Source organism: Yaniella halotolerans DSM 15476 (genome assembly GCF_000420805.1).
Classification (GTDB): Bacteria; Actinomycetota; Actinomycetes; order Actinomycetales; family Micrococcaceae; genus Yaniella; species Yaniella halotolerans.
The window spans coordinates 114345-172015 of the sequence record NZ_ATVQ01000004.1; the positions used below are offsets into that span (position 1 = coordinate 114345).

The window sequence follows — 57671 nt, forward strand, 5'->3', positions numbered from 1 at the left end:
GGCGAACTTGTAGAAACGGGAACGGCCCAGCAGATTATGCACGCGCCGTCTCATCCCTATACACAGCAATTGATTGCGGCCGCACCTGATTGGAACCCCTAACCGCAGCGTGACACCTTTCACGGCCGTGCCAGTCTTGTAGCCAAGGTCACACCTGCAACCACACCAATTCGGCCTACGTTCAGGAGTCGTTCACCTCGTGGGGACGCTTAGATAACACAGCGCCCCTACGGTTGAAACTCGTGCATTTAAACATTTTTCTTCCGTTGCCTCGGCCTTGTCCACGCGTTTTCCGACACGAGACTTCACCCTGTTCAGGCGGCCAATGATGAATAGGCCTGCATCTGAACCGGTAGGTCTTGAACTGACGAATATACGCCGCGAGTTCGGCAACAATGCCGGGCTACATTCCACATCGGTCCGGATTAACCCCGGTGAGTTTGTTTCCCTTCTGGGGCCATCAGGTTGCGGTAAGTCCACCATGTTGCGATGCATCGCTGGTCTTGAGACGCCAGACGAAGGCATCGTACGTTTTGGTGACCACGAGGTCTTCAACTCTTCTAAGCGGATCAATAAACCACCGAACCGGCGCGGCCTTTCCATGGTGTTCCAGGACTTGGCGTTGTGGCCGCACATGACGGTGGCCGCGAACGTAGAGTTCCCGTTGACCACCGGCAAGCAAAAATTCTCCGCTGCAGAACGGTCTCGGCTGGTTCTTGAAGCGTTACAAAAAGTCGGTATCAGCGACAAGGCCGACAGCAGACCCAACCAGCTTTCTGGGGGCCAGCAGCAACGCGTGGCCATAGCTCGAGCCATTGTGTCTAATCCAAAAGTACTGCTTATGGACGAACCGTTGTCCGCTCTCGACGCAGCACTGCGCGTCCAGATCCGCTCGGAGTTAACGGCGTTAGCACGAGGTTTAGGCCTAACCGTTGTCTATGTAACGCACGACCAAGCCGAAGCACTTGCGATGTCCGACAGAGTGATCGTCATGGAAGCCGGAAACGTCCGCCAATTTGCCACCCCGGTGGAAATCTATGACCATCCCGCTGATCCATTTGTCCAAAACTTTATCGGAACAGTCAATACGCTGCCCGACGGCACTTCAGTCCGTCCAGAATACGTGGAACTCGATCCGTATGCCACGCTGCGAGGAACTGTCATCGACGTGCAATACATCGGCGGAGCCTTCGAAATTTATTGCGATGTCGAACAGGCTCCTCGACCATGGCTAGTGCGAACACGACAGCAGCTTGAAATCGGCACAACCGTAGGTTTACGCATCAACTCTTCAACACCATCTACTCGAAAGAAGAACATCTATGCTCAGCAATAAGCGCATCACCTTGTCAGCCAGCATGCTAATCGGAGCCCTCGCGTTGGCATCCTGTGGCTCCGTAGCATCTTCATCAAGAGACCAGAACTCAGCCGGGGGTACCGAATCAACACAGGCTTGGGAAGCACCGGATGGCCTGAGTGGAGAAATCTCTTACTATTCCGCGAACCCACAGGGTCTCACCGATGATCTCGTTGCAGCATTCGAAGAAAAAACCGACGTCAAAGTGAACGTTTATGCAGATACCACTGGGAAAATCACCGCGAGGTTAAAAGCTGAAGAAGCCAATCCGCAAGCAGACCTTGTGTATATGGCCTCCTGGGATGCCGCCACCGAACAATCCTCGGCCGGCACCCTGGCTCCATATAGTCCGGAAGGCTCGGATCAGGTCCACGAAGGATGGTCCACTGATGAATTTATTGGACGGGATGGCTCAGCGTTAGCACTTGTCGTCAATACCAACGCTACCGACGCCATGCCTTCCGACTGGTCTGACCTCGCGGACCAAGAATATAAAGATCAAGTGATCATGCCAGATCCACGTGAATCTGGAACAGCCGCAGATTTGATCACCGCGATGGTGGCACAGCAGGGCGAAGAAGAAACTTGGAAACTCTTCGATAACCTCTTTGAAAACGGCATGGTGGTCCAAGGCGCCAATGGTCCAGCACTAGACACCGTTACAGCAGGTTCCAAGGCCGTGGTGTTTGGCGGTGTAGATTACTCCGCCTACTCAGCCAAAGATGAGGGCGAAGCACTCGAAGTTGTTATTCCCGAGTCAGGCACAACCGTGACGCCACGCCCCTTGATGATCTTGGAATCCTCCGACAATGCCGAAGCTGCACAAGCGTTTGCAGATTTCATGTTCTCGGCTCAAGGCCAGGAAGTATCTGCGCAACGAAATATGATCCCAGGACGCGAAGATGTTCCGGCACAGGCTGGACCACAGTTTGAAGAAATCGATCAGCTCGCCACGGATTGGAACGAAATCGTTGAGAGTTCCGAAGGCGTCACCGACGAATTCGTGCAACGGTATCTGAACTAATTTTCGACCCATTTGGTAGGCACCACAGCTTGGCCTGTGGTGCCTACCTTCTTGTAAAGGAACACCCGTGACCGCGACCAAAGTCCGCAGCTCCACCCCAACTTGGCGTACCTACGCCCTGCTCCTGAGTCTCTTGGTACTCGTTGCAGCACCTTTGCTGTCAGTCCTGCTCACGGCTGTCTTTGGGTATCGTGATGAACCTGCGGCGTTAGCGTCGTTGATCGAACCGGGAATGCTACGGGTTGTCGGCAACACCGTGTGGCTGTCATTGTTGGTAGTTCTTTTTGCCACACTGCTAGCAGCACCGCTTGCGCTGTTGATGAGTTGGACCTCCTTGCGGCGGCATTCATGGATTGATGTCGTCGTCATGGTCCCGTTCATGACCCCGCCCTTTGCAGCCTCCATGGCGTGGATGGACTTCACCCGCCTGGGAGGTGTGGCCAGTATGCTTTTTGGCGATACTGTCGGCCAGTTTGGCCATGACTTCATTTATTCAGTCTGGGGCATGGCACTCATCATGGCGTGTGAGCAATTTACTTTCCTGTATCTCATTCTCCGTACCGCGTTGAGTACCCTTCCGGCTTCCACGCTTGAAATGGCCTCGGTGGTGGGCGCCTCGCCTTGGCACCGGGCACGGAGCATCATTGTCCCCATGCTTGTGGGACCATATTCACTCGGGGTACTGATCGTGTTCATCCGCTCGGCTGGCGAGTTTGGCACCCCCGTCACGCTAGGAAATGCCATTGGGTATCAAGTGCTTGTATCGTCCATCCATCAGGATGTGACCGTTTCACCATTGAGCTTTTCGCAAGCAGCGGCGACGTCGAGCGTGCTGTTTACCCTAGGGGTCCTCATTTGGGGACTGCAGCAATGGGTTTCGCGAAAGGACCTCACGTCAGGTGGCCGGGTATCGCGGCTCTACACGGTCGCGTTACAGGCCAGAGGAAAAATTGGTGCATGGCTTGTGGTCGCAGGCATCTTCATGGTGTCAGTGCTGATTCCATACTTTTCTATCGTCCTTGGCTCGATGACGATATTACGTTCTGAGCCGCCCGGTTTAGACAACCTTACCTTCGACTATTTTGGTATTGTCCTCAGCAAGAGCTCCGCTCAAGAAGCCCTCACCAATTCAGCGTTCTTAGGGTTCGCCGGTGCGACGCTGGCGGTGCTGTTGGGACTGGCGGTCACCTTACTGACCTTGAGAAATCCCAAAAAGACTGCACGAACAACGGATTTCTTAGCCATTGCACCTGATACCGTTCCAGGAATCGTCATGGCCGTCGGCTTCATTTTGCTGTGGAATGCACCGTGGCTGCCGATCACCCCGTATGGTACCGGCTGGGTTCTCATACTGGGCTACGCCGGTCTTTTCTTGCCCATGGTGACGCAAAATATCAAAACCTCGGCAAGTGCGGTCTCACCTACAGTCCTCGAGGCAGCATCGGTAGCAGGAGCAAGTACATGGCATATTTTTCGTCGCGTCCAGCTACCACTGATGCTGCCCGGCATCATCGCCGGATGGCTTTTGGCTCTGCTGATTGGGTTTCGTGAGCTGGTGATGTCCTCGCTGATTCGACCTGCGGACATGCAGTTGCTGTCGCCATGGATTATGAATGTCTTCGATCAGGGCCAGCGTGCTGAAGCTATGGCCATGACCCTGATTGGTGTTTTATCGTCAACGCTCATTTTGGTCCTTGTAACCTACTGGCAACGACGCCGGATATAAAAACCGGCCTTTTGGAGGGCGGCCAGGGAATTTTCCTCGACCGCCTTGAGGACCACGAAACCCCGAGCAGAATCTTCTGCTCGGGGTTTCGTTTTCACACGATGCGTGTGGATCAGACAAGATTCGTGCCTAACCGCGACTGTTGGTTATGCATCGATGATGTTGTGGCCTGGGCCGTATGGGAACTTGGTAATATTCTCTGCACCGTCTTCGCCGACCACGAGGATGTCGTGTTCGCGGTAGCCGCCAGCGCCTGGTTCGCCGTCCATGACGGTGACCATTGGCTCCATGGAGACAACCATGCCTGGTTCCAGGACGGTGTCGATGTCTTCGCGCAGTTCCAGACCGGCTTCGCGGCCGTAGTAGTGCGACAGGACGCCGAAGGAGTGGCCATAACCGAAGGTACGGTTTGGCAGCAGGCCGTGGCCGATGAAGATGTCGTTGAGTTCGTGTGCGATGTCCTTGCAGACTGCGCCTGGTTTGATCAGTTCGATGCCGGCCTCGTGGACTTCAACGTTGGCCTTCCAGATTTCCAGGGTGCGAGCGTCTGGTTCACCAAGGGTCAGGGTGCGCTCCAGTGCGGTGTAGTATCCGGAGGTCATTGGGAAGCAGTTCAGGGACAGCAGGTCACCGCGCTGCAGTTTGCGGGTGGTGGCCCAGTTATGTGCACCGTCGGTGTTGATGCCCGACTGGAACCATACCCAGGTGTCGCGAACTTCTTGATCTGGGAAAGTCTTGGCAATTTCGTGCACCATGGCTTCCTGACCAATGAGTGCAACTTCGTACTCGGTGATGCCTTCGCGAATGGCAGCGTGGATGGCTTCGCCACCGATGTCGCCGATACGGGCACCCTGTTTAATAACTTCGATTTCTTCTTGGGACTTGATCATGCGCTGACGCATCGCAGCCTGCGAAACATCTACAAGTTCCGCATCCGAGAAGGTATCGGCAAGTGCTTTGCGCTGCATGGTGGTTACGGTATCGTCTTCAACGCCAATGCGCTTGGCCTTGATGCCCTGGCGGTTCAGTGCTTCTTGGAGGCCGTAGTAGAAGTTGTCGCGGCGCCAGTCGGTGTAGACGATGTTGTCGCCGTAGCTGGTGCGCCATGGCATACCGGCGTCGATGTTGGCGGTTACAGAAACCGAATCGTTCTGCGTAACCACCAGCGCGTACTGGCGACCGAAGTAGGTGAACAGGTAGTCCGAGTAGTACTTAATGCCCTGATAGCTCGTCAGAATGACAGCGTCGAGGCCCTTTTCGGACATGATTGAACGCAGGCCGCTCAGACGACGTTCAAATTCTGCATCTGAGAAAGTCAGAGGCTGCTTGGTGCCATTGTGTAGGGTCTTCAGACGCTCGAGTTCGCTGATGTTTGTGACGTTAGCCATGGGGCTCTCCTTTGAGGTTTTGGTCAGTCCGAGACTTCGGACTGCTTTGATGTGGGTTTCGTACATAGGAGGTTGCGACAACATAGTTGTGATCTTTGCAACGCTGTTGCATTCAGAATAGATGTGAGTCACTTCACTGTCAAGGCCAAATGTCAGGAATCTTTTGATGACTTTTGACGGCCCACATTAGGCCTTGTCAACGCAAAAAAGTGGGCGCAGCCACCTACATGGCTACGCCCACTTTGTATTACTCGACACTAGGCATATCGAGCAGCTATATCACTGAGCATCATCGGTGCCAGGAGGTCGCGATGCCACAGTGGTCGCCTCAGGAGAAGGCTCCGTGAAGCCTTCGCCATCAGGGTTGGGCACCAACACTCGCTCAGGGTCTGGATCATTAACGGCGCGTTCCATACGACGAATCTCTTTATTGCGCTTCTTCAGTCGTCGCACGAAGTTCGCGATCATCAACAAAATGACAAACGAGAATGGGAAGGCGCCGATAATCGTCCCTGTTTGCACCGTATCGACCACAGCCTCACCCCCGATGGCCAGCAGGACGGTAGCAACCGTACCGATACTCAACACGAGCACTACACGGAAGAATGGACTGGACTTCCGCGGTGCGGTTACGAACTCACCCAGCGCATACGTACCAGAGTCCAACGAAGTGATGTAATAAGTGGCGACCAGGATCGTTGCCACAATCAGCAGGACGGTACCAACGAACGGCACCTGCTCCAACATGGCAAACAAACCACTTGAGGTATCGGCGGCAACCTGTTCACTAATCGATCGATCAGTTTGATCGTCGTAATAGACGGCGGCAGCACCAAGAATGCCGACCCAGACCATAACGATCAGGGATGGCACGACGGTCACACCGATCACGAAGTCGCGAATAGTACGTCCGCGAGAAATACGCGCCACGAAGCCTGCGACGAACGGCGAGAAGGCAATAACCCAGCACCAGATAAATACCGTCCACCAGCCGTTCCAGCTGTCTTGCCAAGTCTCTAGCGAGGATGCGGCGAGCGGGAAGTCGGTAAAGAAGCTCATGGAAATAAAGTTCTGTCCGAAACTTCCGAAGGTCTGCGTCAGCGTCGAGATCATATAGATTGTCGGGCCGAACACGAAGACGGCCACGACTAGCACAATGCTCAGGATGGAGTTCAAGCCTGAGAGTCGCGCCATACCCTTATTAATCCCAATGAATGCAGAAATACCCGTCACGGCTGCGAATGCGCCGATGACGATCATCCACATGGCCGGTCCAGACTCAATGCCGGTAAACGAGGTAACGCCAGAACCGAATTGCATGGCCGCGAACCCGAACGAGGTGGCCAGCCCAAGGACGGTGGCCATAATGGCCAGAAGCTCTACGACAACTCCAGCAGGACGCTGCGCCTTCTTGGGCAGGATATCAACCGTTGCTTCACGGAATGTCAGTGTCTTACCGAGGTTGTGGTGGGAATAGGCCAGGCACAGCGCGACCACGCAGTACATCGCCCAGGCGGTGAGTCCCCAGTGGAAGTAGGTCCATACGATGGCACCTTCTTCACCGCCGCCGGCGGGCATTGCAGGAATAACGGGATTTTCCTCCCGCAGCATGATCGGCTCTGCCACGGACCAAAAGATCAAGCCGATTCCTTGCCCACAGGCGAAGAGCATCGAATACCAGGCAAATCGACCGTGGAGTGGCTTCGCCTTCGGGCCGCCGAGGCGAACTTTGCCAAATTTGCTAAAGGCCGCCCAAATACAAACAGCCAAAGCAATGAGTGAATACAGCACAAAGAGCCAGGTGAACTCACCGGTGACGAAGGTTCTCAGTGCTCCAATAGCATCAGCTGCTCCCTGCGAGTCAGCAATAACCCAGATGACGGCAACCACAATCAACACCGGTGGGATGATAGTGATGAGCAGTCGATCAAGCGGCGGAATCTGACGCCCCATGAACCGCGGTACCTCTACAGGGGCTTTTTGCTCACCGTCTGCGGGCTGCTGCCCAGCGTACTGCGTCTTGGGCTCCGTCGAGGCCTTTTCTGTTTTTGCCATAGCTAACGCGCCCCTCCTGCTGCTACCGTCATCTTCAATTCTTTTGCCAGCGCATCAGATACCGCACCACAAACAGCTTCTAAGAGCATTCTGCCCTTTTCTGGGCTGGCATCCACGGCTGAGGACAAGCATCCACTAGCGGGGGTACGCGACGGATCCTCGGGGAAAATATCGTAGGAGGTCAGCTCAGCCGGCGGGTGATCAATGACTCGGTCCATCTCGACCTGCTCTGGATGTAGATGCAGCATCAAGGAAGTTTCCAGCACTCCGCCGTGCTCAATATCCCAGCCCAAGAAACCATCTGGGAAAACCTTGTGCAGGGTTTCCTCATCCACAAAATCCCAGTACGACATCAGCACACCGCGGCTATTGAGCCCGGTATCACGAGCTTGCTTCACTGCTAGGTCCAGACCCTCGTAAATGAACTGGTAGTTTTCGAAGTGGCCGTTGAGTACTACGACATTCTTAAATCCTTGGCGCAGGAATGAACCGGCAACATCCTCCACCAGGCTCATCAGAGTCGTTGCACTCAAACTCGTCGTCCCGACTCGATGGTCGCCGCCACCGGATCGTGGCTGCGATTTATACCCATACGAAAAAACAGGTGCCACAAGCGCACCAAGCTGCTGCGCGACCTCCGCGGCAATGTCAGTCGACAACATCGCGTCAACGCCCAGTGGCATGTGTGGCCCGTGTTGCTCGGTCGCGCCCGTGGGAATAATGACGGTGGATGCTGGCTGACTCAGATACTCTGCATACGTTTCCGCATCGAGGTCTTCGAGAAAGACTGAAGACATGTGTTCTCCTTGACTCCCCTACACAAAGGGTGAATGCTTCCAGGCAGGGCCCGGTGACAGGATGGTTGGAAATTCAACATGTTGCCTTGTACGCAACAGCGTTGCAGCAAATATATCGAGTGACTGCAGTCACAGTCAAGTCACCTTGGTGCGGGACGAGAACACAAAACACTACCACTGCGAGCGCAGTGCGATTCTTCGCCTGACGACGCCACTAGTCTTGACGACGTGTCACAACCGGACCTTGGTCACCGAGATGTATCGTGGCACCACAGCGCCAACAGATGACAGACAAAGCGCCGGCCTCAGAGGCCTCAAGCATCGCCGCGCAAGCAGGGCATAATTGGTCAAGCCAGCAGGCTGGATCGCCCATCAGCTGTGCCTCCGCAAATAGTCCTGGAGGACACGAGCGTGGTTAACAGACTCGTCCTTGGCAGCATAGAGCAGGGTGACCCGTGCATGATCATGCACCATCTCAATCAGCTCATCGACCTGCTCTGTGTGGTCTTCATCTGAGAGTTCTTGCTCATATCGGTCCGCAAATTCCTGGAAACGTTGCGGATCATGGTCCCACCACGTTCGCAGACCTGGACTTGGTGCAATATCTTTCAACCAGTGGTTGAGTTCGGCGCGTTCTTTACTTACACCGCGCGGCCACATCCTGTCGACGAGCACGCGCTGACCATCAGAGTCATGGGCGTCGTCGTAGATCCTTTTGATCACAATCTTCCGGTTGCTCATAGATGCAGACTACGCCTGCGCCACGACGCCTTGTCAACGATTTCATCCCCGCCCGACGTTTTGAGCAGCTTTGTTCAATAGAGTGCCCGTCGCCAGACAAGGAGACTGTTCGGCGTTTCGACGAGTCAACCGCGGTCTCGCGATCGATACGTGACGACTGACGCCGATCTCCCTAGTCAACACCCCTTGAGATCTACCTCACGCCATGTTTGACTCAGTGGCATCAGGTGCATGTCTCCGCCGAGAGGATCATGCTTCATGCCGCTATACGATTTCAAATGCCCTGAAGGCAACGTCTTCGAAGCCTTCTTTACAATGCAGAACAAACCGGACTCCACCCCCTGCCCACAGTGTGGCAAGGAAGCTGCAAGCCTCATGCCAGCCGTTGGCCCATCACAAGGAAAAAGCACCCAGATGCGACTCCTCGATGCCACGAAAGCGACAGCTGACCAACCCGAGGTGGTGAACTCTATTTCCGGCACACGCACAGCAAAACGCCAACCCACTGCCATCACGACGAATCCGTTGCACCAAAAATTGCCCAAACCTTAGATGTAGGAGTACTCATCATGCTCGGCAATATTTTCCCACTAGATTCCTCCAAACCATTTACTGATCAAGAAAAAATTGGCCACAACAGATACCACCCGGACATCCCGGCGGTAGAAACAGTGTGTCCGGGGGATAGCTTCCGGGTCGATTCACGCGAATGGTTCGACGGCGCCATCAAAAACGATGACTCGGCCGATGACATTCTGAACGCACCCATGAAGAAGGTGCACGGCCTCACCGGACCGTTCCGCATCGAAGGCGCACAGCCCGGCGATTTGCTGATCGTCGACATTCTGGACGTCGGACCAATCCCCCAGGAACAAGGCCCGCTAGCCGGTCAAGGCTGGGGCTACACCGGCATCTTTGCCCGCTCCAACGGTGGCAGCTTCCTGGTCGACCAGTTCCCTGACGCATATAAAGCCGTCTGGGACTTCCAAGGTCCGTGGGCGACCTCACGGCATATTCCTGAAGTGCGCTTCGAAGGGCTCACACACCCCGGCATTATGGCCACTGCACCCAGCCCTGAGCTATTGGCCAAGTGGAACAAGCGCGAAGGCGACCTGATAGCTACGAATCCAGATCGAGTACCACCGCTTGCACTTCCGCCCGAACCTGAGGAGGCTGTGCTTGGCGGCCTGCCGCAAAGCGAATGGGAGCGCGTCAGCTCAGAGGCGGCACGAACTGCTCCCCCACGCGAAAATGGCGGGAACCAGGACATCAAGAACCTCACGAAAGGCACTCGAGCCTTCTACCCGGTCTTCGTCGACGGGGCAAACTTCTCGATTGGAGACCTACACTTCTCCCAGGGTGACGGCGAGATTACCTTCTGTGGTGGTATCGAGATGGGTGGCTTCATGGATATCCATGTCGACCTCATCAAGGGCGGCATGGAAACCTACGGTGTTGCCGAAAACGCCATCTTCATGCCAGGTCGACAAGATCCGCAGTTCAGTGAATGGCTTTCATTCTCAGGCACGTCAGTCACCCTCGATGGAGAACAGCGCTACCTAGATTCTCACCTGTCTTACCAGCGTGCCATCCTGCACGCGATCGAATACTTGTCGAAGTTTGGGTATTCCAAGGAACAGGCCTACCTCCTCTTGGGCGCTGCCCCGATTGAAGGACGCTTGTCCTCCGTAGTAGACATTCCGAATGCGTGCTCCACGGTCTACATTCCAACCGCTATCTTCGATTTCGATGTTCGCCCCTCTCAAGGCGGCCCGCATCAAATCGATCCGGGTATCGGTGCACCAAAAGCCAAGGATCCCGTCTACGGCTAACGACGCATCTTGCTACCACTGGGGTCATACAGCGGATCCGTAGCTACCAGTGCCGGCACCGAACGATCAAAATGTTTGATCACCACTTCGGTGTCGGCCCTGTCGTATTCGGGATCAAGCCAGGCGAAGGTGATGGTCTTGCCCACGGTGTACCCAAAGTCAGACGAGGCTGTGTAACCAATCAGCTGACCAGCGGCGTCCAACACTGGAGAACCAGGGTTCGGTGTGCCAAATGGGAAGTCAGACGTCAGAGTCACCATCTGCCGATCGGTGACTGGTGTATCCGACAGTGCCTCACAGCCAAGATAATCGGTTTTAGTTTTCGAAACCGCGAATCCAAGACCCGCTTGTGCTGGCCGATGCTCCCGAGTCACATCCGCGCCATAGGACCGAAATCCTTTTTCTAAGCGCAGGGCGTTGAATGCTAACCGTCCACCGATGACTATGCTGTACCGCCCTCCTGCTGTGTGGAGCTCCTCCCAGAGGCGAGCGCCATGATCTGCAGTTGTGTAGAGCTCCCACCCAAGCTCACCCACATAGGAAACACGCAACGCCATCACGGGCACGGCCGCTATGTAGAGCTGCTTGGCTTTGAAATACCCGAATCCTTCGTGGCTGATGTCGTCGTCGGTCAACTGTCCAAGCACATCTCGAGCGTTGGGGCCCCAGAGTCCGATGCAGCATGTCCCCGGCGAAATATCAGTGATCGAAACCTGTTGCCCGTCGCGTACATGATCGGCTAGATGGATGAGGTCTCGGTGGCCATTGGCACCGATAAGAAACGCTTCTTCTGAGATACGCGTGACCGTAATGTCCGAAAGAATACCTCCGGTCGCGTCCAGCATCAGCGTGTAGGTCACCGAACCTGGGGCCTTCGACACCGTATTCGTCGTGAGACGCTCAAGCAGTGCCGAGGCGTCCGGGCCCTCGACCCAGTAACGAGCCAGTGAGGTCATGTCATACATGGCCACCCGGTTACGAGTAGCCCAGGCCTCCCCGACTGCGATGGGTGAAAACTCCGAAGTATCCCAGGCAGGGATTTTGGGAAAGACCAGATCCTCTTCTTCGAGAATCCTCCGGTTCTCCTCGAGCCAGAGCGGGCGTTCCCAACCATTTGCCTCAACGAAATGTGCTCCTGCAAGCTGCTGATGAAAATGGAACGGGGACGTCCGAATACCGCGTAGTTTCGCAGACGCCGCACGCGGATGTCTTATGTCATAGACCTCGTCATACGCTTCCAGGCCCTTCTGTCGACCGAATTCTGGCGAAAGTAGCTTGGTATCGAAGCGCGCCAAATCAAGGTGAGACGTGTCGATACCTGGTTCGCCGGTGGTGATCCAGTCAGCGACCACCTGAGCAACGCCCGCTGACGCTGTAACCCAAACGGCCTGGGCGATCCACACTCCTGTCACGGTATTTGAAGGTCCTAGCAGTGGACCGCCGTCGGGTGTGAACGAGAAAATTCCGTTGAACGAACGGGCTTCATCCAGACCCGCCTCGCGCACCGATGGATAAACGCGCTGGATCTCTTTCCACGTAGGCTCGTATTCCGGCCAGGTGAACTCATGCACCGACGGTTGTACTCCGCTGATGTGCGCCTGCGCTGCTGATGCCAGCTGGTCCTGACGGACCTCGAGTGGTTTGTGCTCGTAGGCTCCGATCGCCAGGCTTCGGCCTTGTTGACGGAAATATATTCCGGCGCCCTGGTGACGAATCATGGGGAAGTTGCACGATTCGTCAGTAGCGGCGTCTTCAAATTCCGCCATGGGATGCGAGAAGCCAAAACCGTGTTCAATCGGCTGCATTGGCATGTTCTCCCCGAGCCATTTGCCGATGGTGGGACCCCAAATACCACCTGCTGCAACAACGATATCCGCGGCCAGAGTACGCTCGTTGCCCCCGGTGAGTGCATCAACAACTTGCACGCCGGTGACCGCACAGTCTTCGACCACCAGATCGGTCACCCGGGTATGCCCGTGGAAGACGGCACCGTGCTCAATGGCACGCTCGGCCTGAGCCGTCACTGCCCGAACCGAATGCACAACGGCGTCGGTGGGAGTATGCAGCGCTCCGATCAGATCGGTGGTATCAACCCCCGGCCACAGCTGCTGCACATCATCGGCCTGAATCAACTCGGATGCAACACCCCAGGATTGAGCGAAACCGTGACGCCGCTTCAACTCGCGCATCTGATCGTCGGTGTACGCAAGCTCAATTCCGCCAACGCGTTTCAAAAGCCAGTTATCTTCTTCACCAGGATTGAGCTCATCCAACTTTTCGAGCGTGCGCTGCGCCAACTCCGACATAGCTTTGGAGGGGTTGATCTGAAAGACAAATCCTGGTGCGTGCGAAGAGGACCCTCCCGTTTCATACAGTGGTCCTTGGTCAACCACCGTGACATCGCGTGCTCCGCGCTGGGTGAGTTCATCCGCTACCGCTGCTCCGACAACGCCCGAGCCGATAATGAGAATTTTTGATGATGGAGAATATGTGTGTTTCACGACCGTGACCCCCGCAGGTTGCATATGTTGCAACTAAAGCATAGACTGCAACTATGATGTGTGTCACAGATTCTAGTCCCGGCGTCCCGCGCTCCACAAGACCTATCCAGACTCTTTTGGAAGTGGTTCCTTCATCATGAGCGCTAACCAGTCCGTGGACCGCGCATTGAGCATTCTCTGGATCCTCAACGGAGCAAAACACGCCACTGTCACAGAAATCGCACAGGAGCTGGAAGTTCATAAGTCGACGGCCTCACGGCTATTGAGCGCACTCGAACGTCAGGCACTTGTCGTGCGCCGCCAGGACGACCTCGCCTATGAGCTTGGCCAAGGGATTCTACAGTTAGCAGGTTCTGTGAACTCGCAAAATGATCTGACGAAATCCGCGCAACTGCTCGTCGAGACGGTGGCACAGCACTTCAAACTCACCGCCAATGTCGCCGTGCTGGACGAAATCTATGCTGTGAATATCGCGCAGTCGGCGCCCACGGAGCGGTTTTTCACGCCTCGGCAATATGTAGGACGCCGCACTCCCGGCCATGCAACCAGTAGCGGCAAGGTCCTGCTCGCCGGGGCAGCCGCTAACGTCCGTGAGCAGCTTGTGCATGAACCGTTGGAGCGCTTCACCAAATGGACCATTACCGACAGGCAGATACTCCTCGATGAACTTAAGACGGTCAAAGAACAGGGTTGGGCCGCTTCGAATAACGAGTGGGATAGCGATATGACTGCTGTAGCCGTTCCCCTTCACAGCATCTCCAATGATGTGATCGCCGCGGTGACTATCACGGGGTTTACGCATGATTTGCCTAGCGATGCATTCACCAGACAGGCTGAAGAACTCACAACCGTGGTCCAACGCTTCGGACGCTTGCTTGAGTAAGCGATTGCAGGATTCTGGCCTGTAAAAAGAAAAACCTCGGTTCTCGCCGAGGTTTCCTATGTATTGAATTGGTGGCAGATACAGGATTCGAACCTGTGAAGGCAATGCCAGCTGATTTACAGTCAGCCCCCGTTGGCCGCTTGGGTAATCTGCCAAGGTGTGCAGCTTGCGTGCACGAGTGACTACATTACCAGCCATTATTTGTTTTAGCTAATCGTCTGATGGCCGTGTTTCAAACCTCACAGATTTCATAGAGTCGAGTTCTTATCGTATCGCCCTTCGACACATCCACGCTAAACTCTGGAAAGACCCAAATGTTGAGCTATAGAAGGAGCCTGAATGGCGAAAGAATCGACTTTTGACATCGTGTCCGAAGTGGACAAACAGGAAGTTGCCAATGCTGTAAACCAGGCTTCCAAAGAGATTCAGCAGCGATACGACTTCAAGGGCACCGGCGCTACGATCGAGCACAATGACAGTAGCCTCACGTTGATCGCAAATGCGGAAGCACGAGTCAACGCAACCCTTGACGTACTGCAATCGAAGTTGGTGCGTCGCGGTATTTCATTGAAGGCACTTGAGGCTGAGGAACCCGTTGCGCAGGGCAAGCAGTTCAAAATCAACGCTGTCATCAAAGAAGGTATTGACCAAACTACAGCCAAAAAAATCTCCAAAATTATCCGTGATGACGGCCCAAAATCGGTCAAGGCTACTATTCAAGGTGACCAGCTACGCGTATCGTCGAAGTCACGTGACGATTTGCAGACCACCATCACGTTACTGCGCGATTTCGAGGATGCGCCACTACAGTTCATTAACTTTAAATAGCGTTGGAGGAGTACTTACATGCTGTACCTGATTACGTTCGACCATTCAGTTTTCACCAACCCGCTGTCCGTCGGGGAATTACTCGTCAAACAAGAAGATGGCGAAGCAGGCGAGCAACTCAATTTTGCACGGTTACAGGACCCCATTCATCCAGATAATGTTCTGCAGCCAGCGTTGCGCAATGGGTTTAAACATGCAGAAGGTCTGATGGTCGATGCGAGTCTGGTGGATATCATGTCCGAACCGCATCTTTTGGAGCAAGCATCTGCTTCGCAGCTCAAACTGGAATCGCAGTTAGAGGAGTTAGAGACCGGACCTGTGCCGGTTCAGGCAGCCAGTTTCGAACGTGAGCAGGACCAGTTGTCCCGTGACGCTCGTTTGGACCACAGCGAAGCGTTGAACTGGGCAAATACAGCTCGGCGTGATCTGCTTGCACGGCCCGTCAACCATGAACTACAAAAGCACTGGGACGCTAAGGGAAATTAGGATTGCTGTCCCATATCTCGAGCAATCTGGTTCAGACGCTCCACCCGGTCTTCCATAGCCGGGTGGGTTGAGAACCAGTTTCTGATTTTGCCGGCAAATGGGCTGGCAATCATCATGTGTGATGCTGCTTTGACCCTGTGGTCATCAGCTGGCATTGGATGACGCTGTACCCCACCCGAGATTTTCTGCAGGGCTGATGCTAGTGCCAACGGATCACCGGTCAGCTGCGCACCATCATGGTCGGCAGACGTCTCGCGATCACGGGAAATACCTGCCTGCACTAACCCTGCGGCCAGCGGGGCGAGGATCGCCCCGAGGAGGCTAAACAGCACGTTGTTGTTATTTCTGCTGAACATCAACATATATGCGGCACCTTGAATCACCGTACCGATAGCGGCTGCAATCGATGAGGTCAGGATGTCTCGGTTGTAGACGTGCATCAGCTCGTGGCCGGTTACTGCGCGTAACTCTCTGGGGTCCAGCAGGTGCATGATGCCTTCGGTGAAGCAGATCGCCGCATTTTGCGGATTGCGCCCGGTGGCAAAAGCGTTGGGCTGCTGGCTCGGGGCGATGTAAATGCGGGGAGCCGGTTCCCCAGCGCGCTGCGCAAGTTCATGGACCATATCGTAGAGACCTTTGAACTGCTGAGGATCTGCGGCGTAGGCCTGCATGCTGCGCAATGCGATTTTATCTGAGTTCCAATACATCACGGCGGTTGAGACTAACCCAATACCGGTAAACAGAACGATCCAGATGGCGCTGCCACTGGAGGCTGAGATCACGCCACCGATAGCTACTAGAATGCCCAGCATTAGGGCAAATAGGAACCATGTCTTGGTGCGGTTTCGCATCACGCGTTGCTGCATGCTGGTGTCATCCCTTTAACTATGTGCTGCTTGTCGCGCCTTCGCGCGGGAGATTCGAACCTGTTCGTCACGGTCGACAACTTTCACACGCTCGCGCTCAACCGGACCCGACTGGGTTTCCAGTTCTCCGAGACTCATTTCGTGGTTGTCGAGTTCCTGCCAACCCTTCCAGTCAGAGTATTCCACTCCGCGCTGATCCAAGAGCTCAAGAATCGCTTGCTCATCGGGCTGCTCTGCAGTGTATAGATGCTCGACATCTTCGATAATGTGACCGATGGTCTCGAGTGCATCGCCCTTGGTATGACCGATCAATCCAACCGGACCGCGCTTGATCCAACCGGATGTGTAGAGCCCTTGCACGGGTTTTCCGTCGGCGCCCAGAACACGGCCTTCTTCGTTTTTGATAATGCCGCGTTCTTCGTCGAATTGAATATCCGGCACAGCCGAACCGAAGTACCCGATGGCGCGGTACACCGCTTGCACCGGGTACATTTTCATTTCGCCAGTGCCTTGCACGTTTCCGGTGCCATCAAGTTCCATACGCTGCATACGAATGCCGGCCACCTTGCCCTGGTCTGTCAGAATTTCTTCTGGGGCTTCCAAGAAATGTATGTGGAGACGACGTGATGCGCCGGTGCCTTCCGGGTTATCGTCCTGTTCTAATAACCAGTTGGTCAAAGTGTTGACCATATTGCGGACCTGGTTGACTTCTTCGGCAGCTTTCTCGGAGGCCTCATCGAATTCAAAGTCGTCTTCGTACAACACGATGTCGACGTCATCGGCAGATTTCAGCTCCCGCAGTTCAAGCGGGGTGAACTTCACCTGTGCTGGACCACGCCGGCCGAAAATATGAATATCCGTGGCTTGTGATGCTTTCAAACCGGCATAGACGTTGTCAGGAATCTCGGTTTCAAGCATCTGGCTGGCTGGTTTCGCCAGGACCCTGGCCACATCAAGTGCAACGTTGCCGTTACCAATAACCGCAATTTCACGGGCAGATAGATCCCAGTCACGATCCACGTCGGGATGACCGTCGTACCAGGATACGAAGTCCGCTGCACCAAACGAGTTCTCTGCTTCGACACCGGGAATGTTGAGTCTGGCATCTTTGATCGCGCCGGTGGCAAACACGACAACGTCATAAAATCTGCGCAGTTCTTCGAGATGAATGTCGGTCCCGTATTCCACATTTCCGATGAAACGGATATCACCGCGGTCCATAACACGATGCAGTGCTTTAATGATGCCCTTAATTCGTGGGTGATCAGGCGCCACGCCATATCGAATCAGACCAAAAGGCGCAGGATAACGATCAAACAGATCGATCGAAACATCAAAGTCGATGTCTGCTTTCTGTAGTGAGTCAGCGGTATATACACCAGCCGGACCGGCACCGATGATGGCTATCCGTAGTGGACGATGCATAGTTTCGGACACTAATTTCCCTTTGTTCTTGACTGCATAGAGTAGTTGCTATGGTAATTACGTAAACACCGTATCGCCTAATCCTGGCAGTCTGCTAGAAATTCAGCGGAAAGCAACAGTGAATGTGGATCTCAAGGGCGACTAGACTAGTACCTATGGCTCGACGCGATACACAAGTATTTTATCCCACATATCAAAGTTTCGTTCCGAAACTCCTGGACCGGCCGTGGGCGGCCGAAGACGGTATGGACCTCGACGAGCTCAACACGCAGGTGCTCTCCTCCGTTGCAGCCCACCAGTTGGACGAGTTCGGCAATACGCCGACGATCGCAACCATCGCACCTATGGCGCTCCAAGAATTTTATTTAGCACTGGGTGTCTCCGAAGTGATGGAGACCAATCATTTCTTCTTTGACCCAGACGAACTCGAGATCCGCGACACCATGGTGATGTTCGTTGAGGACGCAGATGAGACGTTGGTCTGGGGAATTCCCTTGGACCAGGTTTCCCTGCCCGACCCGATGGTCTACCGACGAAGTGTAGGTGCTGAAGCACCCGACAATACCGGGCAATGGGAAGCCAGTGAAGCAACCGTCTCCGAGCTCATTGCTGACATCTTGACCTGGAACTACCCGGAGGAAGATCTTGCCTGAACATATCGGCCACGGCCCGTCCCCTACTCCCCCACAAATCCAGTCCCATGCGCCCGAGGGGTACGTGTGCCCGTTTTGTGGACTGGTCAATGGTGATGTCGCGGACCCGAATAATCGCTGTGCACTGTCAGATGTGATCTACCAAGACGAGGATCTCATCGTTTTTAGCGCTGCCGATGGATTCGGCCCCCATGCCGGGCACGTCATGATCTGCCCCGCGAAACATTATGAGGCGCTCTATGATCTGCCAGATCATGTATTGATGCGCATCAGCCTGATGGTACGAGAAGTTGCTTTCGCGATGAAACGCGCATGGAATCCAGAAGGCATCTCCACACGACAGCACAATGAGCCATCAGGTAATCAGCATGTATGGCACTATCACATGCATGTGTTTCCGCGCTACGCTGGCGATATGCTCTACCGCCATTTGCGCCAACCGATGGAAGAGTCTTACCGGGAGCAAATTGCCCAAGACATCAAGGCCACGCTGGATCCTGCCGCAACCGTCCTGCCGAAGCCTTAGGCGTTGCGGGACACCACATATAGTGCGAAATGTTTCAGCGCTGTTTTCACCGGTGAATCTGCCAGGCCATCAAGTGCTGCAATTGCTTTATCAGCCCACTGCTCGGTCAGCTCCCAAGCTTGATCGATGACCTGGTGCGAAGCTACAGCTTGCACAGCCGCTTCGACTTGTACATCGGTATCTAATGGTCCGTCAACGAGTTCAAGCACGCGTGCGGCCTCGGTGTCACCTTCGGCAGCGGACTGACGCAACATCAAAATTGGCAGCGTCGGCACACGTTCTTTCAGGTCAGTGCCTTGTACTTTGCCTGTCGTGTCAGAGGTACTGGTGACATCAATGATGTCGTCGGCCAGTTGAAACGCCATGCCCACATTGCCGCCATAGGCCGCAGTGATCGCGATGAGTTCTTCCGAGCCACCGGCCATCAGCGCACCCAGCAGTGCACTCGTTGATAGCAGCGAGGCAGTTTTACCATCGATCACGCGTAGATAATGCTCGAGTGGATCATCGTCTGTTGCCGGTCCTACGGTTTCCCAGAGCTGGCCCAGGACCAGTTTCTCGAAGGTCTTGGCATGCTCTTGGACGGCTCGGGTGCCAAGAGCAGACATGACCGCTGAAGCTTTCGCAAAAATTAGGTCGCCCGCCAGGATTGCAATGGAGTTCGACCACTGCTGGTGGGCCGCCGGCACACCACGACGTTGGTCGGCTTCGTCCATAACATCGTCGTGGTACAGCGTTGCCAGATGAGTCAGCTCCATGGCAACAGCTACTTCGCGAACGCTGCTCGCTGGTTCAGCTACCTGTCCGGTCGTGACATTTTCGTCGGCAAGCATTGAAGCCAGCACAGCGACGATTGGGCGCACACGTTTACCACCGGCGTCTAAGAGATGACGCGTCGTATCTTGTGCAAGGTCGTCAGCATAGACCAGTGCGTCAGCTAATTCTTCTTCGATCTTAGCCAGGCTGGTCAATAGCGCCTCGAAAAGCTTCTCGTGCTTTTGTAGCGCGTCAATACCCGGAGGCAGCGAAATAGAAATATCCACCCGTATAACCCTACACTAGCGGCCCTGGCGGACCGCTGGAATCACAGACTCGACAACTTCAATTGTACGGTCACCAAACATACCCCCGGCGTTCTCTACACCGTTGGAGGTTACTGCCCAACACGGCAATTTTTCAGCTATCCGAACACCACGGTGCACCTGGTCCAGCCCCAAAATGAGCCACACCGCTCACCGTGGTGTGCGCTGTTTAGACTGAGAAACCGCACGAGCCTGCCGTTTTTGCAACCATGCCCACAGTCTTGGTCTCCGAGGCCAGAAAATCGCTTGCCGTCGCATAGCGCATCCCTTCGTCACAAACTGCACCTTACGGTGATGTCTTCATTGTCCCACCACCGCGAGCAACCGCAAAAACCGGTACATTATTGCCTATCATGTCTTTTACCGCCGCAGCTTTTTCACTGACTGACGCACAGTTGGCACAACTTCCTGATGGACTCATTGGCAAAGCCACGTGTGCGTTTGCACGCAACCGTCGCGGCAAGCTTGGTTTCGGCGAGCGCTACCGCTTCACGACTTCGGGCCCCCAGCGCTTTGCACAGGCACGAGACCGTTGGTCTGAGCTGACGGCCTCTGCAGCAACTTCCCTACACCAAGACCTGACAGCAAGCTCCCCGCTATGCTTTGCGGCGTTTACCTTTGATGCACGGTCCGCTGTGGAATCGCTGATGGTCGTCCCGAAGTTTGTACTCGATAGGACAGCTGAAGCCGTTCGCCTGGCATATATCTACGAGGCGACAGAGCAAGCACCGGATACGAGCACTCTCTTCCAGATGTTCCTTGCTGAGTTACCCGAAGAATCCGGTAATAACATCCCGGCTACGTTCTGCAACGATGCCGCATACATGTCTGAGGACGACTTCCAGCAGGTTGTCGGTGAGGCAGTTCAACGCATCAACCAAGAAGAGTTCTCCAAAGTAGTATTGGCACGCGATGAGCGCGTGCATGCTCCTGCAGGATTCCATATTCCCGCGACCATGCGCGCGTTGGCCAACGATAATCCCACCGCGTGGACCTATAAAGTGGGTCCGCTGATCGGTTCAACACCAGAGTTACTTATCGCACGCAAAGACAACGATGCCAAGGCTCGGGTGCTTGCCGGAACCGTTGACCGAAACGTCGCAGTCAATGACGATCTGATAGCTGAGCAGCTTTCTAAGAACCCCAAACAGATTTTCGAACACCAAGCTGCTGTTGACTCGCTGGTCGAAAAACTCTCACCGTTTGCCACAGCGCTACATGTTTCTGCCAAGCCCTTCGTCTTGTCACTGCCAAACGTATATCACCTTGCAACGGATGTCTCAGCAGAGCTGACCGCTTCAACCTCCGTGCTAGACCTTGTGGCGGAGATCAATCCTACGGCTGCGGTAGGCGGTACCCCCAGACGCGCAGCACTCGATGCGATCTGGCAATTAGAAGCCGAACAACACGGTATGGACCGCGGATTATATGCCGGTGCTGTGGGCTGGTTGAACGCAAGCGGTCACGGCGAATTTGGAATTGCCTTGCGTGGCAGCGTGATTGAAGACGAACACCACGTTCGCATTTACGCGGGCTGTGGCATCGTCGATGGTTCGGATGCTGCCGCCGAATTAGCCGAAACCAACGCAAAAATGCGTCCCATGAAAAAAGCGCTGCGCATGTCCGCGAACTAATCCGGACATTACACATCAGCGACCAGCAAGGATGCTGTCATAGCCTTCTCGGTAGGTCGGGTAGTCAAGAGGCCCGAGCCAAGTGTGGAGTCGATCGCCGCCCAGTATCCTGCCACGACTGCCGTCCTGTTCCAGGGCAGGCGGAACCGCAACGTGGAGCTGGGAAGCGATGTATTCTACGATGTCGCCTAACGGCACACCGGGTGCCTGGTCGATCGCATGCAGGACGGCAGGTGGCTCTTTGGCGCTGAGTATGGCATAGAGCGTATTCACCAAATCTGTCTGATGAATGCGATTCGTTAGCCGGTTATATTGCACAGCTTCGTTGGCCAGTACTTTGCGGATGAGCATTTCTCTACCCGGGCCATAGATGCCAGCCGGGCGGACAACATGAGCTCCAAAGAGTTCAACCGCCAATTGTTCGCCGGCCACTAATGTTTCGCCACGGTGTGACGTGGGAGCCACAGGATCATCCTCGGTAAGAGGCCGAGCCATACTATGGCCTTCAAACACTCTGGTCGACGATACAAACACAACGCGGCTTGGAACGTTCGGCAGGGCGTGCGCCAAATGCTGCAACGCCTTCAGATACCCGTTTTCACCGGCGGGATCCAGCATCGTTGGTGTCAACGTTACGACCATGCTGTCGACTTCGGGCAAGGTCTCCGACACCGGCTGCATCAGATCTATGGAAAGCCGGGTAAAACTCGATGGCAGATCGCTCGGGTCACGTCGCAGTGCGGTGATTTGGGAGCCGGCTGCGTTGAGTCGCTCGCCGAGTTGTGTTCCCACTTGCCCACAGCCAACCAGAAGCGTGTGATCCGGGACAACCGACTGGTTATATGCCATCTGTAGGAAGCCCATTTACTGGTAGGAAACGAACCACGGTTTGGGCTCTACATCGAAAGTTTGTTGCGGCGAGAACATCGGATCATCTTGCCGGTAGAAGTTCTTCCATGCCATGTGCATGTCTTCCGGGAGATCTTCTTGCAATAGGTCCCAGGTGGCAAACTTATCTTGGGCGGTGCCGTGGCCATCAGCGTGCAGGACCATAGCCAGTTCAGGATGATCAGTATTGACCTGTTCGCGGCCGCGGATCATTGACTGTCGGAACTGGTGCAGGATTACCATTTTCTGTGGCAGATCGTGTTCCGCAGTGAGTTCCGCGAGCCAATTAGTCGTTTCGTTAATCTCTGCAGCGCTAACAGAGCCGATCTGTTCCATATGGACTTGTCCCTCGGACAGCCGCCATTCCGGATCCAGCGCTAGCCCCACGTTGGGGCGCTTCAACAGATCTTCGAAGATTTTCGCCTGTGTTAAGAAATCAGTGTGACCGGGCTGTAAATCTAACACCACGTAGATATCATGCTCTTCGGCGACGTCAACGTATTCTGCAATATCGTCCGGATCAGTCTCGGCTGAGTAGTTGCCGTCGTCTCCTGGATGTTCAGACGCCATCGTCACAATGATTTCAAAGGCCGGATGGATCTCTTCATCACTGTGCGCCTCATACATTTCTGCCAGCTCAATCACCCGATCAGCCGATTCCTCAGGTGACTGCTCTCCCAATGCACCCAGCGACGGATAACTTGGGTGGCCGTAGAGGGCAATGAAGCGTTTATCCGGAAAAAGTTCGGTCCCACCACCTACAAGCTCCGGTGGTTCTTCGGTGGGTGTCGGCGACGGTTCGGGACTGGCTTCCGGTGTGGCCGACGGCTGGGCAGACGGATCGTCTCCACAGCCTGCAAACAGTAGTACGGCGGCCACACAGCTAGCGAGCACACTTGAAAATCGACGCATGAACCTCATATCAAGGCAAAGATGTCAGGACATCCTTAACCCTATATGGTTGCTAGGAAGTGCTCTCCCAAGTTGCTCATCATAGCCACTCGCCAGTGGATGTGGTGATCCAGTAACGATGCATCGTCGTCCCATCGTGCGTTCTCGCATCTTCAGCCACAAGGAAATCCGCGGGGACGCGGTCTGCTGGCAGATGTATACCCCTGGACTCCTCGGCGAGCATAAACGAACGATATATACGACTCCTCGACCTTTACACGAACGTAGCGCGAACCGCGTTCTGGACTGCATCATGCACATGCGGCCGCTGACTCCGGTCCGAGACAACTTCCAAAACCCTGCGACCAGCGGTTGGATCCCCCAACATGTGGATGAGCTGTTGTTCGGAGGTCAAGCGCTCATGCTGTATCCCGTGGGCAGCACATAATGCGCCGACATCCACGGTATGCGGGGTCCCAAAGAACCGTTCAACGACCGATGACATGCCAGGCCTTGCGGCGACCTCACCATGTTCCAGTCCGTGGAAGATGGCACCGCCCGAATCGTTAATGACGACGATATCGAGGTTAGGTTCCTGCTCGGTTGGACCAATGAGTAAACCATTGGTGTCATAGAGGAATGTCAGGTCACCCACCATGAGTGTGGTGCGCTCGCCGGTGGCAAGGCTAATGCCCGAAGCAGTAGAAACAGTGCCGTCGATACCGGCCAAGCCGCGATGGGCAAACACCGTGGAAGTCGGTTCGGCAGGTGGGCGCCACGACAAATCGACGTCCCGGATGACTGAGGATGAGCCGAGCACCAGCTGTCCCAAGGCAGTAGCGGAAACTAACTGGGCAGTGCGCATGGCCCCAGGTTTGCCCACGGTTTGCTGACGGTCAGTCAAAGCTTGTTCCAGAGCCCGCTGTGCGCGTTGCGCTGCTGACTGCCACGAGGCTAACCATCCAGGCGGGCCACTACCGGCGAATTCTGCAAGCTCTTGCAGCTGGTGTATGAGCCGTTCTTTGCGTGTACCAGGGGTAAACCACCCGACAGGTTCCGGATGGTAGAGCGCTGCTTTGACGTCGTCACGCTTCAACAACGACTGCAGCTGCCGGGAAAGCGTTGGCCTGCCAAACAACACGATTCGACGAATATGTCCGCCGAGTCTATGCGCGGATTCGCCGACACCACCGTCGGGGCCGAGCAGATAGGGGTAGGCAGCGATTGCATTCCGGGAGAATCTGGCGTTGGAGGACGGCTCAGCAAAAAGCGGGAGACCAAGTGCCAAGGCAAAATCATGTGCCACCGGACCGGCTCCGTGGCCCGCTACTACCACCGTGTGGCGTTCCCGTAGGTCGGTAGCTTCTACGAGTTCGTCCTGGAACGAGTGTCCTCGGTTGCTCCAGCGTTGGTCGCTTGTGAATCGCGGATGGGATTGTGAAGCAGCAATCACCGGGAGCACGCCGGTTTCTGCTTCTGGACTCACAGTGATTTCGTCTGGTTCGGGAATCAGTGGTTCACGGAATCGTGCGTTGATGTGCACCGGACCGGTCGGTGAGTCAGCAGTGCCTGCTCCGACCGCGAGCGCACCCATCACGGCTGCGTGGGTTTTAGCAAAATTGGCGGATTCGCCGGTAATCGTGATTGAAGTGCGGGCGTGGACGCCGAATAATTCCCGTTGATCGGTTGTTTGGTTCGCACCGGTGGCTTGAACTTCTGTGGGTCGGTCGGCGGTGACCGCAACGAGTCGAATGTCTGCGTGTGCGGCTTCCATCATCGCCGGCATGAGGTTTCCGGTCGCCGTTCCCGAGGTCGTCACGACCGCTGCTGGCCGCCCGGATGCCAGCGAAATGCCCAGGGCGGTAAACGCAGCAGAGCGTTCATCAATCCGCACGTGGAGGTGCAAGCGTTTATGGTCAGCCACTTCGGCCAGAGCATATACCAGAGGTGCTGAACGTGAACCCGGCCCGATGACGACGTGCTGCACGCCGGCATCGCGAAGGGCGGTCACTACGGCTCGTGCGGTATCCATGGAATCCATGCGGTCCATCCTACGCCTTAGCTGATAAAACGCTGTGAGTTTCTGCCAGTCGGGTTTGCCACCACGCTTGACGTTCGGCGGGCAATTTGAGTTGCTCCATGATCGCAGGATCTGGCTGTGGGGCCGGGCCTGCGGTCAAAGCACCCTCGCCCGCGCGAGCTGGGTTTGCTGGTTCAGTAGTAAACAGCGCAGCGGTCGCCAGCCCGCAGGCGTGGTCCAGCGTGGGCAGCGAGGCCGCCAGAGCCACTCCTGCAGCGATCCCTACAGACGAGTCCAGCGCGGACGAGACGACAGCATCGAGACCGGAGGCCTCAACGATGGACAGCGCACGTCGCACTCCGCCAAGCGGTTGTACTTTGACGACAATCAGATCGGCTGCCCCAGCCTGGGCAACGGCCAAAGGATCGGTGGCTTTGCGAACAGCTTCATCGGCGGCAATCAACACCCTACTGCCTGCAGCTCGAAGATCGGCCCGCAATTCGGCGAGCGGTTGAATACCCGCAACCGGCTGTTCTGCGTACGTCAAAAAATCCAGGGCCATAATGACTTCAAATGCCTGTTGGTGGGTATACCCCGCATTGGCGTCAATTCGAATATCAGCTTCTGGAAGTAGCTCGCGGACCCGTTTGACTCGTGCAATATCGGTGGCGACATTCGGATCAGCGACTTTAACCTTTACCGCCGACACCGGGCCAAACCGAGCGAGTACCGTTTCAACGTCGTCAACTGCTACCGCCGGTACGGTGGCATTGACGGGTACGCGCTGACGCACCGGTTCGGGCCAGCCGTGCCACCCGGCTTCAATGGCAGCAGACAACCAGGCGGCCGATTCTTCGGGCGCGTATTCCGGAAAAGGGGAAAACTCTGCCCAGCCATGAGGCCCTTTGATGAGCATGACTTCACGCAATGTCGTCTTGCGGAACTTGGTGTTCATGGGTAAGCCGATTGCAACAGCATTCGCTGCTAGTTCTTCCAGTTCAACGTCAGCATTTAGCGGTAAGATGTGTGAGTTGTCGACCATGTAGTTAGTCTAGGCCCCAATGATGCAACCCGATTCTGCGTATCTTCCGGAGGATAACCTGCCGGAACCCCGGCGGACCCGCCGACTGCTTCGTGTGCCCGGATCTCGTATCTGGGCATGGATAGTGCTCATAGTGGCCATGGCAGCCTGTCTATGGGCGACCTTCCAAAATTTCGTACTGTCGTCACGGGGTCAGGTTCTCGACCACGCTGCACTGGCTTCGGCTACGGCCCGCCTCCAGTCGCTGCACGAAGCATCGGTGAGCCTGCTGGCTGATTTGCCCATCGTGGTGGCTACGATTGCCGCCATCGGTTTCTTGGTGCTCACACTGTGGCGGCGACGCTGGGCGGCTTCCCTGATTGTTGCACTGACGTTTGGGGCAGCGAACCTCACCACCCAAGTGCTCAAGATCGCCCTGGAACGCCCTGACCTCCCCAACGGGGTGCCCTACTACACCGGCAACTCACTGCCGTCTGGTCACGCCACATTTGCGACCGCGGCTTTTGTCGCCATGTTCTTGTTGGTGGCCCCGCGTTGGCGGTCATCCGTGGCATTCATCGGTGCGATCTTTGCCACGGTGATCGGGGTTGCCACCTTTTTGGACGGCTGGCATCGCCCGGCCGATATCGTTGCAGCCTATCTCGTGGTGGCATTGTGGGCGTTGATCGGCGGACTCATTATTTACCGTGTATCACGTCAGTGGAATGTGATTTCGCCACGCTCCAGAGCACAATACGCGTCCATGTCAGAAATCATGCTGTGGCTCATGGCCGTTGTGGGCCTTGGCGGCGCGCTCGCCGTGGTGTTTTTCTCTGGTGGGGTCGATACTTTGCCTGACAACCTCGAGGGTTTTATCCCTTCCGCCCGTTGGTTCATTTTCGGGGCTCTGCTCATCGGGGGTTCGGCCAGCCTGGTCTTTGGAGTGCTGGCTAGTTTCTTCCGTTGGGAAGCTGGCCGTGAGGCACCCGACGACGTCGCGTCTACTTCCGTTAACCGCTGAGGGGATATTCGTTCTAGGATATTCCCATGTCTTCGCAGCGCACACTGAATCACCGGGACCTCGAACCCAAGAACAAAATCGACAAGTTCTTCAAAATTTCCCAGCGGGGTTCGTCCCTGGGTGCCGAGCTTCGCGGTGGTCTCGCCACATTCTTAGCCATGAGCTACATCATCGTACTCAACCCGCTCGTCCTCTCAGGACAAGACACCGCCGGTGACACGCTTGGCATCTCGGCGGTCGCAGCATCGACCGCACTGATCGCCGCCGTCATCACCGTGCTCATGGGACTCTGGGCGAACCACCCCTTCGGATTGGCCGCCGGCCTCGGCGTGAACGCACTGCTGGCCATCACCATTGCAACGACCCCGGATCTCACGTGGCCTGAAGCCATGGGGCTCGTGGTTATCGCCGGTGTGGTGATGGTTGTCCTTGTCCTCACCGGTTTCCGCGAAGCAGTCTTTCGGGCCGTTCCGGAAAGCATCAAAACCGGTATCGTGGTCGGTATCGGTTTCTTCATTGCCCTCATCGGCTTGGTCAACGCCGGTTTCGTACGCCGACTGCCTGATGCTGCGGGTACCACGGTTCCCATGGGCCTGGGCATCGACGGGGAGCTATCCGGCTGGCCCATTTTGGTCTTCATCGTCGGGTTCTTCCTAACCGCCATCCTGGTGGTGCGCAGGGTGCCCGGAGCTATCCTGATCGGCATCGTCGGTGCCACGATCCTGGCTAATATTTTTGAAGCCGTATTCGACATCGGCCCGTCTGTAGATGATCAGGGCAATGTGAATCCAGAAGGTTGGAGCCTCGTTGCACCGGCTATGCCGGACTGGACGGTTCCGGATCTGAGTTTGCTGGGCAACTTCTCCTTTGGCGCCTTCTCTTCGATCGGCTCCATCGCGGCCGCCCTCTTAGTTTTCGCCATTTTGCTGTCAGTGTTCTTCGATGCGATGGGCACTTCAGTTGGTCTGGCACGTGAGGCAGGCAATGTTGACAAGGACGGCAACATTCCCCGTCTGGATCGCGTTCTACTCGTCGATGCACTCGGTGTCACGGCCGGTGGTGCTGGCTCAGCGTCGTCGACTCAGATTTTCGTGGAATCCGGCACTGGCATTGGCGAAGGTGCCCGCACCGGTTTCGCTTCCGTGGTCACCGGCCTCCTCTTCTTGGCCGCCATGTTCCTCACCCCGCTGATCTACCTGGTGCCATTCGAAGCCGTTGCCCCCGCCCTGGTCGTCGTTGGTTTCATGATGGTCTCGCAGGTATCCCAGATCGACTGGTCGGATATGGGCGCTTCCCTCCCGGCATTCCTCACCTTCGCCCTGATGCCTTTCACCTATTCGATCGTCAATGGCATCGGCGCCGGAATCCTCGCCTATGCGATCATCCGCACCGGCCAAGGTCGCGCTCGTGAAGTACATCCCCTGTTGTGGGTTGTGGCCGCCGCCTTTGTACTATTTTTCGGAATGGGCGTATTCGAAAACCTCCTGGGCATCTAAGTACCTATAGTGGAGACTATGACTTTTACCCCTCCGAAAGCCCTTCAGAAACCAGTAACTGCCACGTATCATGGCATTGAACTGGTAGACAATTGGGACTGGCTCAAAGATCCCGACGATCCAGAAACGATCGCGCACCTGGAAGCAGAAAATCAGCACACCGACACGGTCACTGCCGATCAGCAACCGCTGCGCGACGAAATTTTCTCCGAGATCAAATCCCACACCGTAGAAACCGATATGTCGGTGCCCTCCCGCATCGACAACTGGTGGTACTTCACCCGCACCGCAGAAGGCGCCCAATACGCCGTGCACTGCCGGGTGCCGGTAGAAAATGATTCGTGGGAGCCGCCACAAATCCAACCGGGCGTGACCTTAGACGGCGAACAGGTGTTGCTGGACGGCAATGTTGAAGCCGAAAAGGTCGCGTTCTTTTCGCTGGGTTCGATGACGGTCTCCCCCGACGGTAACCTGCTGGCCTACCTCGTCGACGAAACCGGCGATGAACGCTTCACACTGCGACTACGCGACATCACCACCGGTGAGCAATTGCCCGATGAAATCTCCGGGCTGTCCTACGGTCTGGCGTTCGACCCTGCTGGTGAACGTCTGTTCTACCTGGAGCCTGACGCTGCGTGGCGTCCCTACCGGCTGAAGTCCCACCGGATCGGCACCCCGGTGACCGACGACATCCTGCTCAATGAAGAATCTGATCCCCAAATGTGGAGCGGCTTTGGAGTAAGCCCGGATAAAACCAAGCTCATTTTAGAACTGGGTAACTCCGAGGTTGCCGAAACGTACGTAATGGACCTGACGGATCCGGCTGCGTCATTGGAATTGCTGATTAGCCGCGATGTTGGTTCCCTCCACGATGTCCTGCCGGTAGGTGGCCAATACCTGATCACCCACAACCGGGCCGCCGATGGCACGCCGCTGCCGAATAATGAAGTCGCGGTGGTGGATGCCGCGTCTATTCATGATCGCTCAGCCTGGCAAACCGTGTTCGAGCACTCCCCCACGATCAAACTCGATGGTGTTGGAGTCACTCGTGAATATCTTTTTGCTGCGGTACGTGCCGAAACCACACCGCGCATGTGGGTACTGCCGTTAGAAGGCATCGGGACACCGGATCAGGCCAAGGCTGTCGAGCCCGCATTTTCCGAGGAACTGTACTCAGCGTTTCCGCTGGGTCAGCATTACGATTCGCCATATATTCGGCTGGCTTACACCTCCTGGATTACCCCGGCGCAGATCCTGGATTACGATCCGATTAGCAAGGCGTCTCACCTTCGTCGGCAAACGGAGGTTCCCGGTTACAACGCGGAAAACTATTTGGTCGAACGCTGGTGGGCCCCGGCCGAGTCTACGGATCGCCGGGTGGCCATCCCGTTGACTGTCATACGCCACAAGGACATCGAGTGGGACGGCAATAATCCGGCGTTGATGTACGGATACGGTTCCTACGAAGCCTCGATGGACCCGGGTTTTGGTGTCGCGAGGCTTTCACTGTTGGACCGCGGCGTCGTCTTTGTTGTCGCCCACGTCCGCGGTGGTGGCGAATTGGGTCGGGCTTGGTATGAAGATGGCAAGAAACTCGCCAAAAAGAACTCCTTCACCGATTTTGTGGATGCCACTCGATTCGTTGCGGCTTCGGGATGGGTACATCCCGATAGGATCGCCGCCATGGGCGGGTCCGCTGGCGGTCTGCTGATGGGTGGCGTACTCAATTTGGCGCCGGAACTCTATCGCGTCTGTGTTGCTCAGGTGCCGTTCGTCGATGCGTTGACGTCGATTCTTGATCCAGATCTTCCCCTCACCGCGTTGGAATGGGAAGAATGGGGCAACCCAATCGAGGACGAGACGGTGTTTAACTACATGCTCGAGTACACGCCGTACCATAACGTGGCCGAGGCTAACTATCCGGCTATTGCCGCAGTAACCTCACTGCACGATACCCGGGTGCTCTACGTCGAACCGGCCAAGTGGGTGCAGCAGCTGCGCGAGACGGTGACCTCGGATCAAGAGACTCCACTCGAACAGGGTGGCTCACCCATCGTATTAAAAACTGAGATGGAAGGTGGCCACGGCGGTGCCTCGGGTCGCTACCGTGCCTGGGAGGACCGCGCCTGGGATTACGCCTTTCTACTGACCGCAGTCAACGCTCAACAACCAAGATTTCACTAGGAGAACGCATGACCATAAAAGCTGGAATTGTAGGCTACGGTAACCTCGGCCAGGCCGTTGAATACCTGATCAATGCCCTCGATGATTTCGAACTCTTCGGCATTTTCTCACGCCGTTCAACACTCGATACTAACGCCGCCGTCTACCCGGTAGCCGACGCCTATAAATACAAGGACGACGTCGACGTGTTGTTTTTGTGCATCGGTTCAGCCACGGATATCCCAGAACAGGCCACGAGCTTTGCCGAGCACTTCACCACCGTCGACACATACGACAATCACTCCAAGGTGGCTGAGCACTACGCGGCCATGGATCAGGTCGCCCGCACCAACGACAATGTTTCAGTCGTCTGCACCGGCTGGGATCCAGGCTTGTTCTCTATGAACCGTGTGCTGGGGCTTTCCTTGTTCCCAGAACCGGTACAGAACACGTTCTGGGGCAAAGGTCTGTCGCAGGGCCACTCTGATGCTGTTCGCCAGGTCGCTGGTGTCCAGCGCGGTGTACAGTACACCATTCCTGCGCAGTCGGCGATCGATCAGGCTCGTACCGGTGACGGTCAGGGTCTATCGAAGACAACTTCGCACGAACGCATCGTGTATATCGTTGCCGATGAGGCCGAGCAGGATCGTATTCGAAAAGAGATCGTGACGATGCCAGACTATTTCGAGCCCTATGACACGACCGTGCATTTCGTCTCGGATGAGGAGTTCGAACGCGACCATCAGGGCGCACCACACGGTGGCTATGTCATCACCACCGGCGACCTGCAGGGTCATAACGCCAAGGTTGAATTCAGTTTGGCGCTGGATTCGAATCCGAACTTCACTGCCGCAGCTATGGTCGCATTCGGACGTGCGGCTGCGCGCTTGCGAAAACAAGGCAACGTGGGCGCCTACACGGTGTTGGAAGTACCTCCATACTTGTTGAGCCAGCAGTCTCTGCAAGACATGATGGAGACCGGTCTGGTCTAGTACTTCGCTGCTCTTAATAACTGCGCCCCGCTACCGGCTTGGTAGCGGGGCGCAATTGTTGTCACAGCATCATGCTGTGCACATTGGACTTAGGAAGCCAAGGTGTTGATAATGCGGTTCAGGGTAACCGATGGACGCATGACCTCTGAAGTCATGTCATGATTCGGGTAGTAGTAACCGTTGATGGAAACTTCCTTGCCCTGAACTTCATTGAGTTCCTTGACGATTGCCTCTTCATTGGAGCGCAATTCTTGAGCAACTGGTTTGATCGCTGCAGCCAAATCAGCGTCTTCGGTCTGTGCTGCGAGCGCTTCGGCCCAGTACAGTGCGACGTAGAAGTGTGAACCACGGTTATCGAGTTCGCCGACTTTACGTGACGGTGAGCGACCTTCTTCGAGGTACAGCCCTGTGCCAGCATCCAGTGCATCGGCCAAGACCTGTGCACGGGAGTTGTCAGTAGCTGTTGCGAGGTGCTCAAACGAGACCGCCAGCGCAAGGAACTCGCCCAGCGAATCCCAACGCAAGTGGTTTTCTTCGAGCAGCTGCTCGACGTGTTTTGGAGCGGACCCGCCGGCACCGGTTTCGAAGAGTCCACCGCCGTTGAGCAGTGGCACGATCGACAACATCTTGGCCGAGGTACCCAGTTCGAGAATCGGGAAGAGGTCGGTCAAGTAGTCACGCAGAACGTTCCCGGTCACCGAGATGGTGTCTTCGCCCTTGCGCAGACGATCAACGGTGTACTGGGTGGCGCGTTCTGGGGCCATGATCTTGATTTCTAGACCATCGGTGTCGTGATCGGCCAGGTATGTTTTTACCTTTTCGATGAGCTGTGCATCGTGTGCGCGCTCGGCATCCAGCCAGAAGATCGCCGGGGTCTGGGTTGCACGTGCGCGGGTAACGGCCAATTTGACCCAGTCACGAACTGGTACGTCTTTGGTCTGGATGGCGCGCCAGATGTCACCGGCTTCAACCTGGTGGCTCATCAACGCGTTGCCTGCGGAATCAACGACTTCCATGGTGCCGTCTGATTCCAGGACGAAGGTCTTATCGTGGGAGCCGTATTCTTCGGCCTTCTGTGCCATGAGTCCAACGTTTGGCACGGTACCCATGGTCGTTGGGTCAAATGCTCCGTTGGCGCGGCAGTCTTCGATGACTACCTGGAAGACACCGGCGTAGGAGGAGTCTGGAATAACGGCCAGGGTGTCCTGGGTTTCGTCGTTCTTATTCCACATCTTGCCGCCCGAACGAATCATGGCTGGCATGGATGCATCAACGATGACGTCGGATGGGACGTGCAGGTTGGTGATCCCGCGGTGTGAGTTCACCATGGCCAGGTCAGGGCCGTTGTTGTAAGCATCTACGATTTCGTTACGGATGCCTTCGGCGATGTCAGAGTTCAGGTCGCTGAGGCCGGATTCTATGCCAGCCAGGCCGTTGTTTGCTGAAAGACCGGCTTCATGTAGCTGCGGTCCGAATTTCCGGAAGACTTCTGGGAAGTAGGCTTTGACGATGTGGCCAAACAGAACCGGGTCCGAGACCTTCATCATGGTGGCCTTCAGGTGTGCTGAGAAGAGCACGCCCTCGTCTTTAGCGCGGTTGATCTGTTCTGCTAGGAACGCGTCCAGAGCTTTGGCAGACATGAACGTCGAGTCCACGATTTCGTCTTTGAGGACCTTCAGACCGTCCTTGAGCACTGTGACGTTGCCGTCGGCATCGGTGTGCCGAAGCGTCAGGGTATCGTTCTGACCCATGGTGACCGACTGCTCGTTGGAGAAGAAATCGTCCTTACCCATCGTGGCGACGTTGGTTTTGGAATTCTTGGACCATTCACCCATGGAGTGTGGGTTGTTCTTGGCGAACTGTTTGACCGCACGTGGTGCACGACGGTCCGAGTTTCCTTCACGCAGCACAGGGTTTACGGCAGAACCCATAGCGGTGGAATAGCGTTCACGAATGTCACGCTCTTCGTCTGTGGTGACTTCGTATGGGAACTCTGGCAGATCAAAACCTGCAGCCTGGAGTTCTTTGACCGCTGCGACAAGCTGTGGCACTGATGCCGAGATGTTTGGCAGCTTGATGATGTTTGCGTCTTCTTCTTTGACGAGCTCGCCGAGTTCTGCCAGCGCGTCGTTGACCTGCTGATCTTCTGGCAACACGTCATTGAATGCGGCCAGGATACGGCCAGCAAGGGAGATATCCCGTGTTTCCAGTTCTACACCGGCCTTAGAGGCAAACGCGCGGACGATTGGCAAAAAGGATGCCGTTGCCAACATTGGCGCTTCGTCGGTGTAGGTGTAAATGATCTTTGACATAGATGAATTATCTCCTCATGATTCAAGCGCCCATTGGGTGCCGGGCACCTCACAGTTCCTCCCCTAATCTAACGCACCTTGACTCCCCAAGGACTCAATATGCCATTTTCGGTCTGGAGTTAAGCCACCTGCGGGACGATTAGTCCACTCCGCGCATACCTCTGTGGACCGGACGGGCGATTAACAGCATCACGACGCCAATGCCGATGGTGACCGCACCCAGGGTTCCAAATACGTACCTTCCGTATCCGCTGAGTAAAACCTGGCCAGCGACCCGCGGCCGTTGATGTTCATGGTCGGGTGAAGACGCTGATCGACTCGATACGGTGCGTATTTGGGTGCAGATCAAATACATTGACGCTAGTCAGCTGCCATCCGTAGGTATCCAGTCGACGTATGTCCCGGGCCAACGAAGCTGGATCACACGAAACGTAGACGATTCTGTCGGGGTTGAGCTGATGAATACGGTTGATAACGTTCCGACCGGCACCGCTCGGTGGCGGAGTTAACACCACTGTATCGAGTCTGCGGCCGGCGAGGCCGTCTTTCGTGAGTGCAGCTTTCGGAGACTCCAGCCAGCTACTGAGTGCTCGGGTGATCGAGCGTTTCAGCACGACTGCCTGAGGCACTCCCTGGAGGTTGTGGCGAGCATCTTTACTTGCTTGAGCAACAGGATCTACAGACATCACCATGCCCTCTGGTCCCACCGCATCGGCCAGGTATGCCGACAGCATGCCTACTCCGGCGTATAGGTTGGCTACAACTTGCCCCGGTTTTGCATCGATAGCTGTCATCGCCGCCTCGGTGAGCGGTGCCGGAGCGTCGCAGTGCTCCGGCCAAATTCCCCTGCCCGAAACTCGGAAGGTTTTGGTACCGAAACGTTTCGATACAACCTCTTCCTCCACCCATGGACGGCCGCTGAGTTGAGTAATCGCTGCCAAACGCTTACGTTTTTTCGATGGGATAAGAACCATGGCCGAGACATGTCCTGGCAGTTTGGTTAATTGTTCCTGCCAGCGCTGGGTATGCTCTAGCAAAGTAGATTCAGTCTCGGAAACCTCCGGCAAGGGGACGATGATGATCAGTACTTCACGACCATGCCCCGGTGTGATGAGTTCCAACCGAGACGCTCCAGAGAAGTTGATTCCCCAGAGTTGCAACGCATTAACTTCGGGGGTAGCCATCGGTAAATTGCTCACGGGAACAGTCGCCTGACTGCGGTGGACAAACATTCTCAATCTACCGGTTGAAGAGACCGCGAATGTGTTGCGGGTACGCCAGCCCAATCCCCCGGAGAAATCTTCTTCCAAACCATGGACCTGGACCTCTACATCTTGACTTCGCTGATTACCGAGTCGAGCCAGAGTATCTCGAAAGACTTGGGCCTTTAGCCGACGTTGATGTTCTAAGACAATATGGCCGTATTCAGCTCCGCTGACGGGTCGGCGGCCTGCCGGATAGGAGCGCTTCGGGTCAGCAAGTTTCCAAGGGTGGGCTCTACGAAATTCCGATGGTTGGACCACGCTTATCGCATCGGCCCACCATAACTGTGCCGAGGGATCCGATTCCGTGAGCTCCGCGACCACGATCTCACCGGGTATCGCGTGGCGAACGAATATCACTCGACCCTCGTGACGCGCGACGCAATGCCCGCCATGTGCCATCGGGCCGACTTCGAGGGTCAGTTGAACGGGTCGTTTGATTTCCCCCGATTCCGAGGCAGGTTCGATTTGTGTAGTTGTACGTAAGATACTAGTCATGTGAGTCTGTGGTCTCCTACCGCGTTGCCAGAAGTGTTGTCTGATCGTGCTGCATGAGACCGCTTGGATTCTGGGGTGAGTGGTCAATTGAGCGCCTCGATGGCGAGTATTGGCTGGGCACACTGTCTGGAGTCGAGGCGGCGGCATCCAAGGAGAAAGAACTCCTGGCGAAGATTAAATGCGCGTCATGTGACAACGCGGCGGACCAGGGACGTGCATAAGTGTAAATATTAGGGTGCAGTGGATGTCTCACAACCCCTCCTTGAGGTGGTGTTGAGAGCTCGCTGCTGAACCCGTCATTCAATCAACTTATCACGAAACTTCGTAGATTCAAGCGAACCGAGACGAATTCGCCACAGTAGTACCGAGTTTCAGTCTGAGACATTAGGCTTCGAAGGCGGTGGCGGGTTTTGCTTGTCCAATAGATGCCACAATTTCTTCAGCAAGAATCCGTAATTTGATATTGCGGTGACTCGAGGCTCGTTGCAATATCGCAAAAGCCTCGTCTTGGCTACACCGACTTTGGACCATGACAATTCCGATGGCGATATCGATTGCGGTGCGCGACTCCATCGCAGCTTGTCGATGTGCGGCGTTCTCAGCGTGTGTGGTGATGCGTAACGCGATCTGCACAACTTTTGCCGCCAACCGTGCGTATTGCTGGGCCTCAATGCTGTCTGCCTCTGTGAAAGCGTTGATGTGCTCGGAATAGAAATTCATAGCGGCCTTGGCTTCGCCTGCCAGAGGTAGGGGGACGGCCATGATGCTACGCAGGTTACTGTCATGCACGGTTTTCATGTAGTGCGGCCAGCGTGTTTCGTACCGAGTATCCGCAACCAATATAAACGTGCCGGTGCGCTGGGCTTCCAAACATGGGCCCTCGTCGAACCCTGCCTGAATTTCATCGAGGTTCATGGCCTGTGCCGAACTGCTGGCCACAACGGCATTCCGTTTGGGACGCTGCATTGTGACACCACACAAGACGGAGGCTCTACGGCTGAAATGCTGCGCTGTGAGCCGGGCTACTTCATTGAGGAAATCAGAGATCTCATGATCCTCCAGTAACAGATCGTGCAGCGCCTGGGAAACGTCAGGTTCATTAGCATTCATCAAGGCACCGTCCTTCGGGGGCAGACACCGTCACCGGTGTCTCGAATCTTCTCAGTCTAAGCCAAGAATGTGGGCGAAATCTTGGCACAACCTCACTGTGCGACAAAATATACGCTTCGGTCCATTCGACCGACCACATAGGACCCATTAAATCCCCAGAATTGTTTTGGCAATCAAAAAGTAAACGATCAGCCCGAGCGCATCGACGACGGTCGAGATGAAGGGGTTGGAGAAGACGGCTGGATCCACCCCGATTTTGGAAGCGATGAGCGGCATGATCGAGCCCACCGATGCAGCCAGGGTACAGATAACGACCAGTGTCGCACCAATGACGACTCCGAGTTCGACGTCGAAGAAGATCGAAGCTCCGATGAACCCCAATGTTCCGAGGAGTAACCCAAGCGTGAGCCCAACTAGCGCCTCACGAGAGATCACACGCAGAAAGTCTCGCGTCGTGACTTGGCTTAGGGCAATCGCACGGGTCACCGTGGTGGCTGCCTGGTTGCCGGTATTACCACCGGTACCGGTCAGCAATGGCACAAACAGGGTCAGAACGACCATGGCTGCCAAAGTGTCCTCGAAATAATCGAGCACTTGAACGGTCAGCACGGCACCGATACCGAGCACGAGCAGCCAGGTCACACGGGATTTCACCAGGTGCATGACCGATGTCGACAAGTAGGGCTGTCCCAACGGTTCCGCACCACCGGAGCGGAAGGTATCCTCAGACTCTTCTTCTTCCAGAATCTGCTGAGCATCTGCAACGGTGAGCATCCCGATAAGCCGGTCAGCTTCATCCACGACCGGCAATGCTTGCACGCGATCGTGGACCACGGTCCGCGCGGCGTCTTCAGCATCATCATGGGCGTGGACGGTCTCGGTCGGCTCCATAATGTCGGATATCAGCTCATCCGGTTCGGCACGCACCAGTCGCGGTAGATGAACCAGTCCCAGGACCTTATGCGACGTGGAGCCAACGGGCAGCACCGACAAGTGGTCGATCTCGTGCTCAGCCACGGTGACATCACGAATGATGTTTAACGCCGTTGCGGCAGACATATTCGGAGTGAGCTCCTGTGGTACAGCCGCCATACGGCGTCCCACCGAATCTTCGGGGTATCCCAGAATCTTGCCGGCAGCATTTCGTTGAGCCTCTCCCAAGCTGAAGAGGAGTCGCTGAGCAACTTCTGCCGGTACTTCGTCGACAAGACGAGCCTGGGTCGAAGATTGCAGCTGGGAGAACAGATCTTGGGTATGTTCATCGGCTAACCCGTCAATCAGATCCGATTGCAGGGAAGGCTCCATGTTGCCGAAGACTTCGACGGCAACATCTTTATCAAGGAGCCGGAAGGCCATCGGCATGATTGCCGGTGGCGTTCTATCCAGCAGTCGTTCTACCGTTGCTACACGCATGTCCCGCAAGAGTTCAGCCGCGGTCGCATATTCTTTCGCACGTAAAAGATCCCAGAGTTCTTCCTCTTGCTCTGCGAAAACTGCTTCAGCTGATCTGAGATCCGACATACGTACCCCTTAGCTATTTCTGTGGGTGGTTATCCGTGATAGAAGTGGCGGGCTCCGGTGAGGTACATGGTGATCCCCGCGGCATTGGCAGCTTCGATGACGTCGTTATCACGCATTGAACCGCCAGGTTGTACGACGGCGCGCACCCCGGCATCAATCAGGATCTGCAGGCCATCTGCAAACGGGAAGAAGGCATCGGAGGCAGCAACGGAACCTCTCGCTCGGTCAGGGGCATCGGTTCCGGACACATTTTCGGCACCGCCGGGTGCGGAAACATCTTGTGCGCCGGTCGACGCTGCACCCAAAGTATTGGCACGTTCGATGGCGAGACGGCAGGAGTCTAAACGGTTGACCTGTCCCATACCTATCCCGACGGCGGCCCGATCTGAGGCCAACAGAATCGCGTTCGATTTTGGCGCGCGTACAGCTTGCCAGGCAAAGACGAGATCCTGCATGGTCTGCTCGTCGGCGGGCTCACCTGCAGCAAGTTCCCAGTTCGCTGGATCGTCGCCGGCTGCCTGGTAAATATCGGAATCTTGGACGAGCATGCCCCCGGAAATCTGCTTAAATTCTTTGGTGTCCGGGGCAAAGTGCTCTGGGAGTTCCAGCAGCCGAATGTTCTTCTTCGCCGAGAGGATCTCGCGAGCTTCCGGGCTAAAGCCGGGAGCAACGACGACTTCGGTGAAAATATCTTTGACCTGGTCGGCCATTGCAGCTGATACGGGACGGTTTGCAGCGATGACACCGCCAAATGCTGACACGGGGTCGGTCGCGTGCGCTTTTTTGTGTGCATCAGCGATCGCGTCCTCGGCATCATTCGAGGCAACGCCGAGTCCACACGGGTTAGCGTGTTTGATCACCGAGACGGCTGGTTCGGTGAAAGCATAGGCTGCGCGAACAGCGGCGTCGGCATCCACATAGTTGTTGAAGCTCATGGCTTTGCCGTGCAGCAGGTGGGCCTGGGCTATACCAGGATTCGGTGTAGCTGCGGTGTAGATTGCGGCAGGCTGGTGCGGGTTTTCACCGTATCGTAGCGACTCTTTCAGCTCGAGTGCGTGGCCGGCATAAGAGGGGTGGGCTGCGTCGTCGAAGTTTTCGGCCATCCAAGTGGCCACCGCAGTGTCATAAGACGCGGTGTGCGCGAAGGCTTCCACCGCTAGACGACGGCGTGCATCGAGGTTGAATCCGCCGTTGGCTACTGCTGTGAGGATGTCGTGGTAGGCCTGAGGGTTGGTCACGATGGCAACCGAACCGTGGTTCTTGGCCGATGCGCGCACCATGGTCGGACCGCCGATGTCGATCTGTTCGATGACTTCTGGTTGGCTAGCGCCTGAGGCCACCGTTTCGACAAACGGGTAGAGGTTGACCACGACGAGGTCGAATGGCGCGATATCGTGTTCGGCCAGCTGGTCCATGTGATCGGGCACATTTTTATCGGCGAGCACACCAGAGTGGATGAACGGGTGCAGCGTTTTGACGCGACCGCCCAGCACCTCGGGGAACCCGGTAACTTGGGAAACTTCGGTGACTGGCACGCCTGCAGACTGGATCATTGCGGCGGTGGAACCGGTGGAGACGATCTCTACTCCGGCACTCGACAGACCCTGGGCTAGTTCGGCTAATCCGGATTTGTCGTAGACGGATATTAGCGCGCGCTTTACCGGGATTTGATCCAGCGTATTGGTCACAGGGTGCTCCTTATACAGTGTTTGCTAACCGATTGCGGTTCAACTCTACTCGCGTCATTCTAGCGCGGTTTGGCATACGAACGGATCAGTGCAGTCGGTGCGGTGCCGGTGGCCAGCACCGCAAGATTGTCGAGCAGCATCTGCCGTTCTGCACGTTTAATGTTCTCGTGCAGGCTCGCTTCGTCGTCGTCTACAGCGATCGTGACGGCCCGCTGATCGAGAATGGGACCGGTATCAACGCCGGCATCGACCAGGTGCAAGGTCGTACCCGTCACTACAACTCCTGCTGCGAGCGCATCGGCGACAGCTCGGGCGCCAGGAAAGGCCGGGAGCAGTGCGGGGTGGGTGTTGATGAATTTTCCGGCAAACCGGTCGATGAAGGACTCCCCCACGATGCGCATAAGCCCTGAGGACAGCACGATATCCGGTTGATACTGTGCGACCGCCTCTGCCAGGGCCGCCGTCCATGCTTTGCGAGAATCATACGCGTGGTAATCAACGACGAAAGTCGGGATCGAGGCATTTTTTGCCCGGGAAAGTCCGTAGGCATCGTGCACGTCGGAACCGACCGCAGCGATGTCGATGTCGAGATCTCCGGCCGCCACAGCATCAAGAACTGCCTGAAAATTGGATCCGGAACCAGAAAGTAATACCACCAAGCGCATAGGCTCTAGTGTAAAGAAAAGCTAGCTAAGCTGGTGTATTGACGGACAGAAGTCTTTGCAGGAAGGCGCCACCGGTGACTGAACGAGAGCAACCATCCCAACGAGGCAAGGTCGCTGACGCCATTTTGTGGATTGTTGCAGCAATGATTGCCACCTATGCCGCGATGGCACTGCCACTGCCTTATAAGGTTGCAGCGCCGGTTTTCGCGATTGCGGCCATTGTGGCAGCCATCCGGCTATTCCGTTTGGCATCCAAGGGTGACCACACGATGTTGGTATGGCTTGCTGGCACGGCGGGCCTCGTCGGCGCCCTGTTTTTTGGTGGTGTCGCGACGTCGCAAATTATTATGTGGGGACCTACGGTGGCCTATGAAGAATGCTTATCCGAAGCGCTCACTGACCGGGCGCTGGTGGCGTGCGAGGATCAGTATTCCCAGAATCTGTGGGATTAGTCGTGCTCTTCGACCACCGCGCGTCGATAGTACAGCGCACCCTGTGGCAGTGGTGCCAGCGCATACCCGATAGCAGAGCCGACCCCGATGTGGGCTGCGAAAAGCCCGGACGCTAGGAGCACTGGTGGGCCGACAGAGCTCAGTTCACCGATAGCCCAGGAACCACCCGAGATCAGCATGATGAGCATGCACAAGAGACCCGCGGTCAGGCCGATCACTGTTCCGGTAACCACCACGGCTATGGTAATCGCGGTGGGGTGATTCGGGATTTTGGCGATGATGGCGTCTTCCAGATGATTTTCGCCCACTCCGAAGAACCACCAGCCAGCAGCAATTCCGGCTAGCGCGAGCAATAAGAGGACCCACCAATGGTCTTGTAGGTTTTGTTCCGTAGGAATCGCGGCGAAGAGTGGCAGTGCCGGTTGCGGGCCTGCGAGTGTGCCAGCTGGTGAGACAACGGTTCCACCGAGGCTAAATCCGGCACCCGTCAAATAGCTGAGCGTCCACGCGGCAACATTGGGCAAGACCAGAATTTGCAACACTGTCACAATGAAGCCACCAAAAATCCCTGCATCGAGACGTTGGTACACATCGGCGACCTCAGCCCAATGGAGCCCGAGCTGGACCGTCATCGCGATCGAAGCGATGACCCACGCACCGGCCAGGCTGATGACCCCGGCGCGCAGTAAAGCCCAGAGATAATGACTGACGTTTCGCGTAGCATCGGAGAACATTTCTACGCGGTCGCCAATGGCCAAAGCTATCGGTCTGCGGAAGTACCCGAGCACTCCCCAACCGTAGCCAAGGACGAATACCGCACCGGGGATCAGCGTGGCAACGGCTGTATTGATGATGACGGTGTCCAGGTTGACCAGTGTGATGGTCCCCCAGACGAAAAACATGTACGAGGCGATGGCGCCGACGGTGGGCTGCCACAGAAATTTCAGCTGGGAGGCTTTGGCCAGCCTCCCACCGGCCCGCCGGGCTAACAGCAACCAGACCAACAACAAGCCCAGCGGTATAAACCACCAGGTGCCGGTAACCTGTTCTGTATCGATATCAAAAAACTCGAGGGGCACTCCGTAACTGGACAACCAGGTATAGGCGCCAATAGCCCCGGCTTCTGAGATGGGCATATCGGCGAATGCTCCGGTGAGCCACATGATGGCCAGTGGCACCACGATGATTGCCGCACCAAGAAAAGCAGCGGCCAGTGCTTCCACGATGCCTTGTAACCACAAGGGCATGGGGAAGGACTTGGTTTCTGTCGTGGTGTTGCTCATCATCTCCTATGGTGCCACTTGGAACGGCTTTGCCGGCTGACCGGCACGACGCTAAACATGACTATGAGGAAACTCTGAGAAAAATTTCTGCAACGTGGTGCAGCAAGACTAGGTTTTAGCCTAAGATAACAACTCAGAAGACAACGGCTGTCTGGGCGTTTAGCCGTGTCTTTTTCCGGCATCGCCGAGCCAGCCAACGACGATGCTTGAGGAAGGTTACGACATGGAACCCGGTTTAGCCCAGATTAGAGAAGAAGTACTGCGCCGCAACCCTGGTGAAACCGAATTTTTCCAAGCGGTCGATGAAATCTTCGCCAGCCTCGGCCCTGTAATGGAACGCCATCCCGAATACGTTGAACACGGGATTCTGCGGCGCATGGTCGAGCCAGAGCGTCAAATTATTTTCCGCGTCCCTTGGGTTGACGACAAGGGCGTTGTCAAAGTCAACCGCGGTTTCCGCGTGGAATTCAATTCTGCACTTGGACCATACAAGGGCGGTATTCGTTTTCATCCCTCCGTGTACCTGGGCATCATGAAGTTCCTCGGGTTTGAGCAGGTATTCAAAAACTCACTGACCGGTATGCCAATTGGTGGGGCCAAAGGCGGGGCCGACTTTAACCCAGCCGGCCGCTCCGAAGGCGAAATCATGCGTTTCTGTCAGTCGTTTATGACCGAACTCTACCGACACATCGGTCAACACACTGATGTTCCAGCCGGCGACATCGGCGTCGGTACCCGCGAAATTGGCTTCATGTTCGGCCAGTACCGCCGCATCACCAACCGCTTTGAATCCGGCGCATTTACCGGCAAGGGCGTCTCCTGGGGTGGTTCACTGGTTCGTCCCGAAGCTACCGGCAACGGCGTCGTCATGTTCGCCAATCAAATGCTGAAGACCCAGGGAACCTCACTGGACGGCGCCACCGTCACCATTTCCGGTTCTGGCAATGTTGCCGTCAACGCCATTGACTACGCACAGCAGTTGGGCGCCACCGTCATTACCGCATCCGATTCTTCCGGTTACGTAGTCGATGAACAAGGTATTGATATCGATTTGCTCCACCAGGTCAAGACTGTGGAGCGCGGACGCGTCTCGGACTATGCCGAACGTCGCAAGAATGCACGCTTTGTGTCCGACGGCTCTGTCTGGGATGTCCCCGTCGATGTGGCACTCCCCTGTGCTACGCAGAACGAATTGAACGGCGACGACGCTGCCACCTTGGTCAAAAACGGGGTCAAAGCAGTAGCAGAAGGTGCCAACATGCCTTCCACCCACAATGCCATCGCGACCTTCCGCGACGCTGGTATCCTCTTCGGTCCGGGCAAGGCGGCTAACGCCGGAGGTGTTGCAACCTCGGCGCTAGAGATGCAACAGAACGCGTCTCGAGACACCTGGAGTTTCGACTACACCCACACACGGTTGGAAGAAAACATGGAAGAAATCCATGACCGGTGCATCGCCACCGCCGAAGACTTCGGCCAGCCCGGCGACTACGTAGCCGGTGCAAACATCGCAAGCTTCCTCAAAGTTGCCGATGCGATGATTGCCCAGGGCATTATTTAAGCTTGGCCACCTCGGCGCGCTGCTGTTCACTCAGCCGCACCGGCCTGCCCGACTCTTGCCCAACAAACACCATGGTTGAGGTAGCACTGACCGCTATATCGTCGCCATCATAGAAGGCATAAGAAACTTCTACCGATGCGCCTTTGACCTTATCGACGCCGACTTCGACACGAACCGGCACGCCACGATAGGGCAGTTGGCGGCGATACTTCACGGTGTGCTCCGCAATCAGTGTCATGACGCTATCCCCCACACCGGCCAATAGGTTGACGTGTGGTTTCGGGGTCGTAGCGTCAAGTGTTCCGGTGCCCGACGGGATGCCGAACGCCAGCACACGGGCCTCTTCCATGAGGCGCACGATTTGGACATTGTTGATGTGGCCGTAGGCGTCCATATCGCCCCAGCGCAGTGGGATCTCGAGCACGATCATGGTTGCTCCTGTGTGTGGTGTGGGAGGTCTTGGGTAAATTCGGGATAATCGGCCCGTAGTTCAGCCACGGTCAGCTGTTCCTCTGCGGTCACCGATTGTGGCCATGCCAACGGTGCGTGCTCTCGAGGAGGCATGACGCCGGAGTTTTCCAGCTGGAACGAGAGCGCCGCGCCATCTGGACCATATGCCCATGCAATACCCGGAGTCGCCTGCTGGGTATTCTCTGCGCGGCCGCCCGCCAACAACGCTTCTGTGGCAGACAGCTGACGGATAGCAATCGCATCAACCCTACCGGGGTGGTGATGCGCGAAATGCGTGTATATCTCGGGGTCGTGTTGACCGTCATCACCCACCAACGTCCACGTGAGCTGTGGGAAATCTTCCGCCAGTCGAGCGAGCGTATTAACCTTATGCGCCATACCCGACCGGAACCAGCTATCCTCGGTCGGGCCCCACGAGGTCAACAACATCGGCCCCAGCGGAAAGAGGTGACGGGTCATGAAGCGAGTCAGGGTTTCTGCCACGTTCCACGGTCCGGTCGAAACATAGAACACCGGAGTGCCGGCATGTTTTTCTGCCAACCGGTTCAGCATCACTGGCATACCGGCAACCGGACGGCGAGCATGTTCATCGATCAAAAAGGAGTTCCAGGCAGCGGTGAATGGCCGTGGCAGAGCGGTTACCCACACGGTGTCATCAACATCGCAGATAATGGCGTTGGTGGTGTCATCATCGATGATGAGCACGTCCTGACTGCGGGACTCCTCGTCGCCGACATGCAGCGTTACCGTCGCCCAGCCGGGATCAAGCGCCGTCTCAATTCGAGCATCGACCACCCCATTGCGGTCGGCTCGAACCTGATGACGCTCACCGTTGACCTCGATGATCACTTTGGCATAAGCGATGGGCGGTGACACAAAGTTTTGCCAACCTCGTACCCCATCACGCAGGATCTGGGTGAGATATTCTGCTTCATTCCACTCGGGCTTCGACAGCAACACCCTAGAAAAGATCCGAACCCAACGCGTTGACCCATAACCGGTAAACGACAAGATGCGCGGGACATCACCACGCTTGCGGGAACGCTGGCGCCGTTTTTTCTGAAAACTGTAATAGGCCAGCGTCGCGAGCTGCTCCGGAGGGGATGCCTCATCCGCCACAGCAGGGGCCCGCCGAGGAATAGCCGGAAAATGATAAGTTTTACGACGACGCGTCATAGTCTTGTTGGTTCCACTCCTTGGTCACCTCCACAGTCTAATACGTTTCCCCCGCCCTGGTTTATGGTTAGTGTCATGTCCAATTTGCGTACCCTGGCATTGCAAGCAGCCCGCGAGCCCGCTGCACTGCTCGCCGAGGCGTTTGCCTCCGGAACTGTTGTGGCCGAAACGAAAACCAATCGACACGATTTAGTCTCCGCCTGGGACCACCGGGTCGAGGAAATGCTCAAAACCAGTTTGACCGGTCACGACGCAGTGTTCTGGGGCGAAGAAACCGGACGCCAATCACCCGCTAGGTCAGGCCAGTTGGAATGGATTATTGATCCGATTGACGGCACCAGCAACTTTGTCCATGGATACCCGATGTTTTCCATATCGATCGCGGCTGCCATCGATAATGCGGTCGTAGCAGGCGTCGTGGTGAATCCCGTTACCGGCACCGAATACTCCGCCGATGCCTCAGGCGCCTATTGCAATGGGGAACGGATCGTTGCTCGTCCGGCGCCCGCCCACGAAGCGCAGTACAACTTGATCACCTCATTTCCGGCAGCCGAAGTATTACATCGAGCTCCCGACGCGAGCACCCTGTTTGGTGATCTCGTTACGAACTTCGCCACGGTCCGGCGCATAGTTTCTGGAGCCCTCGAACTCTGCCATGCGGCCTGCGGGATAGCCGATGTAGTCCTGGGAGTAGATACCCAACCGTGGGATGTTGCAGCGGGATCCTATATCTTGCACCAGGCAGGTGGACGCTACATCACAGCAGTCGATGGCCCGCCACATTTGGCACGACATTATCTTGCACTAGCACCAGACCGCTCATCGGAAGGTATCGCCCCCGTATTCGAAGCAATCCATAGATTGTGACGACCGCGCAGACAATGGTGGCGCACCCTGCCGGAAACCAGCAGAATAGGACATATGAGCGCCTACATGTTTGAACACGAAAAAGATCAGCCGGTTCTCCATCTCAACGCCGAACAATGCGAACGACTCTTGCAAAACACCCGCCACGGTCGACTAGCTTTCATGGCAGACGGTCGTGTGGAAATCTTCCCGGTCAATTACACTTTTGACGGCAAGAACCTGTATTTCCGCACCGCTCCGGGTGCTAAACTGCTCGCCGCTCAGTCCGAATCGATGGTCGCATTCGAGACCGATGGTATCTTGCCGGACGAAGCCTGGTCGGTCGTTGTACGCGGCAACATCAGCACCGTTGACGAAGCTGACGTTGACTACGTCCGTGGCCTCGGACTTGCACCCTGGGTACCCACGTACAAAGATTTCTTTGTCTCGCTAAGCATAGAAGAACTATCTGGTCGACATTTTATTTTTGCTCGCCAGCCAGAGCGTGACGATAAAGAATTTAGCTACGATCCAGACCAATCCACCTCTACCCCACCAGAAGATCCCGATCCCACACAGCTATCTCGCTAGCTCAAATCCACAGCCTCGTCACGCTGGTGCGTTACAGGGGTAAGGTTTGAATGCAGTTTAACTAGATCACCGATATGCAAGGAACGAGGATGTCTGGTTCGGAGTATGAACGCGAAGTGACCGTGGCACCGGGTCCAACGAAGTCACAGATTCGACGGTGGCGCAGGTATTTGGCCGACGAAATTGCTGAAGGCCAGATATACCGAGATCTCGCCCACCGGAGCCAGAAACCCGAAAAAGGTATCCTGCTGGGTCTTGCCGATGCAGAGGACCGGCACGCCCAACACTGGCGCAACCTCCTCGGTGAACATGCTGAAATACGGCGACGCCCGAGTTTGCACCGTGCTCTGCTCCGCGTCTTAGCACGGATGTTTGGTTCGGTCTTCGTGCTTGCACTCATGCAGCGATCCGAATCCAATACCCCATATAAAACCGACTCCGAAGTCCCTCGTGAAATTGCCGCCGACGAAGCGATCCACGAAGAAGTGGTGCGCGGCCTGGCCGCCCGCGGGCGCGAAACCATGGCCGGGAATTTTCGTGCCGCCGTCTTTGGCGCCAACGATGGCTTAGTTTCGAACTTGGCCCTGGTCATGGGCGTTGGGGCAACCGGCATGGCCCCGTCGGTCGTGTTGTTCACGGGTATTGCCGGGCTGTTGGCCGGCGCGCTGAGTATGGGCGCGGGAGAATATGTTTCCGTAAGATCTCAACGAGAACTGCTAGAAGCTTCGCACCCAACCCACATCACCCTGCGGGCCGCTAAACACCTGGATATCGAACAGAACGAACTTGAACTGGTCTACCAGGCACGCGGGATGACTCCCGAGGATGCCAGCCACCGGGCACTCGAACGTCTTGGGTATCTGAATTGCGACTGTAACCCGAGTTTTTCTGCCCGCCCCGATGGGTCTCAAGGTCCGGAGGCCGAACTACAGCAAGAAGAGTTTGAAGCGGTTGGCAACCCGTGGAAAGTCGCGTTCTCGTCGTTTCTCTTCTTCTCCTCCGGTGCCATTATTCCGGTCCTGCCGTTTCTCTTCGGCGTCTCCGGTGTTGCTGCACTGATCTGGGCATTGGGGCTGGTCTCGTTAGCGCTGATCATCACAGGCGGTATCGTTGGTCTGTTGTCTGGCGCTTCCCCCGGGAAGCGTGCGCTGCGCCAGCTTGCCATCGGTTTGGGCGCTGCAGGCGTGACATACGTATTAGGCATGGTCTTCCAGGTATAGCCAGCATGGCACACGGTCAGTGTGGCCGATATAAATCATTGCGGAGAAGAGGCCTATGCTCGAAGCGTTGACTGTCCTGGCTCCGATGTTCGTGATCTTCGGTGTTGGCTTTGGTGCAGGCTATAACCGCCGATTCCAACGGGCTGCCACAGGACTCAATGACTTTGTCTTTTCAATCGCCCTGCCGTGCTTTATCTACATCTCGATTGCAACCGCCGATCTACCAGAATCCTTCCCCGGGCATGTCTGGGTTCTTGCGCTTATTTTTCCTGCGTTCTTTTCAGTGCTGGTGTACTACGGCACACGCTGGCTCACCCCACAGCACCGTACGCAGGCTGCGCCACTGTCGTTGAGTTCTTCCTACGGCAATGTTGGCTACTTCGGCATTCCGATGACAATCGCACTGCTCGGTACTGAAGCTGCGGTGCCCGCCGCCATCGTCCACTTGTTACACAACTTGGTATTCCTCATTGGCTATCCTGTCATTCGAGGCAATCCCAACGATGCAGCACAAAGCACCTCGGGGGCCGTTTCCAACTCAAGCACGTTGCGACGGATCGGGCAAGAAATTCTCACACGAGCGGTCTTGAGTCCCGTTACGATTTCTACATTGCTCGGCATCACGGTGGTCGCTTTGGCACTGCCCGTGCCCCAGGTCATCACCGGCAGTATCGAACTTCTGGGAGCCACTGCTATTCCACTCGCACTGTTTTCCGTCGGCATCGCTATGCATCCGGCTATCAAGAGTTTGCGCTCAGGTGGGCTCTCGCTGGGCCTCGTGCTGACAGGGATCGGGCTAAAGAACATTCTTTTCCCGTTAGCTACCCTCGGGCTAGCCTGGATGTTTCAAGATGCGATGGGAACCAGATGGTTCGGTACCGTCATATTGATGGCCGCTATGCCTATGTCGACTTCGGGGTATGTTCTTTCAGAACGTTATGATGTCTCAGGCGACCTGGCGGCAGCCGTGCTTGCGGGAACTACCATACTGTCCATTGTGACCGTGCCATTGCTAGCGGCCATGCTGCTCTAACTCAACACCTATTGCGTAATGGTGGGAGCAGTTCCTGGCGTTTCCAACGTTGCTGCATCGGCGTAATCCTTGAGGGCTTGGTAGACCGTAGATACCGCAGGATTACGTAGTGATTCTTGACGCATGACCGCCCAGAAAGTGGCCGGATACCCGAACTCCTGGTCTAAGACCGGCACGAGTCTCGGATGATCAGCCGCTAGAAAATCAGGCAGCAGTCCGATACCTGCACCCTGCAGCGTAGAGCTCAGATGGGCATACACGTTGGTCGATGAAATGCCCGACCGCATTTGCGGTAATTTCGTCAAGGCGGCATCCAGGTCCTGGACGAGCAGGATCGCTTCGACATAATAATTCAGACGGTGTTGGCGCAAATCGTCCAGTTTGGTCGGGCGTCCGTGCTGTGCCAAATATGCTTCGGTGGCGTATAACTTCAAACGGTACTCGAGCAGTGGTCGTTCCCACGCACGCGGCAGTTCTGGTTTCCCGACAACGATTTCTAAATCGAGCCCGGAGCGGTTCTGTCGTGCCCGTTGGGTTGAAGTAAACAATTCAATATCCAACGCCGGGTGATCCCGTTGAACGTCTGCCAAGACCGGAGTCGCGATATGACTGGAAAAAGCTTCCGGAGCACCGATCCGCACGGTCCCGGACACGGCTGCTTCGGTCTCATGTGAAACAAGTTTGGCAAGCGATTCTTCGATCTCTTCGGCAATTTCGAAAACTTGTCGTCCCTCGGCCGTGATCTCCCAGCCAGACTGCGAGCGCAAAAGCAAACGATGGCCGGTTATTTTCTCGAGCGTCCCGATTCGTCGAGATACGGTGGCGTGGTTGATCCCAAGAGAATCAGCTGCCGCGGTAAAACGGCCCAGTCGAGCTACCGTCAGAAAGGTCATTAATGACGGCAAGTTGCTGTGCAATTCTTCCCAGTCCATGCTTTCGAGTGTACTTCACCAGGGCCACCGAGATACGTGGCGATGTTGACTTCGTTATTGCAAGGCTGGATTAATTTCGATAACGCCCCGACCGCGAATCTTCCGGTCATTCAGCGCTAGGTAGGCACGGTCGGTTTGGTCGAAGCTAAATCGATCTGTGATGAGCGTACCAAGCTCAATCTTTCCTTGTGCGGCCAACTCAATGACCGCCGGCATCGCCGTTGAGATCTTCGCCCCGTATGATCCCAGAATCTGGACTTTGCGACGAACCACATGCGCAATCGCAGTATCCAACACGTGCCCTGGTGGTGCAATACCGGTGAGCACCACCCTGCCTCCGTCATCGACAAGCGACACCGCCTGGCCAACGGTGTGTTGGGTTCCCAATGCTTCAAAAACGACGTCTACGCCGTGACCCAGTGCAGTTGTAATGACGTTCAAGGGATCTTCTTGACTGCTGTTGATCACATCGGTAGCACCAAGCTCTCTGGCAAGGTCCAGCTTGGCGTCGTCGAGATCGATAACGAAAATCCGTGAAGCACCAGCAGCGGCCGCCAAATGCGTAATCGCCAGACCAATGCCTCCGGCGGCGACCACAGCTACTGTCTCACCGTGCGCCACTCGCCCAACCTGCACCACAGATCCATAGGACGTGAACATACTGCACCCCAGAATTGCTGCGTCCTGCAGAGAGATTTCGTCAGGCAACCAGAACACAGCCGAGGCTGGAATAATAGCTTGACTGGCATGTCCCGCCATCGAATACATGGCAACATCCGTACCGTCTGAACGATGCACCCGTGTTGTGCCATCAAGCAACGTACCGTTGAGACGATTCCTGGTAAAAAACACTTCGCAGAGCTCTTCGAGACCTGCAGCGCAGTGACGACACGACCCACACGGCATAATGAACGCCGCCACCACTCGGTCCGCGGGCCGTACATGTTCGACATCTTCACCTACGTCAACGACGACGCCAGAGACTTCGTGACCGAGTACCGCAGGACGCGGAAAGTTCACTTCGCCTTTGATGACATGTAAATCGGTATGGCAGACACCGCATGCGGCGATATCGACGCGAACTTCACCAGCTTTGGGAGCTCCCAGCTGGAGTGTCTCGGGTCGGATGTGTTCCTCTGTCGATGCGAGGACTTGCGCTTGGATCTCCGACATGATGAGGCCTTTCGTCGCCGTAGGAATCCTATATGTCTCTTGGTGCATGTGAGTTAGGATACAGATAACCACACTGTCTATCACATGCTGACTCAGCACAGAACCACGGAGGAACTGCATGCCTGAACAAAAAATCGTTGTACTCGATGGTGCCCGAACACCTGTTGGAAGTTATGGCGGGGTGCTCTCATCTGTTGAGGCGTATAAACTTGGTGGCGCCGCGATCAAAGAATCGCTTGCCCGCACCGGAGTAGACGACAACAACATCGACGACGTCATCATGGGCCAAGTTGGTCAGGTTGGACCGGATGCTTATAACGCTCGTCGAACTGTTCTCGAAGCCGGTCTACCGCAGAGCACTCCCGCATTCAATGTGAACCGTCTCTGCGGTTCTGGACTACAGGCCGTATGGTCGGCTGCGCAGGAGTTGCATTGGGGTGGCGCTCGCTACGTGGTGGCCGGCGGTAATGAGTCGATGTCACGTATGCCCTTTTTGGATTTCAACGCGCGTGGCAATAAGCGTCTCGGTCATCGCACCGTTTTGGATGGCACCATCGCGCTGCTCACCGACCCGTTCTCTAATGCGCATATGGGTGTCACTGCCGAAAATGTTGCCGCAAAATATGAGGTTTCTCGGCCTGAACAAGACGAGTTCGCTGCAGAATCACAGCGTAGGGCAGCGTCGGCCGAGGCGCAGGCTGCTTTTGCAGAAGAAATTGTTGCTCTGGAAGTCGACCGGGTCGGCACCGTCGATACTGATGAACATCCAAAACCTGATTCGACGGTCGAAAAACTAGCGGGCTTGCGCCCTGCGTTCCAGCAGGATGGCACGGTCACTGCCGGAAATGCTTCAGGGATCAATGATGGCGGTGCCGCAATGGTTCTTTCAACCGCTGAAGTGGCAGCAGCCCAGGGGCACAGCGTGCTGGGTTCATTAGAACACGTAACCAAGGCTGCAATGGATCCGAATCTTATGGGGTATGCACCCACACATGCGCTCAACATCATGTGGGAGGAAACCGGGCTGAGTCCAGCAGATATCGGTCATGTGGAACTGAACGAAGCGTTTGCCTCCCAGTCGCTTGCTGTCATTCGGGATGCAGGCTTATCGATGGAGCAAACTAACCCATATGGTGGCGCAATCGCTTTGGGCCACCCCATTGGTGCCACCGGTGCGGTGCTGACTCTGCGTGCGCTCTATGCGATGCGTCGGAACAACCACGAGTATGTCGTCGTCACTGCGTGCATCGGTGGCGGGCAGGCTCTTGCATTGTTGTTCAAGAACGCAGCCTAGTGCGTCCCCCCTTAACGTACACGAAGCCCAAGCAAACGCTTGGGCTTCGTTACTATCTGATGAACTCAGATGCGAGACTTAGAGATTCTTGAAGATCTCGCGCATCTTGTCAGCGGCCTCGGTTGGGGTTTGGCCAACCTGAACGCCTGCCGCTTCAAGAGCTTCTTTCTTCGCTGCAGCGGTTCCGGATGAACCGGAAACGATTGCCCCGGCGTGACCCATGGTCTTGCCTTCTGGCGCCGTGAATCCGGCAATGTAGCCAACCACTGGTTTGGAGACATTGTCTTTGATGTATTCGGCGGCTTTTTCTTCTGCGTCGCCGCCAATTTCACCGATCATGATGATGGCTTTGGTCTCTGGGTCCTGTTCGAAGGCTTCCAGCGCATCGATGTGGGTGGTGCCAATGACGGGGTCGCCACCGATACCGATAGCAGTCGAGATACCGATCTCGGACAGTTCGTGCATCATCTGGTAGGTCAAAGTACCCGACTTGGAAACCAGGCCGATTGGGCCAGTGCCGGTAATGGTAGCCGGTGTAATACCTGCCAATGCGACATCTGGTGTGATGATGCCTGGGCAGTTAGGACCAATGATGCGGGTCTTTGGTTTGCCGTCAGAACCAACATTGGCCTGTGAGGCAGCAAAGAACTCGGCGGTGTCCTGGACAGGGATACCTTCGGTGATGACTACGAGCAGACCGATTTCAGCTTCAATGGCTTCCATTGCAGCATCTTTTGCGAATTTCGGTGGCACGAACATGACCGAAACATCGGCGCCGGTTTCTTTCATGGCTTCTTCGACGGTGCCGTAGACGTTCAGTGAGACGTCTTTGCCATTGGCGTCAACGTGCTCGACGGTTTCGCCTGCGCGACGTGCGTTGACGCCGCCAACAATGTTGGTGCCGGCTTTCAGCATCAGTGCGGTGTGTTTAGTTCCTTCGCCGCCGGTAATACCTTGGACGATGACCTTTGAATCTTTATTGAGGAAGATCGACATTTCTTCTTTATCCCGTCCTTACTTGTTGGCCAACTCGGCGGCTTTGTCAGCGCCTTCGTCCATGGTGGCCGCAATGGTGACCAGCGGGTGGTTGGCTTCGGCCAGAATGGCGCGGCCTTCTTCCACCTTGTTTCCGTCCAGGCGTACAACCAGCTGTTTGGTTGCGGTATCGCCTAGGATTTCTAGCGCCTGCACAATACCGCGGGCAACCTGGTCACACGCGGTGATACCACCGAAGACATTTACGAATACAGAGTTGACCTGTTCGTCGCCCAGGATCACATCGAGGCCATCGGCCATGACCTGTGCGTCAGCGCCACCACCGATGTCCAGGAAGTTGGCTGGTTTGACGTTGCCGTGGTTTTCGCCAGCGTATGCGACGACGTCCAGTGTGGACATAACCAGTCCGGCACCGTTACCAATTACACCAACGGAACCGTCGAGCTTCACGTAGTTGAGGCCTTTGGTTTCAGCTTTGGCTTCGAGTGGGTTTTCGGTGCGTTCGTCAACGAGGTCAGCGTGTGCTGGCTGACGGAAGTCGGCGTTGTCATCTACGGTCACTTTTCCGTCGAGTGCAATGAGTTTGCCTTCGCCGGTGAGGACTAGTGGGTTGACCTCAACGAGAGTGGCGTCTTCTTTTTCAAAGACTTCACCGAGTTTGACCAGCACATCAGCGATATCGCTTTGCATGTCGTCAGCGAATTTAGCTTCTTTTGCAATCTGCTCTGCTACTTCGCGGTTCAGACCTGTGGTTGGCGAAACTGGAACGCGGGCCAGATCATCTGGACGCTCTTCTGCCAACTGCTCGATGTCCATACCGCCTTCTACCGATGCCATAGCAAGGTAGGTGCGGTTGGCGCGATCCAGCAGCATCGAGAAGTAGTACTCTTCTTTGATGTCAGCGCCAGCAGCGATCATCACCTGGTGGACGGTGTGACCTTTAATGTCCATGCCAAGAATTTCTTTGGCATACTCATATGCTTCGTCGGCGTTCTTCGCTACTTTGACACCGCCGGCTTTACCGCGGCCGCCTACTTTAACTTGGGCTTTGACAACGGTAACGCCACCGAGTTTTTCAGCGGCTGCTTTGGCATCTTCCGGTGTTTCGGCAACGATCCCAGCCAGCACGGGTACCCCGTGTGCTTCAAAAAGATCGCGTGCCTGGTACTCATACAGGTCCACGGGTTTGCAGTCCTTTTACCTCGACAACTTATTGAACGACACTCCCGGAACAGATATCCCCGGGCGTCGGCGAGTTCGGCTTAACGCCACAAAACTCCTAAGCCCTTACTGTAGTCCACTGGGAGGGGGTCCCCCGAACAATGACTACATATTGGCACGGTTTACGTCTTTTTCAGTGGTGCGTAGCGCAGCAACAAGCGTTTTTCAGATTCAGCGAACTGTACAACAGCTACGGCTTTAGGGCCCTCGCCTTGGACTCCGGTTACCACGCCTGTGCCGAATGATTTATGTTCAACGATGTCGCCTATGGCGACCGAAATGACTTCTTTATTTGGGTTCACCTGGGTACGAGGTGCTGGCTTCTTCACTCGGGCTGTCTCTTGGGCTTCGGTAATACCCTCGGCTGCCGCCTTGCCGTAGTTCTTGCTTGCGGTCGAAGCACCCCAATGTGAGCCGCTGAAACGTTGCGCATCCCGGTAACGGAAGCCACGCACTCCGGTGTCCTGTCCGAAGCCTCCGAAGCCACCGCCAAACCCTGAGGTTCCCGGTGCCCCTTTTCCTTCACGTTCCCAGTCAATAAGCTCTGCTGGAATCTCCGATAGGAACTGGCTGGCCGGATAGAACTGATGCTGTCCCCACATACTGCGCGACTCTGCGCGTGACACATAGAGCCGTTCGCGTGCTCTCGTCAGACCGACATACGCCAGACGTCGTTCCTCGGCCAACTCCTTTTCATCCGCCATAGAACGGGCGTGTGGGAAAACGCCGTGTTCCATACCCGTGAGGAAGACGACGGGGAATTCCAGGCCTTTGGCAGTATGCAAGGTCATCAGCGTGACCTCACCCATGTATTCTGCGAGCGCTTGGCCTTCTTCATCTGCGGCATCCGGCAGCTGATCAGCATCAGCAACCAGTGCGACCTGTTCCAAGAAGTCACCGAGGGTTCCGTCCGGATTAGCCTTATCAAACTCCCGTACAACACCGACTAGCTCGCCGAGGTTATCGGCTCGGGATTCATCTTGAAAATCCTTGGAGCTACGCAGTGCTTCCAGCATGCCGGTTTGTTCCAGCACGGCCTCAAGAATCGTAGCGACCGATTCTGTTTCAGCAACTTGTTGTAGGTCGTCAATCAGCTGCGTAAATTTCTTGACCGCGTTCAAAGACCGCTTCGCCATGCCTCCAGGTGAATTTTCAGCATCACGCAACGCCCGCATAAAGGTGGATTGCGTCCGCGTCTGAAGAGCAGCGACAGTGCCTTCGGCTCGATCTCCGATACCGCGTTTTGGTTCGTTCAGGATACGCCTGAGGTTGACGTCGTCGTCCGGGTTGTCCAAAACGCGCAAGTAGCCCAGCGCATCTTTGATTTCTTTCCGGTCGTAGAACCGGGTACCACCAACCACACGATATGGAATGCCAGAGGCGATCAAACGTTCTTCAATGGAGCGAGACTGAGCATTGGTGCGGTAAAAGATCGCCATATCAGCTGGCCGATAGTCTTGATTGTCCATGAGGTCATCGATGGTGTCTGTGATCCACTGAGCTTCGCGTGATTCAGATTCTGCCGCGTAGCCAGTGATCTTTTCGCCATTACCCTCAGCGGTCCACAGGCGTTTGACCTCACGCGACGGGTTCTGTGCAATTACCGCGTTTGCTGCATCCAGAATGGTTTGAGTGGAACGATAGTTTTGTTCCAGCCGAATCACCGTGGCGTCCGGGTAATCGTGCTCAAAATCGACAATGTTGCGAATATCCGCACCACGGAAGGCATAAATCGACTGATCAGAGTCGCCCACTACCGTCAATTGACCGCCTTCGGTTGCCACACCCTCCGGTTCTCCCGGAGCACCGGTCAGAAGCCGTACCAAGCGATATTGTGCATGGTTTGTATCCTGGTACTCATCGACCAGAACGAATCGGAAACGACGTCGGTAGTTATCGAGAATCGCAGGGAACGCATCAAACATATGAACGACGTTGCCCAGCAGATCGTCGAAGTCCATGGCGTTGGCACCGCGTAGCCGGGAAGTATATTCCTTATAGATTTCTGCGACAGCCTGGTGCCACGGGTCAGCGGGAGCGGTTGACGCAAATTTCTCATCGTCGACGAGT

General features: G+C 55.9%; 49 protein-coding genes and 1 tRNA gene (2 of these 50 cut by a window edge). 23 read left to right on the forward strand and 27 right to left on the reverse strand.

Annotated elements, in window-relative coordinates; translation table 11 throughout:
- The 4 genes from G583_RS15910 to G583_RS0112270 all read left to right on the forward strand — a co-directional run.
- Nucleotides 1–102 carry the end of an ATP-binding cassette domain-containing protein gene (locus tag G583_RS15910; RefSeq protein ID WP_022871472.1) on the forward strand. 1524 nt of this gene lie to the left of the window's left edge, so 102 of the gene's 1626 nt are visible here — the last part of the coding sequence; its start codon lies off the left edge, out of view; it ends in the stop codon at nt 100–102.
- 223 nt (nt 103–325) lie between these two features.
- Nucleotides 326–1336 carry an ABC transporter ATP-binding protein gene (locus G583_RS15915; RefSeq protein ID WP_022871473.1) on the forward strand — a complete coding sequence of 337 codons (1011 nt, stop codon included), beginning with the start codon at nt 326–328 and terminating at the stop codon, nt 1334–1336.
- A complete protein-coding gene (locus G583_RS0112265; RefSeq protein ID WP_022871474.1) occupies nt 1323–2381 on the forward strand; it encodes an ABC transporter substrate-binding protein in 1059 nt (352 codons plus the stop codon). The genes G583_RS15915 and G583_RS0112265 overlap by 14 nt, the downstream gene beginning before the upstream one ends.
- Nucleotides 2382–2448: 67 nt before the next feature.
- Entirely contained in the window at nt 2449–4107 is a 1659-nt protein-coding gene (locus G583_RS0112270) for an ABC transporter permease (protein ID WP_022871475.1), read from the forward strand.
- 146 nt (nt 4108–4253) lie between these two features.
- Here G583_RS0112270 and G583_RS0112275 read toward each other — a convergent pair whose 3' ends face one another.
- From G583_RS0112275 to G583_RS0112290, 4 genes are all read right to left on the reverse strand, one after another.
- Nucleotides 4254–5495, reverse strand: coding sequence for an aminopeptidase P family protein (locus tag G583_RS0112275; RefSeq protein ID WP_022871476.1), 1242 nt, complete (start codon nt 5493–5495; stop codon nt 4254–4256).
- A 279-nt stretch (nt 5496–5774) separates the two neighbouring features.
- Nucleotides 5775–7550, reverse strand: a complete 1776-nt coding sequence (locus tag G583_RS15920) for a BCCT family transporter (protein ID WP_022871477.1) — start codon at nt 7548–7550, stop codon at nt 5775–5777.
- Nucleotides 7551–7552: 2 nt separating this feature from the next.
- Nucleotides 7553–8347 carry a creatininase gene (locus G583_RS0112285; RefSeq protein WP_022871478.1) on the reverse strand — a complete coding sequence of 265 codons (795 nt, stop codon included), beginning with the start codon at nt 8345–8347 and terminating at the stop codon, nt 7553–7555.
- 372 nt (nt 8348–8719) lie between these two features.
- A complete protein-coding gene (locus tag G583_RS0112290; protein ID WP_022871479.1) occupies nt 8720–9088 on the reverse strand; it encodes a DUF488 domain-containing protein in 369 nt (122 codons plus the stop codon).
- Between the two features lie 258 nt (nt 9089–9346).
- Here G583_RS0112290 and G583_RS0112295 point away from each other — a divergent pair, with 258 nt between their 5' ends.
- Nucleotides 9347–9640 carry an FmdB family zinc ribbon protein gene (locus G583_RS0112295; protein ID WP_022871480.1) on the forward strand — a complete coding sequence of 98 codons (294 nt, stop codon included), beginning with the start codon at nt 9347–9349 and terminating at the stop codon, nt 9638–9640.
- A gap of 17 nt (nt 9641–9657) precedes the next feature.
- Complete coding sequence (gene fmdA, locus G583_RS0112300; RefSeq protein ID WP_022871481.1) at nt 9658–10920, forward strand: formamidase; 1263 nt, start codon at nt 9658–9660, stop codon at nt 10918–10920.
- Here the strand turns inward: fmdA and G583_RS0112305 are convergent.
- A complete protein-coding gene (locus G583_RS0112305) occupies nt 10917–13421 on the reverse strand; it encodes a GcvT family protein (protein WP_029629564.1) in 2505 nt (834 codons plus the stop codon). The genes fmdA and G583_RS0112305 overlap by 4 nt on opposite strands.
- 136 nt (nt 13422–13557) lie before the next feature.
- On the opposite strand from G583_RS0112305, the gene G583_RS15925 reads away from it, so the two are divergent.
- A complete protein-coding gene (locus tag G583_RS15925; RefSeq protein WP_022871483.1) occupies nt 13558–14304 on the forward strand; it encodes an IclR family transcriptional regulator in 747 nt (248 codons plus the stop codon).
- A gap of 69 nt (nt 14305–14373) precedes the next feature.
- Here G583_RS15925 and G583_RS0112315 read toward each other — a convergent pair.
- Nucleotides 14374–14458: transfer RNA gene (locus G583_RS0112315), tRNA-Tyr, on the reverse strand.
- 185 nt (nt 14459–14643) lie between these two features.
- Here G583_RS0112315 and G583_RS0112320 point away from each other — a divergent pair.
- Both G583_RS0112320 and G583_RS0112325 read left to right on the forward strand, forming a co-directional pair.
- Nucleotides 14644–15132 (forward strand): YajQ family cyclic di-GMP-binding protein, encoded by a 489-nt coding sequence (locus G583_RS0112320; protein WP_022871484.1) that lies wholly within the window; start codon nt 14644–14646, stop codon nt 15130–15132.
- Between the two features lie 18 nt (nt 15133–15150).
- Nucleotides 15151–15618 carry a hypothetical protein gene (locus G583_RS0112325; RefSeq protein ID WP_022871485.1) on the forward strand — a complete coding sequence of 156 codons (468 nt, stop codon included), beginning with the start codon at nt 15151–15153 and terminating at the stop codon, nt 15616–15618.
- Here G583_RS0112325 and G583_RS0112330 read toward each other — a convergent pair.
- Both G583_RS0112330 and G583_RS0112335 read right to left on the reverse strand, forming a co-directional pair.
- Nucleotides 15615–16484 (reverse strand): M48 family metalloprotease, encoded by an 870-nt coding sequence (locus G583_RS0112330; RefSeq protein ID WP_022871486.1) that lies wholly within the window; start codon nt 16482–16484, stop codon nt 15615–15617. The genes G583_RS0112325 and G583_RS0112330 overlap by 4 nt on opposite strands.
- Nucleotides 16485–16499: 15 nt before the next feature.
- Nucleotides 16500–17909, reverse strand: a complete 1410-nt coding sequence (locus G583_RS0112335) for an FAD-dependent oxidoreductase (RefSeq protein WP_040895857.1) — start codon at nt 17907–17909, stop codon at nt 16500–16502.
- Nucleotides 17910–18064: 155 nt separating this feature from the next.
- Here G583_RS0112335 and G583_RS0112340 point away from each other — a divergent pair, with 155 nt between their 5' ends.
- Nucleotides 18065–18562, forward strand: coding sequence for a hypothetical protein (locus G583_RS0112340; RefSeq protein ID WP_022871488.1), 498 nt, complete (start codon nt 18065–18067; stop codon nt 18560–18562).
- Complete coding sequence (locus G583_RS0112345; RefSeq protein WP_022871489.1) at nt 18555–19088, forward strand: HIT family protein; 534 nt, start codon at nt 18555–18557, stop codon at nt 19086–19088. The genes G583_RS0112340 and G583_RS0112345 overlap by 8 nt, the downstream gene beginning before the upstream one ends.
- Here G583_RS0112345 and G583_RS0112350 read toward each other — a convergent pair.
- Entirely contained in the window at nt 19085–20131 is a 1047-nt protein-coding gene (locus tag G583_RS0112350) for a polyprenyl synthetase family protein (protein ID WP_022871490.1), read from the reverse strand. The genes G583_RS0112345 and G583_RS0112350 overlap by 4 nt on opposite strands.
- A gap of 392 nt (nt 20132–20523) precedes the next feature.
- Here G583_RS0112350 and G583_RS15930 point away from each other — a divergent pair, with 392 nt between their 5' ends.
- Entirely contained in the window at nt 20524–21804 is a 1281-nt protein-coding gene (locus G583_RS15930) for an isochorismate synthase (RefSeq protein WP_022871492.1), read from the forward strand.
- Nucleotides 21805–21819: 15 nt separating this feature from the next.
- On the opposite strand, the gene G583_RS0112365 is transcribed toward G583_RS15930, so the two are convergent.
- The 4 genes from G583_RS0112365 to G583_RS0112380 all read right to left on the reverse strand — a co-directional run bounded on the left by G583_RS0112365 (nt 21820) and on the right by G583_RS0112380 (nt 26645).
- A complete protein-coding gene (locus G583_RS0112365) occupies nt 21820–22653 on the reverse strand; it encodes a sugar nucleotide-binding protein (protein WP_040895862.1) in 834 nt (277 codons plus the stop codon).
- A gap of 15 nt (nt 22654–22668) precedes the next feature.
- Entirely contained in the window at nt 22669–23604 is a 936-nt protein-coding gene (locus G583_RS0112370) for a hypothetical protein (protein WP_022871494.1), read from the reverse strand.
- Nucleotides 23605–23857: 253 nt separating this feature from the next.
- Nucleotides 23858–25624 (reverse strand): 2-succinyl-5-enolpyruvyl-6-hydroxy-3-cyclohexene-1-carboxylic-acid synthase, encoded by a 1767-nt coding sequence (gene menD / locus G583_RS0112375; RefSeq protein ID WP_245540631.1) that lies wholly within the window; start codon nt 25622–25624, stop codon nt 23858–23860.
- A gap of 10 nt (nt 25625–25634) precedes the next feature.
- The gene (locus G583_RS0112380) at nt 25635–26645 is read right to left on the reverse strand and encodes an o-succinylbenzoate synthase (RefSeq protein WP_022871496.1); all 1011 of its coding nucleotides are present in this window, start codon (nt 26643–26645) and stop codon (nt 25635–25637) included.
- A gap of 19 nt (nt 26646–26664) precedes the next feature.
- On the opposite strand from G583_RS0112380, the gene G583_RS15935 reads away from it, so the two are divergent.
- The 4 genes from G583_RS15935 to G583_RS0112400 are packed head-to-tail and all read left to right on the forward strand — an operon-like array spanning nt 26665 to nt 32296.
- Nucleotides 26665–27645: a phosphatase PAP2 family protein gene (locus G583_RS15935; protein ID WP_084677387.1), complete on the forward strand. Its 981-nt coding sequence runs from the start codon at nt 26665–26667 to the stop codon at nt 27643–27645.
- A gap of 26 nt (nt 27646–27671) precedes the next feature.
- Nucleotides 27672–29141, forward strand: a complete 1470-nt coding sequence (locus G583_RS0112390; protein WP_022871498.1) for an NCS2 family permease — start codon at nt 27672–27674, stop codon at nt 29139–29141.
- A gap of 18 nt (nt 29142–29159) precedes the next feature.
- Complete coding sequence (locus G583_RS0112395) at nt 29160–31325, forward strand: S9 family peptidase (RefSeq protein ID WP_022871499.1); 2166 nt, start codon at nt 29160–29162, stop codon at nt 31323–31325.
- An 8-nt stretch (nt 31326–31333) separates the two neighbouring features.
- The gene (locus tag G583_RS0112400; RefSeq protein WP_022871500.1) at nt 31334–32296 is read left to right on the forward strand and encodes a diaminopimelate dehydrogenase; all 963 of its coding nucleotides are present in this window, start codon (nt 31334–31336) and stop codon (nt 32294–32296) included.
- An 89-nt stretch (nt 32297–32385) separates the two neighbouring features.
- On the opposite strand, the gene G583_RS0112405 is transcribed toward G583_RS0112400, so the two are convergent.
- The 6 genes from G583_RS0112405 to purN form a co-directional block, all read right to left on the reverse strand.
- A complete protein-coding gene (locus G583_RS0112405) occupies nt 32386–34608 on the reverse strand; it encodes an NADP-dependent isocitrate dehydrogenase (RefSeq protein ID WP_022871501.1) in 2223 nt (740 codons plus the stop codon).
- Between the two features lie 290 nt (nt 34609–34898).
- On the reverse strand, nt 34899–36368 hold the full coding sequence (locus tag G583_RS0112410) for a class I SAM-dependent RNA methyltransferase (protein WP_022871502.1): 1470 nt from the start codon (nt 36366–36368) through the stop codon (nt 34899–34901).
- A 384-nt stretch (nt 36369–36752) separates the two neighbouring features.
- Entirely contained in the window at nt 36753–37478 is a 726-nt protein-coding gene (locus tag G583_RS0112420; RefSeq protein ID WP_022871504.1) for a GAF and ANTAR domain-containing protein, read from the reverse strand.
- A gap of 147 nt (nt 37479–37625) precedes the next feature.
- Entirely contained in the window at nt 37626–38999 is a 1374-nt protein-coding gene (gene mgtE, locus G583_RS0112425) for a magnesium transporter (protein ID WP_022871505.1), read from the reverse strand.
- Nucleotides 39000–39028: 29 nt separating this feature from the next.
- Nucleotides 39029–40687, reverse strand: a complete 1659-nt coding sequence (gene purH / locus G583_RS0112430) for a bifunctional phosphoribosylaminoimidazolecarboxamide formyltransferase/IMP cyclohydrolase (protein ID WP_022871506.1) — start codon at nt 40685–40687, stop codon at nt 39029–39031.
- 59 nt (nt 40688–40746) lie between these two features.
- Nucleotides 40747–41352 (reverse strand): phosphoribosylglycinamide formyltransferase, encoded by a 606-nt coding sequence (gene purN, locus G583_RS0112435; protein WP_022871507.1) that lies wholly within the window; start codon nt 41350–41352, stop codon nt 40747–40749.
- A 74-nt stretch (nt 41353–41426) separates the two neighbouring features.
- Between purN and G583_RS0112440 the strand changes: the two genes are divergently transcribed.
- Complete coding sequence (locus G583_RS0112440; protein ID WP_022871508.1) at nt 41427–41804, forward strand: hypothetical protein; 378 nt, start codon at nt 41427–41429, stop codon at nt 41802–41804.
- Here the strand turns inward: G583_RS0112440 and G583_RS15940 are convergent.
- Nucleotides 41801–43087, reverse strand: coding sequence for a cell division protein PerM (locus G583_RS15940; protein ID WP_022871509.1), 1287 nt, complete (start codon nt 43085–43087; stop codon nt 41801–41803). The two genes, G583_RS0112440 and G583_RS15940, sit on opposite strands and share 4 nt — an antisense overlap.
- Nucleotides 43088–43310: 223 nt before the next feature.
- Between G583_RS15940 and gdhA the strand changes: the two genes are divergently transcribed.
- Entirely contained in the window at nt 43311–44648 is a 1338-nt protein-coding gene (gene gdhA, locus G583_RS0112450; protein WP_022871510.1) for an NADP-specific glutamate dehydrogenase, read from the forward strand.
- On the opposite strand, the gene G583_RS0112455 is transcribed toward gdhA, so the two are convergent.
- Both G583_RS0112455 and G583_RS15945 read right to left on the reverse strand, forming a co-directional pair.
- Nucleotides 44641–45078 (reverse strand): acyl-CoA thioesterase, encoded by a 438-nt coding sequence (locus G583_RS0112455; RefSeq protein ID WP_022871511.1) that lies wholly within the window; start codon nt 45076–45078, stop codon nt 44641–44643. The two genes, gdhA and G583_RS0112455, sit on opposite strands and share 8 nt — an antisense overlap.
- Complete coding sequence (locus G583_RS15945; protein ID WP_022871512.1) at nt 45075–46295, reverse strand: App1 family protein; 1221 nt, start codon at nt 46293–46295, stop codon at nt 45075–45077. The genes G583_RS0112455 and G583_RS15945 overlap by 4 nt, the downstream gene beginning before the upstream one ends.
- Before the next feature lie 75 nt (nt 46296–46370).
- Between G583_RS15945 and G583_RS15950 the strand changes: the two genes are divergently transcribed.
- From G583_RS15950 to G583_RS0112480, 4 genes are all read left to right on the forward strand, one after another.
- The gene (locus tag G583_RS15950) at nt 46371–47162 is read left to right on the forward strand and encodes an inositol monophosphatase family protein (RefSeq protein WP_022871513.1); all 792 of its coding nucleotides are present in this window, start codon (nt 46371–46373) and stop codon (nt 47160–47162) included.
- A 54-nt stretch (nt 47163–47216) separates the two neighbouring features.
- Entirely contained in the window at nt 47217–47732 is a 516-nt protein-coding gene (locus tag G583_RS15955; protein ID WP_322785329.1) for a pyridoxamine 5'-phosphate oxidase family protein, read from the forward strand.
- Nucleotides 47733–47821: 89 nt separating this feature from the next.
- Nucleotides 47822–48952 (forward strand): VIT1/CCC1 transporter family protein, encoded by a 1131-nt coding sequence (locus tag G583_RS0112475; RefSeq protein WP_022871515.1) that lies wholly within the window; start codon nt 47822–47824, stop codon nt 48950–48952.
- Between the two features lie 55 nt (nt 48953–49007).
- A complete protein-coding gene (locus G583_RS0112480; protein ID WP_022871516.1) occupies nt 49008–49985 on the forward strand; it encodes an AEC family transporter in 978 nt (325 codons plus the stop codon).
- 8 nt (nt 49986–49993) lie between these two features.
- On the opposite strand, the gene G583_RS0112485 is transcribed toward G583_RS0112480, so the two are convergent.
- A complete protein-coding gene (locus G583_RS0112485; RefSeq protein ID WP_022871517.1) occupies nt 49994–50917 on the reverse strand; it encodes a LysR family transcriptional regulator in 924 nt (307 codons plus the stop codon).
- A gap of 54 nt (nt 50918–50971) precedes the next feature.
- Complete coding sequence (locus tag G583_RS0112490; protein ID WP_211210766.1) at nt 50972–52138, reverse strand: zinc-binding dehydrogenase; 1167 nt, start codon at nt 52136–52138, stop codon at nt 50972–50974.
- Between the two features lie 70 nt (nt 52139–52208).
- Here G583_RS0112490 and G583_RS0112495 point away from each other — a divergent pair, with 70 nt between their 5' ends.
- Nucleotides 52209–53384: a thiolase family protein gene (locus G583_RS0112495; protein ID WP_022871519.1), complete on the forward strand. Its 1176-nt coding sequence runs from the start codon at nt 52209–52211 to the stop codon at nt 53382–53384.
- 78 nt (nt 53385–53462) lie between these two features.
- Here G583_RS0112495 and sucD read toward each other — a convergent pair whose 3' ends face one another.
- From sucD to G583_RS0112510, 3 genes are all read right to left on the reverse strand, one after another.
- Entirely contained in the window at nt 53463–54380 is a 918-nt protein-coding gene (gene sucD / locus G583_RS0112500; protein ID WP_022871520.1) for a succinate--CoA ligase subunit alpha, read from the reverse strand.
- Nucleotides 54381–54398: 18 nt separating this feature from the next.
- The gene (sucC, locus tag G583_RS0112505) at nt 54399–55562 is read right to left on the reverse strand and encodes an ADP-forming succinate--CoA ligase subunit beta (RefSeq protein ID WP_022871521.1); all 1164 of its coding nucleotides are present in this window, start codon (nt 55560–55562) and stop codon (nt 54399–54401) included.
- 161 nt (nt 55563–55723) lie between these two features.
- Nucleotides 55724–57671: the 3' portion of a UvrD-helicase domain-containing protein gene (locus G583_RS0112510; RefSeq protein WP_022871522.1), read on the reverse strand. It continues 539 nt past the right edge of the window; 1948 of the gene's 2487 nt are visible here — the last part of the coding sequence; the start codon falls outside the window, past its right edge — the gene reads right to left on this strand; its stop codon occupies nt 55724–55726.

Coding starts and splice junctions, on each gene's coding strand:
- G583_RS15915 (WP_022871473.1), top strand. CDS start 326: ATGATGAATAGGCCTGCATCTGAACCGGTAGGTCTTGAACTGACGAAT.
- G583_RS0112265 (WP_022871474.1), top strand. CDS start 1,323: ATGCTCAGCAATAAGCGCATCACCTTGTCAGCCAGCATGCTAATCGGA.
- G583_RS0112275 (WP_022871476.1), bottom strand. CDS start 5,495: ATGGCTAACGTCACAAACATCAGCGAACTCGAGCGTCTGAAGACCCTA.
- G583_RS15920 (WP_022871477.1), bottom strand. CDS start 7,550: ATGGCAAAAACAGAAAAGGCCTCGACGGAGCCCAAGACGCAGTACGCT.
- G583_RS0112285 (WP_022871478.1), bottom strand. CDS start 8,347: ATGTCTTCAGTCTTTCTCGAAGACCTCGATGCGGAAACGTATGCAGAG.
- G583_RS0112290 (WP_022871479.1), bottom strand. CDS start 9,088: ATGAGCAACCGGAAGATTGTGATCAAAAGGATCTACGACGACGCCCAT.
- G583_RS0112295 (WP_022871480.1), top strand. CDS start 9,347: ATGCCGCTATACGATTTCAAATGCCCTGAAGGCAACGTCTTCGAAGCC.
- fmdA (WP_022871481.1), top strand. CDS start 9,658: ATGCTCGGCAATATTTTCCCACTAGATTCCTCCAAACCATTTACTGAT.
- G583_RS15925 (WP_022871483.1), top strand. CDS start 13,558: ATGAGCGCTAACCAGTCCGTGGACCGCGCATTGAGCATTCTCTGGATC.
- G583_RS0112320 (WP_022871484.1), top strand. CDS start 14,644: ATGGCGAAAGAATCGACTTTTGACATCGTGTCCGAAGTGGACAAACAG.
- G583_RS0112325 (WP_022871485.1), top strand. CDS start 15,151: ATGCTGTACCTGATTACGTTCGACCATTCAGTTTTCACCAACCCGCTG.
- G583_RS0112330 (WP_022871486.1), bottom strand. CDS start 16,484: ATGCAGCAACGCGTGATGCGAAACCGCACCAAGACATGGTTCCTATTT.
- G583_RS0112335 (WP_040895857.1), bottom strand. CDS start 17,909: ATGCATCGTCCACTACGGATAGCCATCATCGGTGCCGGTCCGGCTGGT.
- G583_RS0112340 (WP_022871488.1), top strand. CDS start 18,065: ATGGCTCGACGCGATACACAAGTATTTTATCCCACATATCAAAGTTTC.
- G583_RS15930 (WP_022871492.1), top strand. CDS start 20,524: ATGTCTTTTACCGCCGCAGCTTTTTCACTGACTGACGCACAGTTGGCA.
- G583_RS0112365 (WP_040895862.1), bottom strand. CDS start 22,653: ATGGCATATAACCAGTCGGTTGTCCCGGATCACACGCTTCTGGTTGGC.
- G583_RS0112370 (WP_022871494.1), bottom strand. CDS start 23,604: ATGCGTCGATTTTCAAGTGTGCTCGCTAGCTGTGTGGCCGCCGTACTA.
- menD (WP_245540631.1), bottom strand. CDS start 25,624: ATGGATTCCATGGATACCGCACGAGCCGTAGTGACCGCCCTTCGCGAT.
- G583_RS0112380 (WP_022871496.1), bottom strand. CDS start 26,645: ATGGTCGACAACTCACACATCTTACCGCTAAATGCTGACGTTGAACTG.
- G583_RS15935 (WP_084677387.1), top strand. CDS start 26,665: ATGATGCAACCCGATTCTGCGTATCTTCCGGAGGATAACCTGCCGGAA.
- G583_RS0112390 (WP_022871498.1), top strand. CDS start 27,672: ATGTCTTCGCAGCGCACACTGAATCACCGGGACCTCGAACCCAAGAAC.
- G583_RS0112395 (WP_022871499.1), top strand. CDS start 29,160: ATGACTTTTACCCCTCCGAAAGCCCTTCAGAAACCAGTAACTGCCACG.
- G583_RS0112400 (WP_022871500.1), top strand. CDS start 31,334: ATGACCATAAAAGCTGGAATTGTAGGCTACGGTAACCTCGGCCAGGCC.
- G583_RS0112405 (WP_022871501.1), bottom strand. CDS start 34,608: ATGTCAAAGATCATTTACACCTACACCGACGAAGCGCCAATGTTGGCA.
- G583_RS0112410 (WP_022871502.1), bottom strand. CDS start 36,368: ATGACTAGTATCTTACGTACAACTACACAAATCGAACCTGCCTCGGAA.
- G583_RS0112420 (WP_022871504.1), bottom strand. CDS start 37,478: ATGAATGCTAATGAACCTGACGTTTCCCAGGCGCTGCACGATCTGTTA.
- mgtE (WP_022871505.1), bottom strand. CDS start 38,999: ATGTCGGATCTCAGATCAGCTGAAGCAGTTTTCGCAGAGCAAGAGGAA.
- purN (WP_022871507.1), bottom strand. CDS start 41,352: ATGCGCTTGGTGGTATTACTTTCTGGTTCCGGATCCAATTTTCAGGCA.
- G583_RS15940 (WP_022871509.1), bottom strand. CDS start 43,087: ATGAGCAACACCACGACAGAAACCAAGTCCTTCCCCATGCCCTTGTGG.
- gdhA (WP_022871510.1), top strand. CDS start 43,311: ATGGAACCCGGTTTAGCCCAGATTAGAGAAGAAGTACTGCGCCGCAAC.
- G583_RS0112455 (WP_022871511.1), bottom strand. CDS start 45,078: ATGATCGTGCTCGAGATCCCACTGCGCTGGGGCGATATGGACGCCTAC.
- G583_RS15945 (WP_022871512.1), bottom strand. CDS start 46,295: ATGACGCGTCGTCGTAAAACTTATCATTTTCCGGCTATTCCTCGGCGG.
- G583_RS15950 (WP_022871513.1), top strand. CDS start 46,371: ATGTCCAATTTGCGTACCCTGGCATTGCAAGCAGCCCGCGAGCCCGCT.
- G583_RS15955 (WP_322785329.1), top strand. CDS start 47,217: ATGAGCGCCTACATGTTTGAACACGAAAAAGATCAGCCGGTTCTCCAT.
- G583_RS0112475 (WP_022871515.1), top strand. CDS start 47,822: ATGTCTGGTTCGGAGTATGAACGCGAAGTGACCGTGGCACCGGGTCCA.
- G583_RS0112480 (WP_022871516.1), top strand. CDS start 49,008: ATGCTCGAAGCGTTGACTGTCCTGGCTCCGATGTTCGTGATCTTCGGT.
- G583_RS0112485 (WP_022871517.1), bottom strand. CDS start 50,917: ATGGACTGGGAAGAATTGCACAGCAACTTGCCGTCATTAATGACCTTT.
- G583_RS0112490 (WP_211210766.1), bottom strand. CDS start 52,138: ATGCACCAAGAGACATATAGGATTCCTACGGCGACGAAAGGCCTCATC.
- G583_RS0112495 (WP_022871519.1), top strand. CDS start 52,209: ATGCCTGAACAAAAAATCGTTGTACTCGATGGTGCCCGAACACCTGTT.
- sucD (WP_022871520.1), bottom strand. CDS start 54,380: ATGTCGATCTTCCTCAATAAAGATTCAAAGGTCATCGTCCAAGGTATT.